This is a genomic window from Streptomyces sp. NPDC051051, assembly GCF_040682975.1.
GTDB lineage: Bacteria > Actinomycetota > Actinomycetes > Streptomycetales > Streptomycetaceae > Streptomyces.
The window spans coordinates 1-57,671 of the sequence record NZ_JBFBCB010000049.1 but is presented as its reverse complement, the minus strand read 5'-3'; the positions used below and the strand labels follow the sequence as shown (position 1 = coordinate 57,671).

The following is a 57,671-nucleotide window of genomic DNA, read 5'->3' as shown; positions in this document are numbered from 1 at the left end:
GCACGACGTCCGCCTCGACCAGCGTCCACGGGGCGTGGCAGATCGCGGCGACCGGCCGGCCCTGCTCGAAGAACGCCTTGACGAACGCCACCGCCTTGTCGTCGGTGCGCAGGAAGTCGGGGTTCGCGACCCCGCCCGGCAGGACCAGGCCCCCGAAGGAGTCCGCCGAGGCCTCGCCGGCCACCTCGTCGACGGGGAAGGTGTCCGCCTTGTCGAGATGGTTGAAGGCCTGGACCTCACCCGGCTCGGTCGACACCAGCACGGGTTCGTGTCCCGCGTCCACCGCCGCCTGCCAGGGGTCGGTCAGCTCCACCTGCTCGACGCCCTCGGGAGCCGTCAGAAACGCGATGCGCATGATCGTTCAACGTCCTTTCTGGTGTTTCCCCGTATGCGCGCCTGTGCGCCCGGAAGCTGTCCCCGGTCAGGCCCTGGTCAGGGTCTCGGCCAGCTCCTGCACGGTGGCGTAGCGTTGCTTGTGCGGCAGCTGCCGCACCGCCTCGACGAGCGCGTCCGGCGCGTTCTTGCGGCGCAGGGTCCTCGCCAGTTCCTGAGAGTCGGCGGGGAACGAGCTGCGGCCCAGGATGCGGGCCAGTTCCAGCCGTACCGTCGCCAGCGACGCCCGCGCGTCCCCCGGCACCACCGGTCCGCCCCAGACCTGCGGATCGTCCTCCGCGGACGGCTCGGGATCGTGCCACTCCTCGGAGCGCGTGGGGTGCCCGGACCTCAGCAGGCCCTGCAGCTCGTGCTTCATCTCGTCGTCCCGGTGGACACTCAGCCGGTCGCTGCCTCGCTGCATGTCTCCCTCCACTTCCTCGGGTGCAGGTCCTCCGCGTACCCGAGGGGCCGGAACCGACACCGGGTCCCCGCCGCCGAAGTCGCGGACGCGGTCACCTCCGCTCGCGCCCCGGCAGGAACTCCTGCACCTTCGCCAGGAACCCCTGCCTGATCATCGAGCCCCCGTCCTCGTCGCCCCGCAGGACCGCTGCGGCCGTCGACTCCATCTGCTCCCACGTCGCGTGCGGCGGCATCGGCGGCACCGCCGGGTCGGTGAGGAACTCCACGACCGCCGGCCCGTCCGCCTCCAGCGCCGTACGCCAGCCCGCCGTCACGTCCTCCGGCTTCTCCACCCGCACCCCGGTCAGCCCGAGGCTGCGGGCGAACGCCGCGTACTGCACGTCCGGCAGCTCCTGCGACGGCAGGAACGACGGGGCGCCCCCCATGGCCCGCATCTCCCACGTCACCTGGTTGAGGTCCCGGTTGTTCCACACGGCGATCACCAGCCGCCGGTCCGTCCAGCGGTCCTGGTACTTCGCCGCCGTGATCAGCTCCGCCAGCCCGTTCATCTGCATCGCCCCGTCCCCGACCAGCGCGATCACCGGCCGGTCCGGATGGGCGAACTTCGCGCCGATCGCGTACGGCACCCCGCAGCCCATCGTCGCCAGCGTGCCCGACAGCGAGCCGCGCATGTCGCCGCGCATGGTCAGGTGCCGCGCGTACCAGTTCGCCACCGAACCCGAGTCGGAGGTGACGATCGCGTCGTCGGGCAGCAGCGGGTCCAGGGCCCGCGCCACGTACTCGGGGTTGACGGGATCGGCCGACACCCGCGCCCGCCGGTCCAGCACGTCCCGCCAGGTGCGGACGTTGTCGCACACCGTGTCGAACCACTCGCGGCCCCGGGCGTCCTCGGACGTCAGCATCGGGATCAGCCGCCGCAGCGTGTCCCGCGCGTCACCCACCAGGTTCACCTCGTACGGGTACCGCATCCCGACCATGTGCGGATCGAGGTCGATCTGCACACCCCGCGCCTTGCCGAACTCCGGCAGGAACTGCGAGTACGGGAACGAGGAACCGATCGTCAGCAGGGTGTCGCAGTCCCGCATCAGCTCGTACGACGGACGCGTGCCGAGCAGGCCGATCGAGCCGGTGACGTAGGGGAGTTCGTCGCTGAGGACGTCCTTGCCGAGCAGCGCCTTGGCCACGCCCGCGCCGAGGAGTTCGGCGATCCGCTCCACCTCCGCACGGGCCCCCGCCGCGCCCTGTCCGACCAGGATCGCCACCTTGTCGCCGGAGTCGAGGATCTCCGCCGCCCGCCGCAGCGACTCCTCCGAGGCGACGGTCGTCCACTCGCCGAGGTCCAGGCTGGAGGGCACCATCTTGAACTCGTGGGTGGGCGGCGAGTAGTCCAGCTCCTGCACGTCCCCCGGGATGATGACCGCGGTCGGGCAACGGCGGGCGTACGCGGTCCGGATCGCCCGGTCCAGGACGTTCGGCAACTGCTCGGGGACCGTCACCGTCTCCACGAACTCCGAGGCGACGTCCTTGAAGAGGGAGTGCAGGTCGACCTCCTGCTGGTACGAGCCGCCCATCGCGCTGCGGTGCGTCTGGCCGACGATCGCCAGCACCGGCACGTGGTCGAGCTTCGCGTCGTACAGGCCGTTGAGCAGGTGGATGGCGCCCGGCCCCGAGGTCGCCGCGCACACGCCCAGACGGCCGCTGAACTTGGCGTAGCCGACCGCCTGGAACGCCGACATCTCCTCGTGCCGCGACTGGACGAAACGCGGCTGGTCGTCGGCCCGGCCCCAGGCGGCGAGCAGCCCGTTGATGCCGTCACCGGGGTAGCCGAAGACCTGCTCCACACCCCACTCGCGCAACCTTCGCAGAACGTGGTCGGAGACCTTGGTGGTCATGGAAGGGTCCTCCCTGGGCATGGGACGGCTCGGATCGCGTGACCTCCTCCGGGTGACCTCGCACGCCGCCGGAAAACCTGGGCGGACGTCCGGCGGCCCGGGCGGGAGCGCCGAGGACCTGCGCCGGGCCGCCGCCCTCGGCCCGGCCGAGGCCGTCGACCGCCACGACCCCGAGCGCGGCCGCGCCGTCGACCGCCACGCCCTCCCCACCGCACCCGTCACCCGATCGGGTGCGGCCGTCCCGCCAATGGACCGCGGCCGCGGGCGGTGGCGGACCGCCCGGGCTGTGATGGCCGGGAGGCACGGACATGTGCCTCGCAGCCGTCGGCCGAAGGAGCCGTCCCATGCGCCCCACCGCCCGTGTCCTGTCCGTCGCCGCCCTGGCCGGTGCCGTGCTGTCCGGCGTCGCCCCGGCCGCGTCCGCGGACCCGGCGGCGGAGATCAGCCCGGCCACGGCCGCTCCGGGGGGCAGCGTCACCGTCACCGTCACCTGCGACCCCCTCGGCGCGCCCGCCCCCCGGACCATCGACGCCGCCTCGGACGCCTTCGAGGAAGGCACCGTCGAGCTCACCCTGGAGCCCGGCGGCGACGAGCTGACCGGCCCCGCCTACCGGGGCACCGCCCGGATCGCCCCGGCCGCGGACCTCGACGTACCGGCCGACGCGGTCGGAACGGACTCCGCCTGGACCGTCGACGGCACCTGCCCGGCACCGCCCGGGGGCCAGGGCGGCCCGTGGAGCGCCACCTACGACGTCCCCCGCACGGGCGGCGACGGTGGTGCGGGCGGCGACGGTGCGGGCGGCAGCGATGCGGGCGGCAGCGGCGCGGGGCCGAGCGCCCCGAGCTGCGCGCCCGCGCACCCCACGGGCTGCGCCACGCCCCAGCCGTGCGCCGCCGGCCACCCCGCCCCCTGCCCCACCCGCCCCGCGCCCCAGCCCTGCCCCACCTCCCGCGACACCGCGCCGCACGGCGCCGCCTCCCGCGACACCGCGTCGCACGGCACCGCCTGCCCCGGAGCCGCCGTCCAGCACGGCGTACGCGCCGGCACCGGCGGCACCTTCACCGACTCCGTCCCCGCCCTGGTCGCCGGCGGGCTGCTCATCGCCGGCGCACTCGGCGCGGCCGTCCACCGGCTGCGCCGCCGGGACCGTACGGCGGGCGTCTGACCCCGCCCGGCCCGCGGGGTGACCGGCGCGATCCCGGCCCGCTGCCATGGGGCGACGGCACACGGGGTACTCGGCACCCGAGGGCCCGCCCGGCCCCGGACACCCCGTCCCGCACCACCCGGCACGCGGACGAGGTCCCGCCGCCGTACGAGGAGTCCGGCGGCGGCGCAGGGCGCAGGGCACCAGGCACCGACGGCGCGGAGGACGGCATGCGGGGCACGGAACCGGAAGGGCACGGCCCCGTCCGCTTCGGGCCGGAGCTGCCCGCGGACGGCCTGCCCGTGCTGCCCGACCTCGCCGCCGTCCTCGCCGCGGCCGCCGAACGCCCCGAGGGCGAACCCGTCGGCGGCGGCCGCGCCCTCCTGGACGCCGCCTGCGGCTACTGGGAACGGCGCGGCACCCCCACCGGGCCGGACCGGGTCGTGGCGGCACCCGGCGCCCCCGCCCTGCTGGTCGCGCTGACCGCCGCCCTCGGCGGCGACGTCCTGGTGCCCAGGCCCTGCGCGGCCTGGTGGGCGCCGTACGCCCGGCTGTTGGGGCGGCCCGTCTTCCACGTGCCCACCCCCGCCGAGTGCGGTGGCGTCCCCGACCCCTACGCCCTCCTGGAGACCGTGCGCCGGGTCCGCGCCGAGGGCGGCGACCCCCGACTGCTGGTGCTGTCCGTCGCCGACGACCCCACCGCCACCGTCGCCCCGCCCGAGGTGCTGCACGAGGCCGTGGAGGCCGCCGCCGACGAGGGCCTGCACCTGATCAGCGACGAGACCTGGCGCGACACCCTGCACGCCCCGCACGACACCGTCCTGGTCAGCCCCGCCGAGATGCTGCCCGACCGGGTCACCGTCGTCAGCGACCTCGCGGGCGCCCTGCTGCCCACCGGCTGGCCCGCCGCCGTCGCCCGCCTCCCCGCCACGGCCGCCGGGGACGACCTCCACGCGCGCGTGCTCGACGTCCTCACCGCACTCGACGCGCGCGTCGCCGCCCCCGTCGCCGCGGCCGCCGCCTTCGCGCTGTCCGAACCCGAGCCCGTCACCGCGCGCGTCGACACCGCCGTACGCCTGCACGCGCGCGTGGCCGCCGCCGCGCACACCGTCGTCGTCGCCGCGGGCGCCCTCGCGCTGCCGCCGCGCGCCGGCCGTCACCTGTACGTCGACGTCGGGCCGCTGCGCGAGGAGCCGGCCGCGCGGGGCGTCGGCGACGCACAGGACCTGGAGGACCTCCTCACCGCCCGGCTCGGCATGCCCGCGCCGGGCGGCCACCGCTTCGGCGACGACCTCGGCGCGCTGCGCGTACGGCTCTCCACGGGCATGCTGCTCGGCGGAACGCACGCGCAGCGCACGGAATGCCTCATGTCGCCCGACCCGTTGGAACTGCCACACGTGCAAGGCGCGTTGACCCACCTGAGGTCGGTCCTCGACGACCTCCGCGACGACGCTCAGCGATGGGAGCCTCCTCGATGACGCAGCAGTCCGAGTCGACCACCCCCACGCCCGTGCGGGACACCGGCGCCCCGCCGGTCGAGTCCCCCGTGACCTCCCCCGTCCCGCCGCTCTCCGAGCCGCGCCCGCTGGGCGAACCCCGGGTGTGGCCGCGCACCTTTCACGACCGGCTGACCGCCCCGCTGCCCGGCCTCAGGGCCCTCGCCCGCTTCGCCCGCGAAGGCGCCGTGCGTCCCGGGAAGGAAGGCCTCGCCGACATCGCGCGACTGCCCTTCGAGCCCGGCCCGCTGCCCCGCGTCGACACCCGCACCGTCGCCGTCACCTGGGCGGGACACGCCAGTTGGGTGGTGCGGATCGGCGGGCTGACCGTCCTGACCGATCCGGTCTGGTCCCGCCGCATCATCGGCACCCCGGCCCGCGTCACCCCCGTCGGCGTCCCCTGGGAGGACCTGCCGCCCGTCGACGCCGTCGTCATCAGCCACAACCACTACGACCACCTCGACGCCCCCACCCTGCGCCGACTCCCGCGCGACACACCGGTGTTCGTGCCCGCCGGGCTCGGCCGCTGGTTCCGGCGCCGCCGGTTCGTCCGCGTCACCGAGCTGGACTGGTGGGAGGCGGCCGAACTGTCCGGCGTGCGCTTCGACTTCGTACCGGCCCACCACTGGTCCAAGCGCAGCCTCACCGACACCTGCCGCACCCTGTGGGGCGGCTGGGTCCTCACCGACCCCGACGGACGCCGCGTCCACTTCGCGGGCGACACGGGCTACGGCCACTGGTTCTCCCGCATCGGACAGCGCTACCCCGGAATCGACCTCGCGCTGCTGCCCATCGGCGCCTACGACCCCCGCTGGTGGCTCAGCGACGTCCACTGCGACCCGGAGGAGGCGGTGCGGGCGGCACGCGACCTGGGGGCACGCCGGATGGCACCCATGCACTGGGGCACCTTCGTCCTCTCCGCCGAACCCGTCCTCGAACCCCTCACCCGCGTCCGCGCCGCCTGGGAGAAGGCCGGCCTGCCCCGCGAGGACCTGTGGGATCTGGCGGTGGGGGGCTCACGCGTGCTGTAGCGCTGCGCTTGGCCTGGACGGGGAGGCGGGGAGACGGGGGACGGGGGAAGACAGGCGAGAGCGAGAGATGGGGCGGGTGCGGCTCGGGGCGTGCGGCCCCCCGCGGCGCTCACTCCGTCGACCGCTCCCGCAGTCTGCGCCACAGGCCCGGTACCGCGCTGACGACCAGGGTCAGGACGACCGCCGCCACGACGCCCTCCCACGGCTCGGGGAACAGGGAGCCGCCGAGGACACCGATCAACTGGTAGGTCACCGCCCACGCCAGGCAGGCCGGCAGGTCGCCCCGTGCGAACCGGCGCAGCGGCCAGTCGGCCATCAGGCAGGCCAGCATCACCGGGATGCGGCCCGCGGGCACCAGCCGGGACAGCACGAGTACGGCCGTGCTGTGGTCGGCGAGCTTCTCCTGGGCCTGCGCGAGCCGCTCCTCCGGCGCCCTCGACCGGATCGCCGCCAGCCGGCGCGAGCCGTTCTTCGACCGCATCCCGCGCCGCCCCAGCCAGTACAGCCCGACGTCCCCGCAGAACGCGGCCAGCGACGCCGTCACGAACACCAGGGCCGGCGCGAACGGCGCCGTCTGGTGGAAGGCGACCACGGCCGCCGAACTCACCAGCGCCCCCGTCGGCACCACCGGCACCAGCGCGCCGATCAGCACCAGCAGGAACAGGGACGGGTAGCCGAACGCCTGCTGCGTGGACTCCGTCGGTATGACCGTCGGGACGGCGGCCAGCGGCGTCATCGCGCGACCTCGGGGCGCACGCTCTCCCCGTGCCCGAGCCGGTGCACCACCACGTCCGGCGCACGCTCGGCCGCCAGGCGTACGAACTCCTCGCCCGGCGCGTGGAATTCATGGGGGCGCACGGCGTCCATGCCGATCGGCCAGTACGTGCCGTAGTGCACCGGCACCGCACTGCGCGGTGCCAGCCGGGCCAGCGCCTCCGCGGCGCGGCCCGCGTCCAGGTGCCCCTCCCCGAGGTACGGCCCCCAGCCGCCCACCGGCAGCAGCGCCACGTCGACCGGCCCGACCTCCTCGGCCATCGACTCGAACAGGCCGGTGTCCCCGGCGAAGTACGTCCGCGCCTCGCCCTCCACGACGTACCCGAGAGCGGGGGAGCGGTGCCGGCCGATCGGCAGCCGCCGTCCGTCGTGCCGCGCCGGCACGACCCGTACGCGCAGGTCACCGACGGTCGTCTCGTCACCCGGCGCCACCTCGGTCAGCCGCAGGTGGCCCAGGCGCCGCAGGCCCGGGACGGCGCGCGGCGCGCCCCGGGGCACCAGCAGGCGCGTGCCCGGCGCGAGGCGCGTCAGCGAGGGGATGTGCAGATGATCGGAGTGCAGGTGCGACACCAGTGCCACGTCCGCGCGCCAGGCGTCGGGCGGGGGCGGCGCGCCCCGGCGCCGACGCAGGTGCGCGAGCCGGCGGGCGAACAGGGGATCGGTCAGCACACGGACGTCCGAATCCGTGATCGTGCAGGTGGCGTGACCCCACCACGTGATCTCCACCGGCACCTCTCTGCCCCCTTCGCGCGACTCCCCCGAAGCCTACGGGCAGGAGTAGGGTCGGCGGCGAAACCCGGAGGTGAGGGGGACGCCATGGGACCGGTGCGGGTCACGGCGATCGCGAGTCTGACACCGCTGGAGGAATTGGACGCCGATCCCTTCCTGGTGGATTCCCGCGGCCAGCACGCGATGTGCGCGCGGTGGGCCGCGGAACGGGGTTACGTCGTCAGCCGCGAACTGCTGGTGCGCGGGCTGCGACCGGACCACTGCGTGCTGTGGGACGGGGTCAGGCCCGGCGTCGACCTCTTCGTCGCGCCCAGCCGGCGGGTCCTGGAGAGCGCCCTGTCGTCCGTGGACGAGTTCGCCGAGGAGTGCGCGCGGCGGGGGGTGCGGGTGGAGACGGTGGGCGTCGCCGAACCCGCCTACGACGCGCAGATGAAGGCGCGGGTGCACCGGAGGCTGTCGATGCCGACGGCCGGGTACGACGGGCGCTGACCGCCCACACCCTCCCCGCCCCGTACGGCGGTGCGCCCCCAGGGCCCCCTTCGGGGCGCCGGCGCCGACCGTCCGTGTGACAAGGTGATGGGGCAGAGGGCCGCACCGACGACGGTCCGGGACGTGAGGTGTACGGGGCGTGGGTCAGGGGCGTTGGCGGCGGGCCGTCAGTCAGGCCGGGCGGAGCGTCGCGGTGTGGGGCGTCTCCACCGTCACGATGCTGGTGCTCGCGGGCATCCTGCCGGACTTCCGGCTCCAGTCGCCCGACGGTGACAGCGCCACCACCATCGCCGTCACCGCGGCCGCCGGGGCCGGTGTCTTCGGTGTGCTGTCGGCGCTCGCCTGGCCGCTGCTGGTCCGGCTGCTGCTGCTGGTGCCGGCGCTCGTCCTCGGCCTGCTGGTGTTCTTCCTCAACGGTTCGCTGCTGCTGCTGGCCCTACGGCTCAACCCGTCGGGCCAGAGCGAGGCCGCCCCCGAGACCGCCGTCATCGTCGCCGCCGTGATGTCCGCCGTCGCCTCCGCCACCGGCGGCGCCCTCGCCGTCCGCGACGACGAGGCCTACCGACGCCGGCTCTACCGCCTCGCCGACCGCCGCCGCGGCCGCGGCCCCGCCTGTCCCACCACCCACGGCACCGTCTTCATCCAGCTCGACGGCGTCGGCCACGACGTACTGGCCGCCGCCGTCGGGAAGGGCCTGATGCCCACCGTCGCCAGGTGGCTGGGCGCCGGACCGGGCGTGGCGGCCCGCCCCACCCACCGCCTCACCCCGTGGCGCACCGACTGGTCCAGCCAGACCGGGGCCAGCCAGCTCGGCATCCTGCACGGCAGCAACTTCGACGTGCCCGCCTTCCGCTGGTACGAGAAGGACAGCCGCGAGGTGGTGGTCTGCAACCGTCCCACCAGCGCCGCCGAACTCCAGCGCCGTGCCGTGGAACGCACCGGCGACGGCGGGCTGCTCTCCGCCGACGGCGCCAGCCGCGGCAACCTCTTCGGCGGCGGCGCCGACGAACAGGCCCTCGTCCTGTCCGTCGCCACCCGCCGCAGCCGCGCGACCCGTTCCCGGTCCGGGTACTTCGCCTACTTCTCCGACCCCGCCAACGCCGTCCGCACCGCCCTGTCCTTCGTGGCGGAGAGCGGCCGCGAGATCTGCCAGTCCACCCGCGCCAGGCTGCGCAAGCAGCGGCCGCGGGTGGCCCGCGGCGGCCTGTACCCGTTCATCCGCGCCTTCGCGACCGTCGTCGAGCGGGACGTCGTCGTCGCCGCCGTGACGGGCGACATGCTGGCCGGCCGCAGCGCCGTCTACGCCGACCTGGTCGCCTACGACGAGGTGGCCCACCACTCCGGGCCGCTCGGCCGCGACACCGAGCAGGTCCTCGCCCGCCTCGACCGCTCGCTGGCGCTCATCGAGAACGTCGCCGAGCACGCCCCGCGGCCCTACCGCATCGTCGTCCTGTCCGACCACGGGCAGAGCCCCGGCGAGACCTTCCGCGCCCGCTACGGCCTCACCCTCGCCGACCTGGTCCGGGCCGGCTGCGGGCTGCCCGTGCCGCGCCGGGCGCGGCGCACCCACAGCGGCGCCGAGGCCCGCGCGGCCGTCCGGGCCGCACTGCACCGACCCGTCGAGGAGGGCGGCGAACAGCACCGCCCGGCCCCCCGCTCGGAGCCGATCGTGCTCGCCTCCGGCAACCTCGGCCTGGTCTCCTTCCCCGACGTGCCGCACCGGATGAGCAAGGAGGAGATCGACGCCCGCCACCCCGCCCTGCTCACCACGCTCGCCAACCACCCCGGCATCGGCTTCCTCCTCGTCCGCAGCGAGGAGCACGGCGGAGTGGTGCTGGGGGCGTACGGCGCCCAGATCCCCGTCGACCGGCTCGACGAGGATCCCGGCCCGCTGGCCGGGTTCGGGCCGGGTGCCGTCGAGGCCGTGCGCCGCACCCACTCCTTCCCGCACACCGCCGACATCATGGTCAACTCCTTCCACGACCCCGCCGACGGCGAGGTCCTCGCCTTCGAGGAGCAGATCGGCTCCCACGGCGGCCTCGGCGGCGCCCAGTCGAAACCGTTCCTGCTGTCCCCGCTCGCCCTGTCCGCGCCGGTCGAGGACGGCGCCGACCTGACCGGCGCCGAGCAGGTCCACCACGTCCTGCGCCGCTGGCTGCGCGAATCGGACGGGCCCCAGGTGCCGCTGGAGACGCCCCGGGAGGAGCGGGCCGCCTGAAAAACCGGCCTGTGCGCGTCGTGGAACGGCGGGCTGCGCCGCCCGGCCACCCCGCGCGGCGGGGGCGCCGACCGCCGTTCACCCCCCGGGGGGCCGGTCTTCCGGGTGCGGTGAGCGGGAGTGTGATCGGATGGGCACGGAAACCCGTCGTACGGGAAAACCATGCGAAAGGAAGAACCGTGGCCACCACGCGCTCCGCACACACCGTCTGGGAAGGCAGCCTGATCGAGGGGAACGGGGTCGTCACCTTCGACTCCTCCGGTGCCATCGACGAGCAGCCCGTGACGTGGGCCGCCCGCACCCAGGAGGCGAACGGAAAGACCAGCCCGGAGGAGCTGATCGCCGCCGCCCACTCCAGCTGCTTCTCCATGGCCTTCTCGCACGCCCTGGCCGGTGCCGGCACCCCGCCCGCCAAGCTGGTCACCTCCGCCGACGTCACCTTCCAGCCGGGCGAGGGCATCACGGGCATCCACCTCACCGTGGAGGGCACCGTGCCGGGTCTCGACAACGACGCGTTCGTCGCCGCCGCCGAGCAGGCCAAGGTCAACTGCCCGGTCTCGCAGGCCCTGAAGGCCGTACCGATCACCCTGTCCGCGAAGCTCGCCTGAGCCGCCGGGCACCCGGCCGGTCGCGCCGACCGCACGACCGGCCGGGTCCCCGGGGTCCGCCGCACCCGCCGCGTTCGCCGTGTCCGTGAGGAGGAGGCATGACGCGACCCGCCGTCTCCGCCCACCGCGGCGGCAGCGAGCACCGTACGGCCGCCACCCTCGAGGCCTACGAGGACGCGCTCTCCTCGGGCGCCGAGTACGCGGAGTTCGACGTCCGGCGCACCGCCGACGGCGTGTTCGTCGTCCACCACGACCCGCGCGCCGCAGGCACCGGGCCCCCGCTGTCCCGCCTCACCTACGCCGAGCTGTGCGCGCGCACCGGACACGCCGTTCCCCTCGTCGAGGAGGTCATGGCACTGGTCGCGGGCAGGCTGATCGGACATCTGGACCTGAAGGAGGCGGGCCACGAGCGGGAGTTGATCGACCTCGCCGTGACACTGCTCGGCCGGGACGGGTTCGTCGCCACGACGCTGGAGGACCGTTCCGTCGCCGCGATCACCCGCGGCTTTCCCGGTGTGCGCACCGCCCTGTCGCTGGGACGGGACCGCCGGGAGGTCGCGACGGTCCGGCTGGCCGGGACCCGCGCGAGCGAACTGTTCCCGACCCGGCGCCTGCGGGCCTGCGGAGCCCACGGCGTCGCCGTCCACCAGCGGCTGGCCCGCGCCACCGTACTGCGCGGGGCCGCCCGGCGGGGCCTGTTCACCCTGGTGTGGACGGTCAACGACGACGCCGGACTGCGGACCTTCCTCGCCGACCCCCGGGTGGACGTGCTGGTCACCGACCGGCCGTGGCACGCGGTGCGGCTGCGCGGCGAACCACGCCGTGATCTTCCGGCGGCCGGCCCGCCCCGGTGAACCCGCGACGGCCGGCCGCGCCCACCGGGCGCCGCCCGTCGTCCGTCGCCCGGATGCAGTCATCCGCCTACGGTCTGCTGTGTGCGGTCGGCAGTGTGGCGCATACGGCGCTCAGGACCGACGCATACGGTGTGCCGAAGCCGGTGAGCCGGGAGCGCAGCCGCTCCAGACCGGCGCGGTGCCCGGTGAGCAGGCCGGTGTCGCCGGTGCGGGCGGCGAACTCCAGGACCGCCGGCAGGAAGTCGGGCGGCTCCTCGCCGGTGAACTCCAGCCCGTGCCGCCGGTAGGAGTCCTCGAAGCGGGCCGGGGAGACGCCGCCGCACGGGTCGCTCTCGTCGTGCCACCGGCTCAGACGCAGGCTGTGCCGGTCCTCGGAGTCGAAGACCCGCACGTAGTGCCCGGCCAGCTCCGCCCGTGGCGTGACGGCCGCGTGGTCGGTGAACTCCCGCAGGGGCGGGGCCGCTTCGCGCAGCAGGGGCAGCCTCGCGTACAGATCGTGGTCGGGGTACGTCAGGCAGAGCGCGGCCGCCTGGTACAGCACGGCGTCCGAGGGCATCACGCCTCCTGCACGGGGCGCACGCGCGGCGCGGCCGGGGTCGAGGCCGGGGCCGGCACCGCGCCCGGCTGTTCGGGGTGCCGCGGTCCGGCGGGCCGCGAGTCGGTGGTTCGGGGTCCGGTGGGCGGTCTCCGCGTGTCGGTCACAGGGCGCTCCCTCTGCTCTCCCCTGTCCCGAACCTAGGGGCGGGCGCGGGAGCGCACCCGTTCACGGCGCCCGTACGGGTCACCCGCGTCGGCGTCCGGGACTGCGTACCCCGGCGGCCGGCGCCCGGTGGCCTCAGGGCTTGCGGGCCACCCCCGCGTACACCGGCACGATCCCGTCCGCCTGCAGGGCGACGTCCTCGGGGTCGGGCCGCCAGCCGGAGACCGGGATCACGCCCGGACCCAGCAGTTCCAGGCCCTCGAAGAAGCGGGAGAACTCCGTCAGCGAGCGGGGGTGGAAGGGGGTGCCGCTGCGCCGGAAATGGTTCGCGGCGTTCTCGATCGCCTCCGGGTTCAGGTCGGGGGTGACCTGGGAGAGGATCAGGTGGCTGCCGGGTGCGAGCGCGTCGACGTACCGCTTCAGCAGCCCGTACACGTCGTCGCCCGCCGGGTCCTCGCCCAGGTAGTGGGTCAGCGCGACCAGGGACAGCGACACCGGCCGCTCGAGGTCCAGGAAGCCGGCCGCCCGGTGCAGCAGGGTGTCGACGTCACGGACGTCGGCGTGCACGTACCCGGTGGCGCCCTCGGCCGAACCGTGCAGCAGCGCCTGGGCGTGCCGCAGCACGATCGGGTCGTTGTCGGCGTAGACGACCCTCGACTCGGGGGCGACACTCTGTGCCACCTGGTGCAGATTGGGCTCGGTGGGGATGCCCGTGCCGATGTCCAGGAACTGGCGGACGCCGCTCTCGGCGACCGTGCGCACGGCCCGCTGCATGAACCGGCGGTTGGCGCGCGCCCCGCGTAACACCGTGCCGTCCACGGCGAGGATCCTGCGGGCCAGTTCCTCGTCCACGGGGTAGTTGTCCTTGCCGCCCAGCCACCAGTCGTACACCCGGGCCGGATGCGGCCTGCTGGTGTCGATGCGGACGGTGGCCTCGGGCTCGGGTCCGGTCATGCGCGGTCTTCTCCTGGTGACTGGTGACTGGTGGGTGGCGCCTGGCGAGGGGAACGAGCGGGAAGGGTCAGAACTCGCCGCGGACCTCACGCAGCAGTTTCCTCGTGTGCTGCGCCGACGCGGCGTGCGTCGTCATGTGGTCGAGGACCTCCAGGTGCGCGGAGACCTCCCTGCGCGAGTCCAGGTACAGCGCGCCGGACAGGTACTCGGTGACGACCATGTCGGGCAGTTCGGGTTCGGCGAACCGGAACAGCGAGAACGGCGCGGACGTCCCCGAGTGCGGGCCGCTCGCGAACTCCGCGACCTGCAGGGTGATCCGGTCGCGCTCCGCCAGCTCCAGCAGCTTGTCGACCTGCTCGTACATGACGTCGGCGTCGACGCTGACCGGCCGGCGCAGTACCGTTTCGTCCATCACGACCCACAGATGGGGCGGCTGGGGTCCTTCGAGCAGCCGCTGCCGGGCCAGGCGCAGCGACACGTGCCGCTCGATGGCCTCCGGACTGGTCCGGCCGACGGTCCCGGCCTCCAGCACGGCTCGCGCGTACCGCTCCGTCTGCAACAGGCCCGGCACGAAGTGGGGTTCGTAGGAGCGGATGAGGCGGGCCGAGCCCTCCAGGCTGACGTACAGGCTGAACCATTCCGGCAGGACGTCGTGGAACCGCTGCCACCAGCCGGGCCGGTTCGCCTCCTCGGCGAGCGTGACGAAGGTGCCGGTCTCCGCCTCGTCCACCCCGTAGGTCTCCAACAGCACCTGTACGTAAGGGATCTTCAGGGAGACTTCGGCCGTCTCCATGCGCCGCACGGTCGCGGGGGCCACCCGCAGTGCGCGGGCCGCCTCCTCACGGCTGAGGCCCGCCGCCTCGCGCAACTCCTGCAGCCGTCTGCCGAGTACCACCTGGCCCACGGTGGGCGCCGGCCGCCTTTCACTCACGCCACGTCTCCCCTACGTGTCGAAGCACGCCGGTCAGTGTGTCATGTTCCGGCTGCGCTCCGACAGGGACGACGGGATCACCTCGCATCCGACGTCCGCTCAGTCCACCAGCGAGTGAAGGTACTTGACGGTCGCCGGGTCGGCCGGGAGCAGCGTCTCGATGGCCAGCTCGGCGACCGTCACGTCCATCGGCGTGTTGAACGTGGAGATCGACGAGATGAACGACAGCGTCCGGCCCTCGTGCTCGATCAGCATCGGCAGCGCGAAGTACGGCACCGCCTCGACGGGTTCGGTCTCCGGCGTGGTCCGCGGGACCGGATAGGCGGCGACCTCCTCGTACAGCGTCCGCAACGGCGCGGAGCGGTGCAGGGCGATCTGCCGTTCCATCTGGGCCAGCAGGTGCCCGCGCCACTCGGGCAGGTTGCGGATGCGCGGCGCGAGGCCCTCCGGGTGCAGCGTCAGCCGCATGGCGTTGAGCGGCGGCGCGAGCAGCGACTCCGGGAGGTCCGCCAGCAGCATGGTGATGCCGCGGTTGGCGGCCAGCACGTTGTACGTCGCGTCCACCACCAGCGCCGGATACGGCTCGTAACCCTGGATCAGGCGCTCCATGCCGGCCCGCACCGCGTCCAGCGCCGGATCGTCCAGCGGGGTCTCGCGGTAGCGGGGGGCGTAACCCGCCGCCACGAGAAGGGAGTTGCGCTCGCGCACGGGCACGTCCAGGTGCTCGGCCAGCCGCAGCACCATCTCCTCGCTCGGCCGGGACCGGCCCGTCTCCACGAAGCTGATGTGCCGGGCCGAGGAATCCGCGCGCAGCGCCAGTTCCAGCTGGCTGACCTTGCGCCGCTCCCGCCAGGCCCGCAGCAGGGGGCCGACGCCCCGGTCGGCGGAGGCGGCGGAGCCCGTGGTGCCGGTCGCGAGAAGGGTCATACGGACGACCGTAGCGGAGAGCCGGCCGGTCGACGGTGCCGCGCGGGCCGTGGTGGCCGGAGACCGGGACTCCGCGGACCCCGCGCGCGCCGGGCCCGAGGGCGGCCGGCCCGAACCGGTGGGAACCCTTCCGGCCGGGGCCGACACGGCCGTCCTGTGCCAGGCTGGACGGGTACCCGACGCCCACCCCAGGGAAGGGAGCCAGTCATGGCCGTCGCACCGCTGTCGCAGAAGGAGATCGACGACCGGCTCGCGGAGCTGTCCGGCTGGTCCCACGAAGCGGGCCGGCTCACCCGCTCCTACGAGCTGGCCTCCCATTTCGCCGCGACCGCGATGGTCGTCCACGTGGCCCAGGTCCAGGAGGAGCTGAACCACCACTCCGAGCTGACCCTCGGCTACCGCACGGTGTCCCTCGCGGTGAACACCCACAGCGCGGGCGGCGCCGTCACCGACCTCGACTTCGAGCTGGCCCGCCGGGTGCGGGACCTGGCCCCGGCGCACGGCGCGCACTGAGACGCGCGGCGGACGGGACGGGCCCCACGTGCTGGACTACGACGAGGAAGCCGCACGCTACGACGCCTCACGCGGTGGTGAACCCCGGGCGGCAGCCGCCGCGGAAGCCGTCCTGGCCCTGCTGCCGGACGGGACGCGCGGCCTGCTCGACGTCGCCTGCGGCACCGGCATCGTCACGCGCAGGCTCGCCGGACGCGACGGCCTGCGGGTGACCGGCGTCGACCTCGCCGCGGCGATGGTCCGCCAGGCCGCCGTACGTCTGCCGGGTGCCGTCGTGCGCGCCGACAGCCGCCGACTGCCCTTCCGCAGCGGGGAGTTCGACGCCGTCAGTAGTGTGTGGCTGCTGCACCTCGCGCCGACCGACGCGGACGCGCGGGCGATCGTCACCGAGTGCGCGCGGGTGCTGCGGCCCGGCGGCGTGTACGTCACCACCGTCGACAAGGCCGCCTCGCACAACGTGGGCAGCGACATCGACGCCGTCCTCGCCTCCCGCCCGCCCCGCGCGGCCCGCGACGAGGCGTCGCTCGTCGACTCGTACGCCGTCGACCGCGGCCTCGTCCCCGCGGGCCGGGGCCGCTTCCCCGGCAGGGGTCAGGGCCGCAGCCCGCGCCGCACCGTCGCCGACCTGCGGCGCGGCTGGTTCGTCACCCTCCCGCCGGGCGAGCCGATCACGGAGACCTTCGCCGCGCGCCTGGCCGCGCTGCCCGACCAGGACCGGCCCCGCCCCGACCCCTGGTTCACGCTGAAGGCGTACCGCAAGCCGGTGACGCCGGCGGACGCGTGAAGCCCGTGCTCCAGTGGGTCACCCGGGCGTCCCCGCCGTCGGCCGGGAGCGCCCGCTCCCGGCGGGGCGCCGAGGCCGGCGGCCGGACCGGGGCCACCGTTCCCGTCCGGTCCGCGGCGCGCGCCCACGACGAGTCCGTCCGGCCCGGCGCGGACACGGAGGTGTTCGGGCCGCCCCGGGCCGCGGGGCGCGCCCCGCCCGGACCGTGACCGCGCCGGCCGAGCGCTGCGGCGACCGTCCCGAAGAACCGCCCGACGACCCCGGCAACCCCCGGCCCGTCGGCGGCGACTGGGAGAGCGGAACCCGTCCGCCCTCCCGGGAGGTACCCCTCGTGCAGCACCCGCACCCGCCCGCGCAACAGCCTCCTCTGCGTCCCCCCACCCACCGCAGGCGGCGCAGGACCGCCGTCCTCGCCGCGGCGATCGCCGTGACCGCGCTCGTCGGCGCCGGACTCACCACGCTCACCCAGGGCAGCGCCGAAGCGGCCACCGCCCGCCAGGTCGAGAAACTCGACCGGGGCGTCGTCAGCGTGCACACCGACAGCGGCAACCTGGTCAGCTGGCGCTGGCTCGGCACCGACCCGGGCGACGTCTCCTTCAACGTCTACCGGGCCGGCACGAAGGTCAACGCGACCCCGGTCACCGGCTCCACGAACTTCTTCCACTCCGGCGCCCCGGCCCAGGCCGACTACACGGTCCGCGCGGTCGTCGGCGGCGTCGAACAGGCCGACTCCGTCCACGCCGTCCAACTCCGCACCGGCTACAAGGACGTGCCGATCACCCCGCCCGCCGGCGGCACCACCCCCGACGGGGTGGCCTACACCTACGAGGCCAACGACGCCTCCGTCGGCGACCTCGACGGTGACGGCGCCCTGGAGTTCGTCCTCAAGTGGTACCCGACCAACGCCAAGGACAACTCGCAGTCCGGCTACACCGGCAACACGATCATCGACGCCGTCGAGCTCGACGGCACCCGCCTGTGGCGCGTCGACCTGGGCCGCAACATCCGCTCCGGCGCCCATTACACGCAGTTCCAGGTGTACGACTACGACGGCGACGGCAAGGCCGAGGTCGCCATGAAGACCGCCGACGGCACCAAGGACGGCACCGGCGCGGTCATCGGCAGCGCCGGCGCCGACCACCGCAACTCCAGCGGGTACGTGCTGTCCGGCCCCGAGTTCCTCACCATGTTCAACGGGCAGACCGGTAAGGCCATGGGCACGGTCGACTACGTGCCCGCCCGCGGCACCGTCTCCTCCTGGGGCGACTCCTACGGCAACCGCGTCGACCGCTTCCTCGCCGGCACGGCCTACCTGGACGGCACCCGCCCCTCGCTCGTCATGGCCCGCGGCTACTACACCCGTACCGTGATCGCGGCCTGGGACTGGCGGGGCGGCGCCTTCACCCGCCGCTGGACCTTCGACACCAGCTCCTCCACCAACTCCGGCAAGGGCTACGACGGTCAGGGCAACCACGCCCTGTCGGTCGCCGACGTCGACGCCGACGGCAAGGACGAGATCGTCTACGGCGCGATGACCGTCGACGACAACGGCAGCGGCCTGTGGACGACCAAGCTCGGCCACGGCGACGCGGCCCACCTCGGCGACCTCGTGCCGTCCCGGCCCGGACCGGAGTACTTCAAGGTCTCCGAGGACACCGGCAAGCCGGGCTCCTGGATGGCGGACGCCCGCACCGGCCAGATCCTCTGGCAGACGGCCTCCGGCGCGGACAACGGCCGCGGGGTCGCCGCCGACATCTACGCCGGCAGCGCGGGCGCCGAGGCCTGGTCCGCCTCCGACACCACCCTGCGCTCGGCGACCGGTGCCTCCCTCGGCCGCGAGCCGTCCAGCATCAACTTCGTCACCTGGTGGGACGGCGACCCCGTCCGCGAACTCCTCGACGGCACCCGCATCGACAAGTACGGCACCTCCGGCGACACCCGCCTGCTGACCGCCTCCGGCGTCCACTCCAACAACGGCACCAAGTCCACCCCGTCCCTGTCCGGGGACATCCTCGGCGACTGGCGCGAGGAGGTCGTCTGGCCGACCTCCGACAACACGGCCCTGCGCATCTACTCCACCCCGGTGGAGACCGGCACGAAGATCACCACCCTGCTGCACGACACCCAGTACCGCACAGCCCTGGCCTGGCAGAACACCGCCTACAACCAGCCGCCGCACCCGAGCTTCTTCATCGGCGACGGGATGGCGACGGCACCCCGGCCCACGGTCTACACGCCCTGACCGGTCCGGCGCGAAGGGCGCGTGCCGCTCGCGGCACGCGCCCCACCGGTTCAGTGACCGCTCGGCCCACCTCGGTGCGCCTCAGTTCACCGCGCAGGTCTGCTCGCCCAGCTTGAAGGCGGCCGGTTTCGCGTTCGTGCCCGACCAGCTGCCCGTGAAGCCGAAGCCCACCGAGGAGCCCGCCGCCACGGTGCCGTTCCAGCCGACGTTCTTCGCGGTCACCGACGCACCCGACTGGGTGTACTCGGCGTTCCACAGCTGGGAGACCGTCTGACCGCCGGTGAAGGCCCAGTTCAGGGACCACCCCGACCAGGCGCTCGTCCCCGTGTTGGCGAGCTTCACGTCCGCCTGGAAGCCCCCGGACCACTGGTTGGTGACGGTGTACGTCACCGCGCAGGCGCCCGTCGGGGACGGCGTCGGGTCCGTGCCGCCGCCCCCGTCGCCCCCGCCCCCGGGGTCGGAGGTGTCGCCGTAGATCACACCCCGGCCGTTCGTCGAGACGTAGACGCGGCCGTAGACCCGCGGGTCACCCGTGATCGCGGCGCCCGTCCAACCCCACTGGTGGGCGTCGTCGTTGATCCGCGTCCAGCTCGCGCCCTTGTCCGTGGAGCGGAAGATGCCGCGCACGCCGGCGATCTTCGCGCTGGTGTACAGCGTCTGGTACGAGGCGCCCGCGGCGGCCTTGCCGAAGCCGATCGTGTCGGCCTGTTCGACGCCGGACAGCTTGGTGAAGCTCGCACCGCCGTCCGTCGAGTGCCACAGCCCGTACGCCCCGTCGCTCGCCCCGCCGGCCAGCCAGATGTCGCCCTTCGTACCGGGAACCGCCTGGAACCGCACGCTGTCCCCGCTGGGCAGACCGGTCGCCGGGGACGCGGTGAAGGTCGCACCCCCGTCCGAACTGACGTAGAACCTGCCCGACTTGAAACCGTAGAACGTCCTGGCGTCGACGCGGTCGGACTCCACGACGGCGCCGGCCGGGATGCCGCTCGACGCCGACCAGGAGGTGCCGAAGCCCGTCGTGTGGTGCACGCCGGCGCCCGCCGGGCTCCACACGAAGCGGCTGCCGTCCGCCGCCGCGGCCACCGTCCCGCCGCCGCTCACCCCCGAGGGGTCGGTGCCCGCGAACCAGTTGGCGCCGTTGTCCGTCGAGAACGCCACGTGCGGGCCCGAGTCGAGATCGCCGGTCCGCACGACCGTGTTCGGGTCGGTCGCGGCGAAGTCCAGGCTCGTGGTGGTGGTGAAGTTCGGCGAGGTGAACATCATCGACGGGACCTTGCTCAGGTCGGTGTGCCGGAAGCCGCCGATGTCGCCGAGGGCGCTGAGCAGCGGGGCGCCGGCCGGGGGAGAGGCGAGGTCGTTGACCGCGGTCTCCTCCAGCCCCTGCACCATGGGCTTGATGGTGAACGTGCCGCCGGAGTCCCAGGCGGTGAGGTTCTCCGTGCCGTAGACCGTCGCGCCCGTGCCGTACATCATCCGGTCCGAGTCGAAGGGGTCGATCTCCAGCGACTCCGTCATCCAGCCCAGCTTCGGGGTCTGCTCGGGCGGTGACGGGTTGGCTCCCCAGGTCAGCCAGGGGGAGGAGGAGACGTCCATGGTGTACCGGTTCCGGCGGTCGGGGTACGACGTGTAGTCCCACGCCTTCGTCCAGGTGCCGCCGCTGTCGGTGGAGCGGAAGATCTGGGTGTCCGGCCACCAGGAGCTGTAGGCGGTCGCCATCACCGTGCCGGGGCGCTGCCGGTCGACCGTCAGCCCGCTGAAGCCGTAGTAGGTGTCGGCCTCGGCGACCGGGCTGATGTCGGTCCAGGTCCCGGTCGCCGTCGTGTACCGGTACAGCCGGCCCTTGCCGCCGTCGTACGGGCCCCCCTTGTCGCTGTACGCGAGGTACAACTGACCGTCGACGGTGTCCAGTACACCCTTGTGGGCCAGGTATCCCGTCGGCTGTCCGGCCAGCCGCGACCAGGTGGCGCCCGCGTCCGTCGAGCGGTACACCGCGTTGTCCGTGTCCGCGACACCGACGTAGATCGTCTTCGTGGCGGTGCCCGACGTCCCGGTCGACTCGTCGAAGGTGACCCAGACGATGCCCTGGTTGTCGGAGGCGTAGCCGCTCGTGTCGCTCGGATCCTGTACGTAGTTCCCGACGTTGGGGAAGTTCGTCACCTGCGACCAGGTGACGCCCGAGTCCGTCGACCGCCACAGCCCCTTGCCGCTCGGCGCGCCCAGGTAGAGCACGCTGTTGCGGTTCGGGTCGACGGCGAGGCGTTCGCCCATGCCCCGGCCGGGCATGTTGCCGCCGAGCTTGAACGGCAGGTCCGTCCGCTGCCAGCTCGCGCCCCGGTCCGCCGAGCGCATCACCGCCCCGTTGCCCGGGTCCCAGCTGTTGGTGTACGTGCCGACGGCCGCGTACACCCGGTTCGGGTCGACGGAGTCGGAGGCCAGGCTCACCACGCCCGTGTGCCCCCACTTCTCCCAGCCGACCGAGTCCAGCAGCGGCGTCCAGGTCCTGCTGCTCTGCTGCCAGCGGTAGGCCCCGCCGATGTCGGTGCGGGCGTAGGCGAGGTTCTTCTCCTTGCGGTTGAAGACGATGCCCGGGACGAAACCGCCGCCGTCGATCCGGGCGTTCTTCCAGGTGTACGACTCCGCCGCCAGGGGCGCCGGCGGAGCGCTGTCGGCGGCGACCGCGGGCGGGGTGCCGGCGAGCAGACCGGCCGCGAGTGCCAGCGCGGCCGTGAGGACACGGGTTCTTCGCACAGTGGGGTCCTTCCTCGAGAAGCCATGTCAAGGAATGTGCGGGGATGTGTGTGGGGGAGGAGGAGGGGGAGGCCGGATGCGACGACCGGGCGGTCCCCTTCCCCTGTGCGGGTGGGGACCGCCCGGCGCGGTACGCGGAGCCTTAGCGGGGGCTTATTCGAGAAGCTCCGCGTACGAGCCCATGGCCATGGCGATGTCCGCCTGGGCCCAGAACCGGTGGTACGTGAACACGGGCGCGGCTCCGCCCGCGAGGTAGCTCTGGATCTTCGACCAGGACGGGTCGTTCTTGTAGAAGGACCTGATCGAGTCGAAGGTCGAGGAGGCGCTGATCGCGTCGCCGTTCGGCATGGTGCCGGTCCAGCCGCTCGGGACGTACACGGCGTCGTCGAAGCGGTTGTAGTCGGTGCGGGTCTCGGGGACCGCGATGCCGAGGGCGTCCTGGTTGTTGTTCCACATGCCGTCCAGGAGGGCCTTGGCGGTCGCCTTCGCCTCCGTGTCACCGGACTTGGCGGCGTAGTACGTCAGGGTCCTGGCGTACGCGGCGGCCACGCCGACGTCGTTGGTGTAGTCGGCGACGGTGACGTGGAGTCCCGTGTTGGCACCGGGGCTCGCGGCGTTCCAGGTGTCGGGCTGGCCCGACCACTGGAGGGTGGAGGGGATCAGGAACGTGCCGTCCGGGTTGACCGTGGTCTTGGACAGGGCCCAGTCGACCCACTTGTCCAGAACGGCCTTGGCCTTGGCGTCCCCCGTCTGCTGGTAGTACTCGGCGACCCGCTCCATCGACCACGCCTGGAAGCCGAACCACTGGTTGGACGGCGGGTCGTGGTAGACGGGCTGCTCGTCGTAGTACATGCCGTAGAAGGTCGACTTCCCTGCCGGGGGAGTCGCGTAGCGGCCCGCCCAGCTGTTGGTCGCACCGCCCGCGATGGCGCCTTCGCTGGACTGGAGCCACCGGTAGAACTCCAGTTGCCGGGTCAGCGACTTGGCCCAGTCCGCCTGTCCCGTGGCCGACTTGGGCTTGAGGTCGGCGTAGCTGCTGAGCGCGTAGGCGGCCAGGGGGTTCTGGTAGCCGCCGTGCGCGTGGCTGGAACCGATGCGCCAGGCCCAGCCGGCGCTGGTGTCGGTGGCGCCGCCCCACGCGTAGTACCAGGACAGCAGGTAGTGCGAGGCGTCCTTGCCGGTGCCCGCCGGGCAGGCGGACGGCCCCACGCAGTTGCCGACCTTCTTGAAGTACTTGTCGTACATCGCGTACCGCAGGTAGTCGCCCATCTTCGCCGCCTTGGCGACGGTGGCCGAGACCTGGCTGCCCTTGCCCTGCTGCTCCGCCCAGACGTCCGCCCAGTAGGCGGCCTGCACGGCGCGCGCGTCGGCGTCGGGGGCGTTGGTGAACTTCCACTGCTTGGCGTAGGAGGAGTCACCGGTGAACAGGTCCAGGTAGCCGTTCTTGCCGCCGTACTTGAAGGCGTCGCAGGTCGGCTGCGGCACCGTCTCCCACACCGACTCCTGCGCGCCGCGCTGGAAGGTGTTGATGTACGACGGGCCGGTGTCGGCCGGACCGGCCTCGCACTTGCCGGGGGAGTTGCCGTAGCCGTAGACGTTGTCGACGTCCTGGAGCCAGTGCATGGCGTAGACGTCGTCCGTGCCGTACGCGCTCTTCAGTTCACCGGCGATCGGGTCCGGCCCCACCGACACCGCGCCGTCCAGCTTCGCCGGGTACTCGTCGGGCGTGTCCAGTTCCGGCGCGTACGTCGCCGGCTTGGACGCGTTGTAGAAGGAGTTCGTCGGCTGGTCGGCGTGGGTGGGGATCATGTACTTCTCCATGATCTCCCAGGCGCCGTTGAACTTGGTCCAGTCGCCCGTGACCTTGCCGTACATCGCCTGCAGCCAGAGCAGGTAGCTGTACGCCTCCGACGTCGTCTCGTGCCCGTGGTCCGGGGCCTCGACGATCAGCGTCTCCACCGAGTGGTACGGGATCCCCTCGGGGGAGAAGTAGCCGTTCGCCGGGTTGGTGATCTTCCCGTACAGCTCCAGGAAGCGCGCGTCGTACGCCTTGGACGCGGCGATCTGGGTGACCGTGACCGAGGCCTTCGCGTGCCCGTTCGCCGTCGACTCGAAGGTCGCCGCGCCCGTGCCGGAGCTGTCGCCCGTGACGGTCACCTTCTGGGCGGTGTTCCAGTTCGACGGGGTGAAGGTCAGGCTCGCGCCACCGGTCACCGTGAGTCCCGTGTTGCCGCTCGTCCGGGCGGTCGTCACGGTCACGTTGGCCGACGGCTGGGTGGAGAGCCGCAGCTCGTACGTCCCCGTCTTGCCCTGCTGGACGGCGAGCTGGGTCGTGGAGGCCACCACGGCCGGTCCCGAGGCGACCGTGATACCGACCGGCGTGGACGACGCGGAGGCCCCCAGGCTGTCGTAGGCCTTCGCCACCAGTGAATGACTGCCCACGGTCAAACCAGAGGCGGCCAGCGAGTACGGCGCGCTGGTGTCCGTGCCGAGCAGGGTCGTGTCGTCGTAGAACTCGACCTTGCTGACGGTCGCGCCGTCCGCGGCGGCCGCGGTGGCCGCGAGCGGCACCGCGTCACCCTGGGTGTAGACCGCGCCCGCGGCCGGGCTGGTCAGCACGGTGATCGGCGGCTGGTGGGCGCCGGTGCACGGGGTGCCGTTGACCGAGAAGGTCGTGGGAGCGGCGTTGCCGCCGCTGTAGGTGAACTGCGCCCCGGTGCCGACCGCCGCGCCGGCGGCGATCGTCCCGTTGTAGGAGGCGTTGGTCACCGTGATCTGCTTGCCCGACTGCGACCAGCTGCCGTTCCAGCCGTTGGTCAGCTTCTGGTCGCCGGTGTAGGCGTACGACAGGGTCCAGCCGTTGATCGGGTCCGTACCGCGGTTGGTGAGGGTGAGATCCGCGGTGAAGCCGGATCCCCAGTCGTTCGTCTTGTAGTCGACGCTGCACTGAAGTGCCGCGGCCTGGGCCGGAGTCGTGTTGGTGCCCAGCATGGCCAGGGGGAGCGCGAGGGCCGCCACGACGGCGGTCCACAGTCGCCGCGCCGTGCGGCGTCTGCGTGAGGGATCCATGGTGCCGGTTCCTCCTTGCGGCTCGGAGAAGTGGGGAGGAGCAACAAGCCTTGAACCAGTGGGAGCGCTCCCATAGTGAGGATGCGGGTGGGGGCGGTCAAGGTGCTTGAAGAGTCGAAAATGTTCGACACGTGAGGTTGAGAGAAAGTCAGCAACCCTCTGTTCTTTGCCGACACTTGGCGCTAGCTTCGTTGGCACCAGTGGGAGCGGTTCCATCAGTCGACGCGTCCGTACCGACGTGCCCGAGCTGTGAGGACTCGCTCATGCGACACCCCCCGCGTTCAGTACTTTTAGCCGTCGCCGGCACGGTCGTCCTCGCCCCGGGCGCCACACTGCCGGTCGTGTGTGCAGGATCCGGTCGACGCCGTACGGTCGACCGGCGCCGACCACGCGATCCTCGCCGGCGGGGCCGCCTGCTCCGACGACCTCGGCCGGTGGCTGACGTACGGGCCGGCCGACCCCACGGGCGACCTCGCCGCCCGGCATGTGCACACCTTCGACTCCCGCGCCGACGAGGGCCGCTGGAACTCCCCACGCGCCCCCGCCGCCGACCGGGCTCCGTCGGTCCGTCCCCGACCTCGCACCACGACGGGACACCCACCGCGTACGGCGTCGGGCTGCGTGATCACCTGCGCGCCCTGAACGGCTGACCCCGGTACCACCCCACGACCACGACCCCTAGGGAAAAGCGCGTCACCCCACACTCGCGACCGAGAAGGAATCCCGCACTCATGAGCCGTAGCAGAACTGCGATACTCGCCGCGCTGGCGCTGGTCGCCGGTGCCTCCGGGACGGCGCTCGCCGTCGTCCCCGGTGACGCCGGCATCGCCGCCGTGCCGTGCACCGTGGACTACAAGGTGCAGAACGACTGGGGCACCGGCTTCACCGCCAACGTGACCGTCACCAACAACTCCGCCGCCAAGTCGAGTTGGGCCGTGAAGTGGTCGTACGCCGGGAACCAGAAGGTCACCAACGCCTGGAGCGCGAAGCTCACCCAGTCCGGTACGGCCGTCACCGCCGCCAACGAGAGCTACAACGGCACGCTGGCGACGGGTGCTTCCACCAGCTTCGGGTTCCAGGGCACCTACAGCGGCAGTAACGCGCTCCCGACGACGTTCACCCTCGACGGCGTCACCTGCAACGTCGACGGCGGCGGCCCCACCGACCCCGGCCCCACGGACCCCGGTCCGACGGACCCCGGCACCCCCGGCACCAGGGTCGACAACCCCTACGCCGGCGCCAAGGTGTACGTGAACCCCGAGTGGTCGGCGAAGGCCGCGGCCGAACCGGGCGGCAGCCGTATCTCCAACCAGCCCACCGGCGTCTGGCTCGACCGCATCGCCGCGATCAACGGCGCCAACGGCACCATGGGCCTGCGCGCCCACCTCGACGAGGCGCTGAAGCAGAAGGGCTCCGGCGAACTCGTCGTCCAGCTCGTCATCTACAACCTGCCCGGACGCGACTGCGCCGCCCTCGCCTCCAACGGCGAGCTGGGCCCGACGGAGATCGACAAGTACAAGACGCAGTACATCGACCCGATCAAGGCCATCCTCGCCGACTCCAAGTACGCCGGGCTGCGCATCGTCACCACCATCGAGATCGACTCGCTGCCCAACCTCGTCACCAACACCGGCAGCCGGGCCACGGCCACCCCGCAGTGCGACGTGATGAAGGCCAACGGCAACTACCAGAAGGGCGTCGGCTACGCCCTGAACAAGCTCGGTGACGTGCCCAACGTCTACAACTACATCGACGCCGGACACCACGGCTGGATCGGCTGGGACGACAACTTCGCCCCCACCGCGGCCCTGATGAAGGAGGCGGCGACCACCGAGGGCGCCACCGTCAACGACGTCCACGGCTTCATCACCAACACGGCGAACTACAGCGCCCTGAAGGAGAACAACTTCACCATCAACGACAACGTGGCCGGCAAGTCGGTCCGCGAGTCGAAGTGGGTCGACTGGAACCGCTACGTCGACGAGCTGTCCTTCGCCCAGGCCTTCCGCAACCAGCTGGTCACCACCGGCTTCAACTCCACCATCGGCATGCTGATCGACACCTCCCGCAACGGCTGGGGCGGCACCGCCCGGCCCGCCGGACCGGGCGCCACGACCAGCGTGGACACCTACGTCGACGGCGGCCGCTACGACCGCCGCCTCAACACCGGCAACTGGTGCAACCAGGCCGGTGCCGGCCTCGGCGAACGCCCGCAGGCCGCCCCGGCGGCCGGGATCGACGCCTACGTCTGGATGAAGCCGCCGGGCGAGTCCGACGGCTCCAGCAGCGCCATCCCGAACGACGAGGGCAAGGGTTTCGACCGGATGTGCGACCCGACGTACACGGGCAACCCGCGCAACAACAACAACATGTCGGGCGCCCTGGCGAACGCGCCGGTCTCCGGGCACTGGTTCTCCGCCCAGTTCCAGCAGCTGATGCAGAACGCCTACCCGCCGCTGCCGTAACCGCGTGACCCGTCGGGGGCGCACCACCCGGCCCCCGGCGCGGTACCGGCCGCTCCCGTCCACCGGGAGCGGCCGGTCGGCGTTCCCCGGGACTCAGCGTTCCCCGGGAAAACGGTTGCCGGTTTTTTGCCGTCCCGGCAACAGAGATGGCCTCCGGCCGGTGCGTCGACGCATGCTGTCGGCACCACGGACGAGAGGCTGACCATCATGGCGCACGAACAGCACGAACAGCACCAGCACGACGGCTCAGGACACGGGCACGGGCACGGGCACGGCACCGAGATCGACTGGGCCGAGATGGCCCCGCATCTGGAGGCCCAGGCCGAGCTGTTCACGCCCCTGTACGAGAAGGCCCTGTCCTGGCTCGGGAAAGAGGTGACCGAACCGGGGTTGATCGTCGACGCGGGCAGCGGCCCCGGCGTGGTGTCCTGTCTCTTCGCCGAGATGTTCCCCGGCGCACGGGTCATGGCCGTCGACGGCTCCGGACCCCTCCTCGAGCGGGCGCAGGCACGGGCCGGCCGACTCGGACACGCCGACCGCTTCGGCACGCTGACCGGTGAACTGCCTGAAGTTCTCGATCAGTTGGACTACCCCGCCGACCTGATCTGGGCCGGCCGCAGCCTGCACCACCTGGGCGACCAGCGCGCCGCCCTCGCCGCGTTCGCCGAGCGGCTGGCGCCCGGCGGCACGTTGGCCGTCATGGAGGGCGGTCTGCCGAGCCGGTTCCTGCCGCGCGACCTCGGATTCGGCCGCCCCGGCCTGGAGGCACGGCTCGACGCGCTGGAGGCCGAGTGGTTCGCCCGGATGCGCGCCGACCTGCCCGGAGCCGTCGAGGAGACCGAGGACTGGGCCGCGCTGCTGAGCGCCGCGGGCCTGAAGCACACCCGCACCCGCAGCTTCCTGCTCGACCTGCCGGCCCCGGCCTCCGACCGGGCCCGCGCCTACATCGCCACCTCTCTGGGCCGGCTCCGGGACGTCTTCGGCGACACGCTCGACGCGGACGACCGGGCCGTGCTCGACCGGCTCCTCGACCCGCAGGACCCGGCGGGCGTGCACCATCGGCCGGACGTGTTCGTGCTGGCCGCCCACTCGGTGCACGCCGCGGTCAAGTCGGTCTAGCGAAAAGGGACTTGGCGGAAAGGGGCTTGACGTGGAGAGCACTTCAAGTGATGGACTCCGTGCCGTTCGCGCAACGCGCAGGGGGGACCCGCCATGAACAGCTCTCCGGACACGACGGCCGCACCCGTCGCCCTCGTCACCGGCGACGGCAGCGGCATCGGCGCCGCCGTCGCGCGGCGCCTGCTGGACACGGGGTGCCGGGTCACCGTCACGGGCCGCGGTGAGGAGAGGCTGCGCGCCTTCGCCGCGGAGCTGGGCGAGCCGGAAGGGCTGCTGACGGTCGTCGACAGCACGTCCGACTACGACCACGTACAGTCGGCGGTCGACCGTGCGCTCAAGGAGTTCGGTCGACTGGACACGGTCGTCGCCAACGCCGGCACGGCCACCCACGACTCCGTCGCCGACTGGACCGACATGGTCCTGACCAATGTGCCGGGTCCCGCCTTCCTCGTCCGCGCCTCCGTCGACGCGCTCAGGAAGACCCGCGGCCGTCGTGCTCATCGGCAGCGTCGTCGGCTTCGTGCCCACCCCGGGCAACCTCTACGGGGCGACGATGGGGGCACCGCCCGATCGAGCGGAGCCGAGAGTGGGGGAGGGCTGTCACCGGCCTCGCCGAGAACACCCGCCGGCAGGTCACCGAGTGGGGCGTCGGCGTCACCCCGGTCGCGCCGGGCCGGGTGGAGACCCCGTTCTGGGACAGCTACGGCAGCCTGCCGCCCGGGCACCTGCTGACCGCCGACCAGATCGCCGACTCCGTGGTGTGGGCGATCCGCCAGCCCGAGGGAGTCGACGTCAGCGCCGTCGTCGTACGCCCGCTCGGACAGCCCGACTGACGCGCCGGAGGGCGCCCCCCGACATCAGGGGCGCCCTCCGGTGCGTGCGGGCCGCGGGCCCGGCCGTGCGGGCTCAGCCGATGTCGAACGTGGCCGGGTCGGGACCGATGCGCCGGTCCTCGTTCAGCGCGCTGATCGCGGCCAGGTCCTCGGTGTCCAGGCTGAAGTCGAACACCTCGATGTTCTCCTTGATCCGCGACGGCGTCACGGACTTCGGGATCACGATGTTGCCGATCTGGAGGTGCCAGCGCAGCACGACCTGGGCCGGGGTGCGGTCGTGCTTGCGGGCGATGGCGACGATCGCCGGCACCTCCAGGAGGCCCTTGCCCTGGCCCAGCGGGGACCAGGCCTCGGTGGCGATGCCCTGCTCCGCGTGGAACTCGCGCGAGGCGTGCTGCTGGAGGTGCGGGTGCAGCTCGATCTGGTTGACCGCGGGGATGACCGAGGTCTCGGCGATCAGCCGATCCAGGTGCTCCGGCAGGAAGTTCGAGACGCCGATGGCCCGCGTGCGGCCGTCCGCGAGGAGCTTCTCGAACGCCTTGTAGGTGTCGACGTAGGAACCGCGGGCCGGCAGCGGCCAGTGGATCAGGTACAGGTCGACGTAGTCGAGGCCCAGCTTCTCCAGCGAGACGTCGAACGCGCGGAGTGTCGCGTCGTACCCCTGGTCGCTGTTCCAGAGCTTGGTGGTGACGAAGAGGTTCTCGCGGGCCACGCCCGAGGCGGCGAGCGCCTTGCCGGTGCCCTCCTCGTTGCCGTAGATCGCCGCTGTGTCGATGCTGCGGTACCCGGCCTCCAGCGCGGTGGCCACCGCCTGCTCGGCCTCGTCGTCCGGCACCTGCCAGACGCCGAAGCCCAGCTGGGGCATCTCGACGCCGTTGTTCAGGATGATCGGGGGGACCTTGCTGCTCACGAGCTCTTGATCCTTCGGTTGTCCGTCAAGTGGTACTCCCATGGTCAACGATCACGGGGCGTCATGCATTCCTGACCCCGGAATCCGTCGGCCGGGGGTCACGTCCGGTACAGCGCGTCGACCTCGTCGGCGTACGTGTTCTCGATCGCCCTGCGCTTCAGCTTCAGGGACGGGGTCAGCAGGCCGTGCTCCTCGGTGAACGGCTGGGCGAGGATGCGGAAGGTGCGGATCGACTCGGCCTGTGAGACCAGCGTGTTCGCCGTCACCACGGCCCGGCGCACCTCCGCCTCCAGGTCCGGGTCGCGCACCAGTTCGGCGGGTGCCGGCTGCGGTTTGCCGCGCATCTGGAGCCAGTGTTCGACGGCCTCCTGGTCGAGGGTGACCAGGGCGGCGACGAACGGCCGGTCGTTGCCGACGACGATGCACTGGTTCACCAGCGGGTGGTCACGCACACGTTCCTCCAGCAGGCGTGGTGAAACGCTTTTGCCGCCGGAGGTGACGAGGATCTCCTTCTTGCGGCCGGTGATGGTGAGGTAGCCGTCCTCGTCGAGGGAACCCAGGTCGCCGGTGGCGAGCCAGCCGTCGTGCAGGGCCTCGCCGGTGGCCTTGGGGTCGTTGAGGTAGCCCTGGAAGACGTTGTCGCCGCGCAGCCAGATCTCGCCGTCCTCCGCGATGTGCACGGTCGTGCCGGGGATGGCCTGGCCGACGGTGCCGTAGCGGGTGCGTCCGGGCGGGTTGGCGGTGGCGGCCGCGGTGGTCTCGGTCAGGCCGTAGCCCTCGTAGATCTCCACGCCCGCGCCGGCGAAGAACAGGCCGAGCCTGCGGTCCATCGCCGAGCCGCCGGACATGGCGTGCCGGACCCGGCCGCCCATGGCCGCGCGCACCTTGGAGTAGACGAGCTTGTCGAACAGCTGGTGCTGCACACGCAGGCCCGCCGAGGGGCCCGGTCCGATGCCCCACGCCTTCGCCTCGACGGCCTCCGCGTGGTTCACCGCCACCTCGACGGCCTTCTCGAACGCCCCGCCCCTGCCCTCCCGCTCGGCCTTGCGGCGCGCCGCGTCGAAGACCTTCTCGAAGATGTACGGCACGGCGAGGAAGAACGTCGGCCGGAACGCGGCCAGGTCGGGCAGCAGGGCGGAGGCCTGCAGCTGGGGCTGGTGGCCGAAGCGGACCCGGCCGCGGATCGCGGCGATCTGCACCATCCGGCCGAAGACGTGCGCGAGCGGCAGGAACAGCAGGGTCGCCGCCTCGTCGCCCTTCCGGGAGTGGAACACGGGCTCCCAGCGCTCGATGACGGTGTCCGCCTCGAACATGAAGTTGCCGTGCGAGATGACACAGCCCTTGGGGCGGCCGGTCGTCCCCGACGTGTAGATGACCGTCGCGGTCGACTCGGGGGTCACCGCCTCCCGGTGCCGGTGCACCACCTCGTCCTCGACGGACGCGCCGGCGTCGTACAGCTCCTGCACGCACCCGGCGTCGAGCTGCCACAGCCGGCGCAGGCGGGGGAGGCGGTCGATGACGGTGGCGACGGTCATCGCGTGGTCCTCGTGCTCGACGACCGCGGCGGTGACCTCGGAGTCGTACAGCATCCAGAAGCACTGCTCGGCCGAGGAGGTCGAGTAGACGGGGACGACCTGCGCGCCGATGGTCCACAGGGCGTAGTCGAAGAGGGTCCACTCGTAGCGGGTGCGGGACATGATCGCCACGCGGTCGCCGAACCGGACGCCCTCGGCGAGGAGCCCCTTGGCGAGGGCGAGGACCTCGTCGCGGAACTCGGCGGAGGTCACGTCCCGCCAGTCGCCCCGCTCGTCCTTGCGGCCCAGCGCCACGTGCCGCGGGTCGTCCTGGGCGTGCTCGAAGACGACGTCGGCCAGACCGCCCACCGGCGGTGCCGACGCCAACGGAGGGTTGGTGAACTCGCGCAAACCCCGCACCCCGCTTCCCATGGCCGCACAGCGCCGTGAAAGCTACCCCACGCCCGCGCGGCACGGGAGGGGGTCGGAAAGCGGGCGATGTCCTCGTCCGCGCTGGTCAGTGCGGGAAAATGGGCTCACATGCGGAAGGGTCGGACAGAAAACTGACGGAAGAGTAAGTTTCGGTCCCGTAATCTCCACCGAATCTGCCCGACCCGCTTACGGCGCCGGGACCCGGCGCGAGGAGCCGGCGGCCCGTCGGTGTCCTCCCTCCGAACAGCGCCGGAGCGGCCGATTCCGTTACGCCGATTCCATGACGACGACGCGCCCGCCGTCGGCACGGTCGGTCGTACCGGCGGGCACGGGCGCCGCTCGCGCGTCCGCTCGGCCAGGGCCGCTCGCGCGTCGGCTCGGCTAGGGTCGCCCCCGCGCCCGGTCCGCGTCCGCCGGACGGGGTCCGTGCCGGTGCAGGCGGTCGCCGCCCGCCAGGATCGCCGCCGCCAGGGCGTCCGCCGCCCCCTGCGCCGCCGTCCGCCGCCGCCCGTGCACCAGGACGAACTCCACCCGGCCCAGTTCGGGCAGGCCCGCCCGCTCCGGTACCCGTACCAGGCCCGGCGGGATCAGACCCCGCGAGTGCGCCATGACGCCCAGACCCGCCCGGGCCGCCGCGATGAGCCCGTTCAGGCTGCCGCTCGTGCACACGATCCGCCACGCCCGCCCCTGCCGCTCCAGCGCCTCCAGGGCCAGGGCACGGGTGATCCCCGGCGGCGGGAAGACGATCAGCGGCACCGGCCGGTCCGGGTGCAGCCGCAGCCGGTCCGCGCCGATCCACACCAGCTCGTCGTGCCGGACCAGTTCGCCGTGCGGATCCGCGGGGCGCCGCTTGGCCAGCACCAGGTCCAGCTTCCCGGCCGCGAGCTGCTCGTGCAGCGTGCCGGACAGCTCCACCGTCAGCTCCAGGTCGACCTCCGGGTGGTCGTGCCGGAAGCCCTCCAGGATCTCCGGCAACCGCGTCAGCACGAAGTCCTCGGACGCGCCGAAGCGCAGCCGGCCCCGCAGCCGCGTTCCCGTGAAGAACGCCGTCGCCTGCTCGTGCACCTCCAGGATCCGGCGCGCGAAACCCAGCATCGCCTCGCCGTCCTCGGTCAGCTCCACCGAGTGCGTGTCCCGGGTGAACAGCGTCCGCCCCGCGGCGTCCTCCAGGCGGCGCACGTGCTGGCTGACGGTCGACTGGCGCAGCCCCAGCCGCCGGGCGGCCTGCGTGAAACTCAGGGTCTGGGCGACCGCCAGGAAGGTGCGCAGCTGAGACGGCTCGTACACACCGGCCACCGTACCGGTCATCACGCTGCGCGATCACAGTGAGAACGGTGTACCGGATTCCCGATCACGGGGCCGGGGAGGACGATGGACGGGGGCTCTCCCGCCCCACGGCACCCACCCGTACGAACGAGCAAGTGGAGCACTGTGAAACGCCTGCGCCGGCCGAGCCGGATGCCGATCGACCCGTACATCCTGCTGCTGCTCGGGACGGTCGGCCTCGCGGCGCTCCTGCCGGCCCGCGGCGCCGCCGCCGACGTGGCCTCCGGCGCCTCCACGGCCGCGATCGCCTTCCTGTTCTTCCTGTACGGCGCCCGCCTGTCCACCCGGGAGGCGCTCGACGGACTCAAGCACTGGCGCCTGCACCTCACCGTCCTCGCCTGCACCTTCGTGGTCTTCCCGCTGCTCGGCACGGCCGCCAGAGGCCTCGTCCCGGTGCTCCTCACCGAACCCCTCTACCAAGGGCTGCTGTTCCTGACCCTGGTCCCGTCGACCGTCCAGTCCTCGATCGCCTTCACCTCGATAGCCCGCGGCAACGTGCCCGCCGCGATCTGCGCCGGCTCCTTCTCCTCCCTGGTCGGCATCGTCGTGACACCGCTGCTCGCGGCCGCCCTGCTCGGCGACAGCGGCGGCGGCTTCTCCGCGGACTCCCTCGTGAAGATCGTGCTGCAACTGCTCGTGCCCTTCGTGGCGGGGCAGGTGCTGCGCCGCTGGATCGGCGGGTTCGTCGCCCGGCACCGGAAGGTCCTCGGTTACGTCGACCGCGGCTCGATCCTCCTCGTCGTCTACACCGCGTTCAGCGAGGGCATGGTCCAGGGCATCTGGCACCGGGTCGGCCCGGCCCGGCTCGCCGCACTGCTGGCCGTCGAGGCCGTACTGCTCACCGTGATGCTCGCGCTGACCTGGTACGGCGCGAAGGCGCTGCGGTTCGGCCGCGCGGACCGGATCGCGATCCAGTTCGCCGGGTCCAAGAAGTCCCTGGCCTCCGGCCTGCCCATGGCGAGCGTCCTGTTCGGCGCGCACGCCTCCCTCGCCGTGCTGCCGCTGATGCTGTTCCACCAGATGCAGCTCATGGTCTGCGCGGTCATCGCCAAGCGCCGCTCGCACGACCCGGAGGCGCAGGCCGAGGCGAGCGCGGCGGCGGGGGCGGGGGCGGTCGACGCCGTGGCGGCGGCCCCGGCGTCACGCTCCTCGGCCACCGACCCGGGGACGGACCGGGGGTGAGGCGGGACACCGCGCGCCCGGCGTGATCCGAACGAAAGACCCTAGTCCCGCGCGGCCGCCGTCCGCAGGGAGATGCGGTCCTCGCCCGCGTACACGTTCATGGAACTGCCCCGCAGGAAGCCGACCAGCGTCAGTCCCGTCTCCGCCGCCAGGTCCACCGCGAGGGAGGACGGCGCCGACACCGCCGCGAGTACCGGGATGCCCGCCATCACGGCCTTCTGGGCCAGCTCGAACGAGGCCCGGCCCGACACGAGCAGGATCGCCCGGGACAACGGCAGGCTGCCGCTCTGGAGGGCGCGGCCGACCAGCTTGTCGACCGCGTTGTGCCGGCCGACGTCCTCGCGGACGTCCAGCAGCTCGCCGTCCTCGGAGAACAGGGCCGCCGCGTGCAGGCCGCCGGTGCTGTCGAAGACCCGCTGGGACGCGCGCAGCCGGTCGGGGAGGACGGCGAGGAGTTCCGGTGCGATGCGGAGCGGGGGAGTGTCGGCTACGGGCCAGCGGGTCGTCGTGCGCACCGCGTCCAGGCTGGCCTTGCCGCACAGGCCGCAGGACGAGGTCGTGTAGACGTTCCGTTCGAGGGTGATGTCGGGGACGGTGACGCCGGGTGCGGTCCGTACGTCGACGACGTTGTACGTGTTCGACCCGTCCGCGGTCGCCCCGGCGCAGTAGACGATGTTCTGCAGGTCGGATGCCTCCGCCAGGACGCCTTCGCTGACCAGGAACCCGGCGGCCAGGGCGAAGTCGTCGCCGGGCGTGCGCATGGTGATGGCGAGGGGTCTGCCGTTGAGGCGGATCTCCAGCGGCTCCTCCGCGACCAGTGTGTCCGGGCGGCTGGAGACCGCTCCGTCGCGGATGCGGAGCACCTTGCGTCGTTCGGTGACTCGTCCCATGTCGTCAGCCCCGGTTCTGTACGTGCTGGTGGCCGAAACGGCCCTTGATGCGGAAGTCGCCGTGGGTCACCGTGCCGTCGTGCCGCGAGGTGACCTTCATGATCCCATTGTCCTGCACGTGCGGTGTGTCGGGTTGCGGCCCGCACCGCGGCACGTGCGCACCGCCGGCAGGGGATAGCGGGAAGCCGACAAGCCCGGTGCGGGTTTCCTGTCGCTTCACGTGCCCGCGTACCCGTGAGTCACTGATCAGACTGGTGGATCCCGCTACCCAAGGCAACGAGGGGGACCCCCCAATGAACGGCTCGCGCATCACCGCCGTCGGTCACTACCAGCCCGCCAAGGTACTCACCAACGAGGACCTGGCGGAACTGGTCGACACCAATGACGAGTGGATCAGGAGCCGGGTGGGCATCCGCACGCGCCACATCGCCGGCCCCGACGAGCCGGTGGACGAGCTGGCCGGGCACGCCGCCGCCAAGGCGCTCGCGGCGGCCGGTCTCACCCCCGCGGACATCGACCTGGTCATGGTCGCCACCTCCACCGCCGTGGACCGCTCACCCAACATGGCCGCCCGGGTCGCCGCCCGGCTCGGCGTCCCCGGGCCGGCCGCGCTGGACGTCAACGTGGTCTGTGCCGGGTTCACCCACGCGCTCGCCACCGCCGACCACACGATCCGCGCGGGCGCCGCGACCCGCGCGCTCGTCATCGGCGCCGACAAGATGTCCGAGGTGACCGACTGGACCGACCGCACCACCTGCGTCCTCGTCGGCGACGGAGCGGGCGCCGCCGTGGTCGAGGCCTGCCCCGTCGGGACCGAGCCCGGGATCGGGCCCGTGCTGTGGGGGTCGGTGCCCGAGATGGGGCACGCCGTGCGCATCGAGGGGCAGCCGGCCCGGTTCGCGCAGGAGGGGCAGAGCGTCTACCGGTGGGCCACCACCCGGCTGCCGCCGCTCGCCCGGCAGGCCTGCGAGCGGGCCGGCCTCGCCCCGGAGGACCTGGCCGCCGTCGTGCTGCACCAGGCGAACCTGCGCATCATCGAGCCCCTCGCGGCGAAGATCGGCGCCGTCAACGCCGTGGTCGCGCGCGATGTCACCGAATCGGGCAACACCTCGGCGGCGAGCATCCCGCTCGCCTTCTCCAAGCTGGTGGAGCGGGGCGAGATCTCCAGCGGGGATCCGGTCCTGCTGTTCGGTTTCGGCGGCAACCTGTCGTACGCGGGGCAGGTCGTACGCTGCCCGTGACGGGCGGTGTCGCGGATCAGGGCGGCAACGTGCAGCGTGACGCGGTCGACCCCGCCCGGCCCTGCCCACAGTGATCTGCGACGCCCGCCAGGGGGCGTAGCCGGGCGCCGTGCCCGCGCCCCGACGGCACCCGGGCCGGCCCCGTGCGCGCGCCCGGACCGACACCAGGGCCCGGACCGGCCCCGCTGTCACCACCCCTGCCTCCGCGCACCCGTGCCCTGCGTGCCCTCGACACGTCGCAGGGCACTTCTTTGTCCAGTGAGTGGAGAAAGTTGACGGCAATCCGTGCACGACTTCTTCCCACTCCCGGCGACCGCTGCTACGTTCCCCTCGAAAGCAGGACACCAGGCGGCCGATCGAGGCGGGGAGGGGTTCGTGAGACGCATGACGGCACGACCCGCGAACGCGCATCAGGCCCGGCTGCTGCGACTGCTGCGCGACGGGGGTCCCAACTCCCGCGCACAGCTCGGCGATCAGGTCGACCTCTCGCGGTCCAAGCTGGCCGTGGAGGTGGACCGGCTGCTGGAGACGGGGCTGGTCGTGGCCGACGGGCTCGCCGCCTCGCGCGGCGGCCGCCGTTCGCACAACGTCCGGCTCAATCCCCAACTCCGTTTCCTCGGCGTGGACATCGGCGCGACCTCGGTCGACGTCGCCGTCACCAACGCCGAACTGGAGACGCTCGGACACCTCAACCAGCCCCTCGACGTACGTGAGGGACCGGTCGCGGTCTTCGAGCAAGTGCTCGCCATGGCGGCGAAGTTGAAGGCGACGGGACTCGCCGAGGGCTTCGACGGCGCCGGCATCGGCGTCCCCGGTCCGGTCCGCTTCCCCGAAGGCGTGCCGGTCGCCCCGCCGATCATGCCGGGCTGGGACGGCTTCCCCGTGCGGGAGGCGCTCAGCCAGGAACTCGGCTGCCCGGTCATGGTCGACAACGACGTGAACCTCATGGCGATGGGGGAGCAGCACGCGGGCGTCGCCCGCACCGTCGCCGACTTCCTGTGCGTCAAGATCGGCACCGGCATCGGCTGCGGCATCGTCGTCGGCGGCCAGGTCTACCGCGGCACCACCGGCAGCGCGGGCGACATCGGGCACATCCAGGCGGTGCCCGACGGCCGGCCCTGCGCCTGCGGCAACCGCGGGTGCCTGGAGGCCTACTTCAGCGGCGCGGCCCTGGCCCGTGACGCCGTGGAAGCGGCCCAGCAGGGCCTGTCGGCGGAACTCGCGGCACGGCTGGAGACGAACGGCGGCCTCACCGCCGTCGACGTCGCCGCCGCGGCAGCCGCGGGCGACGCCACCGCCCTCGACCTGATCCGCGAGGGCGGCAACCGGGTCGGTCAGGTCATCGCCGGACTCGTCTCGTTCTTCAACCCCGGCCTGGTCGTGATCGGCGGCGGGGTGACCGGCCTCGGCCACACCCTGCTGGCCGCCATCCGTACCCAGGTCTACCGCCAGTCGCTGCCCCTGGCGACCGGCAATCTGCCCATCGTCCTGGGCGAGTTGGGCCCCACCGCCGGAGTGATCGGCGCGGCCCGCCTCATCAGCGACCACCTGTTCTCACCCGCGTAGCCACTCCGTTCGTACCGGCGACCTGTTCTCGCCCGCGCAGCCCTTTCGTTCGTACCGGCCGTCCGTCCCAGTCCTCCGACGAACCCGCCAGCCCGCTTCGTACGGCACCACCGGCACCACCGGCACAGCGCCCCGCTCCGCCCTGCCCCGCCTCGCTCTCCCCTGCCCCGCGCCACCTCAAGAGCGCCCGATTCCTGGCGTTCTGCCCTGACTCCGGCCCGCACGCCCGCCGAGGGGAATCCACATGGCACCAGAACCACCGCTGCTCAGCATGTCCGGCATCACCAAGTCGTTCCCCGGCGTCCGGGCCCTGGACGGCGTCGACCTCGACGTCCAGGCCGGTGAAGTGCACTGCCTGCTCGGCCAGAACGGGGCCGGCAAGTCCACCCTCATCAAGGTGCTGGCCGGTGCCCACCAGCCCGACGGCGGCATCATCCGCTGGCGCGGCGAACCGGTCACCCTGCGCTCGCCGATCGCCGCCATGCGCCTCGGCATCGCCACCATCTACCAGGAACTCGACCTGGTGGAGCATCTGTCGGTGGCGGAGAACGTCCACCTCGGCCACGAACCCACCGCCGCGGGATTCGTCGTCCGCACCAGGACGGCCCGTCGGGCGACTGAGGCCCTGCTGCGGCGGCTCGGGCACGCGGAGATCGATCCGGCCGCTCCGGTCGGGGAGTTGTCCGCGGCCCAGCAGCAGGTCGTCTCCATGGCGCGGGCCCTCTCCCACGACGTCCGGCTGATCGTGATGGACGAACCGTCCGCCGCCCTCGATCCGGACGAGGTCGACAACCTCTTCCGCATCGTCGGTGACCTGACCGCGGACGGCGTGGCCGTCGTCCACATCTCCCACCGCCTGGAGGAGATCCGCCGTATCGGCGACCGGGTCACGGTGCTCAAGGACGGCCGGGCGGTGGCCGGCGGGCTGCCCGCGAAGTCGACACCCACCCGCGAGGTCGTCGCGCTGATGACGGGCCGCAACGTCGAGTACGTCTTCCCCGAGCGGTCCGCGGCCGGCGTGCCGGCGACGAGTGGGAAGCCCCTGCTGGAGGTGCGCGGGCTGGCCAGGGAGGGCGAGTTCGAGCCGCTCGACCTCGACCTGAGGCCGGGGGAGATCGTCGGACTCGCCGGGCTGGTCGGCTCCGGCCGCTCCGAGATCCTGGAGACGGTCTACGGTGCCCGCCGGCCCACGGCCGGTCACGTCGTGGTGGACGGAAAGCCGTTGCGGCCGGGCAGCGTGCGGGCCGCCGTGCGCGCCGGCCTGGGCCTCGCCCCCGAGGAACGCAAGGCCCAGGCCCTGCTGATGCTGGAGTCCGTCACCCGCAACGTCTCCGTCTCCTCCCTCTCCCGCTTCTCGCGCGGCGGCTGGATCGACCGCGGCGCCGAACGGGGCGCGGCCCGCGCGGCGACCCGTGAACTGTCGCTGCGCCCCGACAACCCGTCCGCACCGGTACGGACCCTGTCCGGCGGCAACCAGCAGAAGGCCGTCCTGGCCCGCTGGCTGCTGCGCGGCTGCCGCGTCCTGCTGCTCGACGAACCCACCCGCGGGGTCGACGTCGGCGCCCGCGCCGAGCTGTACGCGGTCGTCCGCCGACTGGCCGACGAAGGCCTCGCCGTGCTGCTCGTCTCCAGCGAGGTGCCGGAGGTCCTCGGCCTCGCCGACCGGGTCCTGGTGCTCCGGGAGGGGCGCGTGGTCCACACCGCGCCCGCCCGCGAACTGGACGAACACCGCGTACTCGATCTCGTCATGGAAGGAAGTCCGGCGTCATGACGCAGCCCGTCTCCCCGCCGCGCGACAGCACCGACAAGACGCCCCAGGTCCGCCCCCCGGCCTGGCGGGGCCTGATGGCCCGCGCCGACGTCCGCACCCTGTCGCTGCTCGGCGTCCTCGCCGCACTCGTCGTGATCGGCGGCATCACCAGACCCGACGAGTTCCTCGACATCCGCAACCTCCAACTCGTCCTGACCCAGGCCTCGGTGATCGGCGTCGTCACGGTCGGCATGACCTTCGTCATCACCTCCGGCGGCATCGACCTCTCCGTCGGCGCCATCGTCGCCCTCGCCTCCGTCTGGGCCACCACGCTCGCCACCCAGGAGTACGGCTTCGGAGGCGTCCTCTTCACCTCCGTCCTCGTCGGCCTCGGCTGCGGTCTCGTCAACGGCCTCCTCATCGCCTACGGCGGAATGGTCCCGTTCATCGCCACCCTCGCGATGCTGGCCTCCGCCCGCGGACTCGCGCTGCAGATCACCGACGGCAAGACGCAGATCGTCACCTCCGACGGCATCCTCGACCTCGGCGAGCGCGACGCGTACGTCCTCGGCGTGCCGCCCCTCGTCATGGTCTTCGCCGTCGTGACGATCATCGGCTGGCTCGTGCTGAACCGCACCACCTTCGGCCGGCGCACGGTCGCGGTCGGCGGCAACGCGGAGGCCACCCGCCTGGCCGGCATCGACGTGCGCCGCCAGCGGCTCTACCTCTACCTGCTGTCCGGACTGTGCTGCGGTATCGCCGCCTTCCTGCTGATCATCCTGTCCGGCTCGGGTCAGAACACCAACGGCAACCTCTACGAACTCGACGCCATCGCCGCCGCGATCATCGGCGGCACCCTGCTCAGCGGGGGCCGCGGCACCATTGTCGGCTCCGTGCTCGGCGTCCTGATCTTCACCACGATCACCAACATCTTCGCCCTCAACAACCTGCAGAGCGACGTCCAGCAGATCGCCAAGGGCGCGATCATCGTCGCCGCCGTGCTGGTCCAGCGCCGTACCGCGAGCACGACCTGAGGAAAGGGTTCACCGCCATGCCAGAGCCGATGAGATTTCCGAGCCGCCTCACCAGTCGCCGAGGTCTGCTCCTCGGGACCGCCGCCGTCTCGGCCGGTGCCCTCCTGACCGGTTGCACGAGCAACGACCCCGAGGACGAGGAACCCGCCGCCGACACCCGGCCGGCCGCGGACGACAAGCCCGGCAAGCAGGTCACCATCGGCTTCGCCGGACCGCAGGCCGACCACGGCTGGCTCAACGCCATCAACGACAACGCCAAGAGCCGGGCCGGGAAGTACTCCGACGTCACCCTGGAGATCACCGAGGGCTCCAACGACACCGCCCAGCAGATCGGCCAGATCGAGACCCTCATCAACAAGAAGGTCGACGTCCTGGTCGTCCTGCCCGCCGACGGCAAGGCCCTGACCCAGGTCGGCCTGAAGGCGATGCGCGCGGGCATCCCCGTCGTCAACCTCGACCGGATCTTCAACACCCCGCAGGCGTACCGGTGCTGGATCGGCGGCGACAACTACGGCATGGGCCTGAACGCCGGCCACTACATCGGCGAGAAACTCAAGGGCAAGGCCGACGCCCGGGTCGTCGAACTGGCCGGTCTGGACAATCTGGAACTCACCAAGCAGCGCACCCAGGGCTTCGACGACGCCCTGAAGAACTACCCCAACATCAAGAAGGTGGCCCGCCAGGCAGCCGACTTCACGGTCGAGTCGGGGCAGGCGAAGATGGCCCAACTCCTCCAGGCGCAGTCGAAGTTCGACGCGCTGTGGAACCACGACGACGACCAGGGCGTGGGTGCGCTGCGCGCCGTCGAGCAGGCCGGCCGCGACGACTTCATGATGGTCGGCGGGGCGGGCGCCCTCTCCGCCTTCCAGGCGATCAAGCAGGACAACGGCGTCCTCAAGGCCACCGTCCTGTACCCGCCCACCATGGCCGCCTCCGCCATCGACCTCGCCCGCGCCCTCGGCCAGGGCAAGGGGGTCGCAGGCCTCGCCGAGTACGAGATCCCCGCGTCGATCACCCTCTACTCGGCGGTGGTCGACAAGGAGAACGTCGACCAGTACATGTCCACCGGCTTCCGGTGAGACACGGGCTCCGCCCGGGGGAGCGGGGCGGTCACAGGCGGTTCGCGGCGAGGCGTGTCCGGGGCGTGCGCGTGCGCATGCGCGTGCTCGTGCGAGGCGGCCACCGGGCGTGCGTGTTCCGCGGAGGCGTACCGCCGGCGGCGCGTGTCCCCGTGCGGGGCGCGCCACCACGGCGCCTGCCCCCGGTGGCGCCCGCCCGTGCGGCACGTGCCGCTGTGGGCCGTACCGGGGCCGGGCCCGACGGGTCGGGCGCACACCGGCCGACGGCCGCCCCGAGTCACCCGCCCGGCAGGCCCACCCCCACCGCGCCACGACGACGAGGAGGACACCTGCATGGAACAGCCGCAGCAGTCAGCGGGACCGGAGGAGGCCGGCACGGAGTCCGGCAAACCCCCGCTCCGCGTCGGCATGGTCGGCTACGCCTTCATGGGCGCCGCCCACTCCCAGGGCTGGCGCACCGCGGGCCGCGTCTTCGACCTGCCCCTGCGCCCGGTGCTCACCGCACTCTGCGGCCGTGACCCCGCGGCCGTCCGCGCGGCGGCCGACCGGCACGGGTGGGCGACGACCGAGACCGACTGGCGGGCGCTGATCGCCCGCGACGACGTGGACCTCGTCGACATCTGCACCCCCGGCGACAGTCACGCCGAGATCGCGCTCGCCGCGCTGGCCGCCGGCAAGCACGTCCTGTGCGAGAAGCCCCTCGCCAACACGGTCGAGGAGGCCGAAGCCATGGCACGCGCCGCCGAGACCGCGTTCGCGGCACGGGGCCGGCTGTCGATGGTCGGCTTCAACTACCGTCGCGTCCCCGCCACCGCGCTGGCCCGGCGCATGGTCGCCGAGGGACGGCTCGGCCGCCTGCGGCACGTCCGGGTGTCGTACCTCCAGGACTGGCTCAACGACCCGCAGTTCCCGCTCACGTGGCGACTGCGCCGGGAACGGGCGGGATCCGGCTCCCTCGGCGACCTCGGTGCGCACATCGTCGACCTCGCACAGCACCTCGTGGGGGAGAGGCTGGCCGGGGTCTCCGCGCTCACCGAGACGTTCGTACGGCGGCGGCCGCTGCCCGGCGGACCGACCGAGGGCCTGACCGCCGGGGCCGGTACCGAGACCGGTACCGCCACCGGGACGGTCACCGTCGACGACGCCGCCGTGTTCACCGGCCGCTTCGCCTCCGGTGCCCTCGCCTCCTTCGAGGCGACCCGCTACGCCACCGGCCGCAAGAACGCCCTGCGTCTCGAACTCAACGGTGAACTGGGATCGTTGGCCTTCGACCTGGAGCGGCTCAACGAGCTGTGGTTCCACGACGCCACCGAGCCCGGCAGCCACGCCGGCTTCCGCCGCATCCTCGTCACCGAGCCCGACCACCCCTACCTGGACGGCTGGTGGCCGCCGGGCCACGGCCTCGGCTACGAGCACACCTTCGTCCACCAGGCCCGCGACCTCGTCCACGCGATCGCCGAGGGCAGCAGGCCGCAGCCCTCCTTCGCCGACGGCCTCCAGGTCCAGCGCGTCCTCGCGGCGGTCGAGGAGAGCGCCGAGAAGAACTCCGTCTACACCCCGATCGCCGACTGAGGAGGCTCGCAGCATGCCGCGCAGGTTCACACTCTTCACCGGCCAGTGGGCGGACCTCCCCCTGGAGGAGGTCTGCCGGCTGGCCCGCGACTTCGGCTACGACGGCCTCGAACTCGCCTGCTGGGGAGACCACTTCGAGGTCGACAAGGCCCTCGCCGACCCGGCGTACCTGGACTCCCGGCGGGCCCTGCTCGACAAGTACGGCCTGCGCTGCTGGGCCGTCTCCAACCACCTGGTGGGCCAGGCCGTCTGCGACGCCATCATCGACGAACGCCACCGGGCCATCCTGCCCGCCCGGATCTGGGGGGACGGCGAACCGGAGGGCGTCCGGCGGCGGGCCGCCGCCGAGATCGCCGACACCGCCCGCGCGGCGGCCGCGTTCGGCGTCGACACCGTCGTCGGCTTCACCGGCTCCGCCATCTGGCACCTGGTGGCCATGTTCCCGCCCGCCCCCGACACCATGATCGAGCGCGGTTACGAGGACTTCGCCGAGCGCTGGAACCCCATCCTCGACGTCTTCGACGCGGAGGGCGTGCGGTTCGCGCACGAGGTCCACCCGAGCGAGATCGCCTACGACTACTGGACGACCGTACGCACGCTGGACGCGGTCGGCCGCCGGCCGGCCTTCGGCCTCAACTTCGACCCCAGTCACTTCGTGTGGCAGGACCTCGACCCGGTCGGCTTCCTGTGGGACTTCCGCGACCGCATCTACCACGTGGACTGCAAGGAGGCCCGCAGACGCCTCGACGGCCGCAACGGCCGCCTCGGCTCCCACCTGCCCTGGGGCGACCCGCGCCGCGGCTGGGACTTCGTCTCCGCCGGCCACGGCGACGTCCCCTGGGAGGACGTCTTCCGGATGCTGCGCTCGATCGACTACCGCGGCCCGGTCTCCGTGGAGTGGGAGGACGCCGGCATGGACCGGCTCCAGGGCGCCCCCGAGGCGCTGAAGCACCTCAAGGCCTACGACTTCGAGCCGCCCAGCGCGTCCTTCGACGCCGCGTTCAACAGCTGAGCCGCGCCCGACGGCAGGTCGGGGACGGGGACCGGCACACCCGCCGGCCCCTGGACCCGACCTGCCCGAATCCCGCTTTGTCCTGAGTCGATGAAAAGGTCGACCGGTCCCGGTCGAAGGGGTGTTCGCCCCGGAAGGACGCGGTTACCGTCCTTGAAGTGTTCAGGACACCCACGCCTCCGGGGTGACGGCGCACCCCGGCGCCCGCACGCACCACATGTCTTCGCACCTGTTCCACACGGCCCCACCCCGTTCCCGGAGGGACTTCGTGCACAGAAGCAGACTCACATCCACCGACGCCACGAGGCGTCGACCCCGACTTCGCACCGGTCTCGCCCTGTTCACCGGCCTGCTGCTGGCCGTGGGCACCCCGGCGACCGTGGCCGGCGCCCACCCCGGACACCCGGAGCACGACGAACCGGCAGCCGCCGAGGGGCAGTTCCAGCAGGTTCCACTCGCCAAGGGCGAGCCCGAGACGGGCGAACCGATGTCGCTCGCCGTGCTCCCGGACCGCAGCGTCCTGCACACCTCGCGCGACGGCACGCTGCGCCTCACCGACCAGGGCGGCGTCACCAAGGTCGCCGGCAAGCTCGACGTCTACAGCCACGACGAGGAGGGCCTGCAGGGCGTCGGCGTCGACCCGGACTTCGAGAACAACCGGGCGGTCTACCTCTACTACGCCCCGCCGCTCGACACCCCCGCGGGCGACGCCCCGGAGACCGGCACCGCCGAGGACTTCGAGAAGTTCGACGGCGTCAACCGCCTCTCCCGGTTCGTCCTCAATCCCAACGGCACACTGGACCCGGCCAGCGAGAAGAAGGTCCTGGACGTCGCGGCCTCCCGCGGCACCTGCTGCCACGTCGGCGGCGACATCGCCTTCGACGCCGAGGGCAACCTCTACCTGTCCACCGGCGACGACACCAACCCCTTCTCCTCCGACGGCTTCACGCCGATCGACGAGCGGGCGAACCGCAACCCGGCCTTCGACGCCCGCCGCAGCTCCGGCAACACCGACGACCTGCGCGGCAAGATCCTCCGCATCAAGGTCGCCGAGGACGGCTCCTACACCGTTCCGGAGGGCAACCTCTTCGCCCCCGGCACCGAGAAGACCCGCCCCGAGATCTACGCGATGGGCTTCCGCAATCCGTTCCGGATGAACATCGACAAGAAGACCGGCACCATCTACGTGGGTGACTACGGCCCCGACGCCGGCGCCGCCGACCCGAACCGGGGCCCGGCGGGACAGGTCGAGTTCGCCAAGGTCACCGAGCCCGCCAACTTCGGCTGGCCGTTCTGCACCGGGAACAACGACGCCTACGTCGACTACGACTTCGCCACCGAGGAGTCCGGCGAGAAGTTCGACTGCGCCGCGCCGAAGAACACCTCGCGGCACAACACCGGCCTCGTCGACCTGCCGCCCGCGCAGCCCGCCTGGATCCCCTACGACGGCGGTTCCGTACCCGAGTTCGGCAGCGGCTCCGAGTCCCCGATGGGCGGCCCGGTCTACCGCTACGACCCCGACCTCGACTCCTCGGTGAAGTTCCCCGAGGCGTACGACGGCGACTTCTTCGCCGGCGAGTTCGGCCGCCGCTGGATCAAGCGGATCGAGCAGACCGAGGACGGACCCGGCGGCACGGTCGCGAAGATCAACGACTTCCCGTGGACCGGCACCCAGATCATGGACATGGAGTTCGGCCCCGACGGCGCGCTCTACGTCCTGGACTACGGTCTGTCCTGGTTCCAGGGCGACAAGGACTCCGCGCTGTACCGGATCGAGAACGCCGAGGACGGCTTCTCCCCGATCGTCGAGGTCGGCGCGGACAAGACGTCCGGCGCGGCCGGGCTGCGGGTCGGGTTCACCGGCAGCGCCAAGGACGCCGACTCCCCGGACCTCACCTACAGCTGGGACTTCGGCGACGGCACCACGGGCGAGGGTCTCACCCCCACCCACCGCTACAAGAAGGTCGGCACCTACACCGCGACCTTCACCGCGAAGGACCCCGAGGGCAACACCGGCAACGCCGGCGTCCGGATCGTGGTCGGCAACACCGGACCCACGGTGAAGATCACCGTGCCGGGCAACGGCAGCCTGGCCGCCTTCGGTGAGCCCGTGCCGTTCAAGGTGACCGTCACCGACCCCGAGGAGCGGATCGACTGCTCCAGGGTCAAGGTCGCCTACAGCCTCGGCCACGACTCCCACGCCCACGAGCTGACCAGCGAGACGGGCTGTGAGGGCACCCTCGAGCCGCCCGCCGGGGACGGCGGCCACGACCCCAACGCCGACATCTACGGTGTCGTCGGCGCCAGTTACACCGACGACGGGGCGAACGGCCAGGAGGCGCTGACCGGCACCGCCCGCACCGTGCTCCAGCCGCTGCACCGCCAGGCCGAGCACTTCGGCGCCCAGCAGGGCGTGTCGGTGATCGACAAGACCGGCGCCAACGGCGGCAGGACCGTCGGCGACATCGACGACGGCGACTGGCTCTCCTTCAGCCCCTACCGGTTCGAGGGCCAGAAGAAGATGACCGTACGGGCCTCCTCCGGCGGCGCGGGCGGCTTCATCGAGCTGCGCACCGGCTCGCCCACCGGCCCGCTGCACGGCTCGGCGTACATCCCGCCGACCGGCGGCTGGGAGACGTTCCAGGACGTCGACGTGCCGCTGCGGTCGCTGCCGAAGAAGACCACGGAGATCTACCTGGTCTTCCGGGGCGGCGAGGGCGCGCTGTACGACGTGGACGACTTCGAGTTCTCCACCGAGCCGTTCACGGCCGGCAAGAGGGTCCTGGTCTTCTCGAAGACGGCGGGCTTCCGGCACGACTCCATCCCGGAGGGCGTCGCCGCGCTGAAGGAGCTGGGCGCCCCGGCCGGCATCTCGGTCACGGCGACCGAGGAGGCCCGGCAGTTCACCACCGCCAACCTCGCCAAGTACGACGCGGTGGCCTTCCTGTCCACCACCGGTGACGTCCTCGACGCCGACCAGCAGAAAGCGTTCGAGGACTACGTCAGGAACGGCGGCGGCTACCTGGGCATCCACGCCGCCGCCGACACCGAGTACGACTGGGAGTTCTACGGCGGCCTCGTCGGCGCCTACTTCGACTCGCACCCGGCCGTCCAGAAGGCCACCGTGCGCGTCCACGACCACGACCACCCGTCCACCGCGCACCTGGGCGACACCTGGGAGCGCACCGACGAGTGGTACAACTACCGCACCAACCCGCGCGAGCAGGCCAAGGTCCTCGCCACCCTCGACGAGACCACCTACCAGGGCGGCACCATGAAGGGCGACCACCCGATCGCCTGGTGCCAGAGCTACGGCGGCGGCCGGTCCTTCTACACCGGTGGCGGCCACACCAAGGAGTCCTACGCCGACGAGGCGTTCCGCAACCACCTGCTCGGCGGCATGCAGTACGCCACCGGCCAGGTCAAGGCGGACTGCAAGCCGGACAAGGGCTATCGGGAGATCTTCAACGGCGAGACCCTGGACGGCTGGAAGCAGGCCGGTCCCGGCAGCTTCACCGTCAAGGACGGCACCCTGGAGTCCGAGGGCGGCATGGGACTGCTCTGGTACCAGGCCAAGGAGCTGAAGTCGTACTCGCTCAAACTCGACTGGAAGATGCGGGGCGACGACAACTCCGGGATCTTCGTGGGCTTCCCGGCCTCCGACGACCCCTGGTCCGCGGTGAACAAGGGCTACGAGATCCAGATCGACGCCACGGACGCAGCCGACCGCACCACGGGCTCCGTCTACTCGTTCAAGTCGGCGAACATCAAGGCCCGTGACCAGGTCCTGCGCCCGCCCGGCCAGTGGAACTCCTACGAGATCAAGGTCCAGGGCGAACGCCTCCAGGTGTTCCTCAACGGAGTCAAGATCAACGACTTCACCAACAAGGACCCCGAGCGGAGCCTGACCGACGGCTACATCGGCCTGCAGAACCACGGCGCCGGTGACCAGGTCTCCTTCCGCGACATCCAGCTGAAGGAACTGCCCTCCTAGGGCGACCGGAACGGCGGCGGGCGGAGGACGCCGGACCTCCGCCCGCCGTCCCGCCGGGCCCCGAGCCCGGCACCCCGCTCGTCCCCCTTCCGGCGTTCGCACCAGGTTCGCGTACGACAAGGAGGCTGCCCGTGTCCGCCGAACCGTCCCTCCCCACCCCCTCCCCGGCCCCCCGCTTCGGCGTCTGGCTCATCGGCGCACGGGGATCCGTCGCCACGACCGCGATCGCGGGCTGCGCCGCCGTCGCCGCCGGGCTCCACCCGCCGACCGGCATGGTCACCGAGACCCCCGGCTTCACCTCCTGCGGTCTGCCGTCGCTGTCGTCCCTCGTCTTCGGCGGTCACGACACCGTCGACTGCCTGCTGCCCAAGCGCGCCGAGCACCTCGCCGACGGTGGCGTCCTGCCGCACGGCCTGCCGTCCGCCGTACACGCCGAACTCGTCGCCGCCGACCGGGAGATCAGGCCCGGCGGCCCGCCGCCCGGCGACACCGGCCGCACCCAGGACCAGTGGATCGACGTATTCGCTGCCGACATCGGCGACTTCGTGCGCCGCCGGGACCTCGCGGGCGCCGTCGTGATCAACGTCGCCTCCACCGAGCCGGCCCCCACCGACGGCGCCCTGCCGCCCAGCTCCCTCTACGCGGCGGCCGCCCTGCGCGCCGGCTGCCCCTACGTCAACTTCACCCCGTCCACGGGCCTGCACCACCCGGCACTGGCTCCGCTCGCCGCCTCCTCGGGCCTGCCGTACGCGGGCCGCGACGGCAAGACCGGGCAGACCCTGCTGCGCTCCGTGCTCGGTCCGATGTTCCTGCAGCGTGCCCTTGCCGTGCGCGCATGGTCCGGCACGAACCTCCTGGGCGGCGGCGACGGCGCCGCCCTCGCCGACCCCGCTGCCGCCGCCGCCAAGAACGCCGGCAAGGAACGCGTCCTCGCCGACACCCTCGGAGCCACCCCCGAGGGCGAGGTCCACATCGACGACGTGCCCGCGCTCGGCGACTGGAAGACGGCCTGGGACCACATCGCCTTCGACGGCTTCCTCGGCGCACGGATGGTCCTCCAGACCACCTGGCAGGGCTGCGACTCGGCCCTCGCCGCCCCCCTCGTCCTCGACCTGGCCCGGCTGACGGCTCGCGCCCGGCAGAAGGGCCTGACCGGCCCGCTGGCCGAACTGGGCTTCTACTTCAAGGACCCGGTCGGCGACGGCCCGTCGTCCCTGGCCGAGCAGTACACGGAGCTGAGGCGCTTCGCCGAGCGGCTGCGGGACGGCGCCGACGACCGCGGGACACACCGATGAGCCGCGCGACCACCACGGTGAAGGCCACGTCCACGTCCACGCCGACGACCGGCCCGGCCCGCGCGGGCACGTGGACCGGACGCCTGGGCCTGCCCGTGCTGCTCACCGTCGCCGGGTCCGCCCTGGTGGGCGCGGGGCGCGGGACCGTCCCCGGGGACGACGTCGCGTCCCACGCCCGGCCTCCGCACTCGGGCCGCACGGGCGCCTGGGCCGAACTGCTCCGGCTGCCCGCCCTCTTCACCGTCCCCGGCGACGCCCTGGCCGGCGCGGCGGCGGCCGGTGCGCGCCCCGGGCCGCGGACCCTGCTCGCGATCGGCTCCTCCGTGTGCCTGTACGAGGCCGGCATGGCCCTGAACGACTGGGCCGACCGCGCCGAGGACGCCGTGGAGCGCCCGCACCGCCCGCTGCCGTCCGGCCGTATCCGTCCGGCCGCCGCCCTCACCGCCGCCGGTGCCCTCACCGGCGCCGGGCTGGCGCTCGCCGCCGGCGCGGGACGGCCCGCCCTCGCGGTGGCCGCGTCCCTGGCGACGACCGTCTGGGCCTACGACCTCGCCCTGAAGCACACGCCCGCCGGTCCCGCGGCCATGGCCGCCGCCCGCGGACTCGACCTGCTCCTGGGCGCCGCGGCCACCGGCGGCGGCACCCGCGCCGCACTGCCCTCCGCCGCGCTGCTCGGCAGCCACACCCTCGCGGTCACGGCCGTGTCCCGCCGGGAGACCACCGGCGGCTCGGCCCTGGCCCCGCTGGCGGCCCTCGTGACGACGGGGGCGCTGACCCGTCTGGTCACCCACCGCCGCACCCGACTCCCGGCAGGCCGGCGGGCAGCAGCCGCCCCCGGCCTGCCGGGCTCCGGCCCGGCCGAGGGCACGCCCCGGGCCGCCGGCGCTCTCGCCACCGCCCTGGGCGCGGTCTACGCCGCCACGGCCGCCCGGCCCTACGTCCACGCCACGCTCAACCCCTCACCCCCGCTCACCCAGCGCGCCGTCGGCGGCGGCATCCGCGCCACGATCCCGCTCCAGGCCGCCCTCGCCGCCCGTTCCGGCGCGACCGCCACGTCCCTCCTGGTCGCGGCCCTGACCCCGGCCGGCCGGATGTTCGCGAGGAGGGCCGACATGAGGAAGGTGAGCATCACGTGAGCCGGAACCCGAACCAGGACGTCACCAGGAACGCCCGTCTCCCGGCCTCGGAGACGAGCCGGGACACGGGCGGCGGCCCGGCCCGGGACGTGCGCCGTGACATGAACGGGTGCGCACGCACCCCCCTCCGCTTCGGCTACGGCACCAACGGCCTCGCCGACCTCCGCCTCGACGACGCCCTCGCCCTCCTCGCCGACCTCGGCTACGACGGCGTGGGCCTGACCCTCGACCACATGCACCTCGACCCACTCGCCCCGGACCTCGCCGCCCGCACCCGCCGGGCGGCGCACCGGCTGGACGAGCTCGGGCTCGGCGTGACCGTGGAGACCGGCGCCCGCTACGTGCTCGACCCCCGCCTCAAGCACGGCCCTTCGCTACTGGCTCCCGACCCGGACGACCGCACCCGCCGCGTCGACCTCCTCCTGCGGGCGGTCCGCGTCGCCGCCGACCTCGGCGCGCACGCCGTGCACTGCTTCAGCGGCACCGTCCCCGACGGCACCGACGAGGACACCGCCTGGAAACGCCTCGCCGAGAGCCTCACCCCCGTCCTGGACGCCGCCACCACCGCCGGCGTCCCCCTCGCCGTCGAACCCGAACCCGGCCACCTCCTCGCCACCCTCGCCGACTTCCACCGCCTGCGCCGCACGCTCGGCGACCCCGAGCCCCTCGGCCTCACCCTGGACATCGGCCACTGCCAGTGCCTGGAACCCCTCCCGCCCGCCGACTGCGTACGCGAGGCCGCCCCCTGGCTGCGCCACGTCCAGATCGAGGACATGCGCCGAGGCGTCCACGAGCACCTCCCCTTCGGCGACGGCGAGATCGACTTCCCGCCCGTCCTTGCGGCCCTCGCCGCCACCGGCTACCAGGGCCTGACGGTCGTCGAACTGCCCCGCCACTCCCACGCGGGTCCCCACTTCGCCGCCCACTCCCTTCCGTTCCTCCGCCACGCCGCTCCTCCCGTCCTCGTCCCATCGCACGGCGACCCCTCCGCCACCCCCGAAGGGAGCAGGACCCCATGACCCGCCCCCACGCCACCCCGGAGGCAGACACCACAGGCGCACCGACGACCTCCGGTGACGGCACCACCCCCGCCCTCACCCCGCCCGCCGAACTGCGCCGCCGCCTCGACGACCGGCTGGGCGGAGCCGCCCGCGCCTGGCTCGACCAGGCCCTGGACGAGGCCGCCGCCCACCCCGGCACCCACGGGCCCGTCTCCGTGTGGGAGCTGCGCCTGGCCGAGGCCGGCCGCCGCTGCGGCCCCGCCCACGCCGACGCAGCCCGCGTCCTCATCCTGCACGCGGCCCACGCCGACGCCGACGCGCTGAGCCGGGTCTACTTCCAGGGCACCGCCGACGAACGCCGTGCCGTCCTGCACGCCCTGCCGCACCTCGTGCCCGACGGTCCCGCCGCCCTCCCGCTCGTCGAGGACGCCCTGCGCACCAACGACACCCGGCTGGTCGCCACCGCCCTCGGCCCCTACGCCGCCCGGCACCTCGACGCCCACGCCTGGCGGCACGCGGTCCTGAAGTGCCTGTTCACCGGCGTCGGCCTCGACCACGTGGCGGACCTGGACCGGCGCGCCCGGGGCGACGGCGAACTCGCCCGCATGCTCGGCGACTACGCCGCGGAACGCACCGCCGCCGGCCGCCCCGTCCCCGAGGACCTGCACCGCGTCCTCGCCCTGACCGGGTCCGCCCTCGCCACTCCGCCGCACGGCACGGACGACCCCCACGGCAAGGAGTCCTGATGCGCATCTTCGACCCCCACATCCACATGACGTCGCGCACCACCGACGACTACGAGGCCATGTACGCCGCGGGCGTCCGCGCCGTCGTCGAGCCCTCCTTCTGGCTCGGCCAGCCCCGCACCTCCCCGGCCTCCTTCCTCGACCACTTCGACGCCCTCCTCGGCTGGGAACCCTTCCGCGCCGCCCAGTACGGCATCGCCCACCACTGCACCCTCGCCCTCAACCCGAAGGAGGCGAACGACCCGCGCTGCACGCCCGTCCTCGACGCGCTGCCCCGGTATCTCGTCAAGGACAACGTGGTGGCCGTCGGCGAGATCGGCTACGACTCCATGACCCCCGCCGAGGACACCGCCCTAGCCGCCCAGCTCCAGCTCGCCGCCGACCACGGCCTGCCCGCCCTGGTGCACACCCCGCACCGCGACAAGCTCGCGGGACTGCGCCGCACCCTGGACGTCGTCAAGGAGTCCGCGCTTCCCGTCGACCGGGTCCTGGTCGACCACCTCAACGAGACCACCGTCAAGGAGGCCAAGGACAGCGGCGCGTGGCTCGGTTTCTCCGTCTACCCGGACACCAAGATGGACGAGGAACGGATGGTCGCGATCCTGCGCGCCCACGGCCCCGAGCAGGTCCTGGTGAACTCCGCCGCCGACTGGGGGAGGAGCGACCCCCTCAAGACCCGCAAGGTCGCCGACCTGATGCTCACCGAGGGCTTCACCGAGGACGACGTCGACCGGGTCCTGTGGCGCAACCCCGTCGCCTTCTACGGGCTCAGCGGCCGCCTGAACCTCGACGTCGACGCCACCGACGCCACCCACGAGGGCAACTCCATCCTGCGCGGCGCACCGAAGGACGAGCCACAGCCGGTCGGCGCCCCCGCCACGGAGGCGTGAGCCATGCGCTTCCGCCACCCCGACGGCTCCACCGTCCACCTTGCCTACTGCACCAACGTGCACCCCGCCGAAACCCTGGACGGTGTCCTCGCCCAGCTCCGCGACCACTGCGAGCCGGTCCGCCGCCGCCTCGGCCGGGACAGGCTCGGCATCGGCCTGTGGCTCGCCAAGGACGCCGCGCACGCCCTCGTCACCGACCCCGCCGCCCTGCGCGGACTGCGCTGCGAACTCGACCGGCGCGGCCTGGAGGTCGTCACCCTCAACGGCTTCCCCTATGAGGGCTTCGGCGCCGAGGAGGTCAAGTACCGCGTCTACAAACCCGACTGGAGCGACCCCGAGCGCCTGGAACACACCACCTCCCTGGCCCGCGTCCTCGCCGGACTCCTCCCCGACGACGTCACCGACGGCAGCATCTCCACCCTGCCACTGGCCTGGCGCACCACCCACGACGAGCAGCGGGCGGAGACGGCCCGCACCGCCCTGCGCACCCTCGCCGAACGCCTCGACGCCCTCGAGGAGCTGACCGGACGCTCCATCCGGGTCGCCCTGGAACCGGAACCCGGCTGCGTCGTCGAGACCACCCGCGACGCCATCGCCCCGCTCACCGCGATCGCCCACGACCGCGTCGGCATCTGCGTCGACACCTGCCACCTCGCCACCTCCTTCGAAGACCCGCACATCGCCCTGGACGACCTCACCCGGGCCGGCGTGCCCGTGGTCAAGTCCCAGCTCTCCGCCGCCCTGCACGCCGAACAGCCCCACCTCCCCGAGGTCCGCAAGGCCTTGGCCGCCTTCGCCGAACCCCGCTTCCTGCACCAGACCCGCACCTCCACCCCCGTCGGCCTGCGCGGCACCGACGACCTCGACGAGGCCCTGGCCGGCGACGCCCTGCCCGACGCCGCTCCCTGGCGTGCCCACTTCCACGTCCCGCTGCACGCGGCCCCCGCCGCGCCCCTCACCTCCACGCTGCCCGTCCTGAAATCGGTCCTGACCCGGCTCGTCGGCGGCCCGCACCCCCTCACCCGCCACCTCGAGGTCGAGACCTACACCTGGCAGGCCCTCCCGCCCGGGCTGCGCCCCCGCGGTCGCACCCAGCTCGCCGACGGCATCGCCGCCGAACTCGCCCTGGCCCGCGACCTGCTGACGGACCTCGGCCTGAAGGAGCTTCCATGACCGACCCCACCCCCCTCCTCGTCCTCGACGTCGTCGGTCTCACCCCCCGTCTCCTCGACCACATGCCCCACCTCAAGTCCCTGGCGCAGAGGGGCTCCCTGGCCCCCCTCGGCACCGTCCTGCCCGCCGTCACCTGCGCCGCCCAGTCCACCTTCCTCACCGGCACCCTCCCGTCGGAACACGGCATCGTCGGCAACGGCTGGTACTTCCGCGAACTCGGCGACGTCCTGCTGTGGCGCCAGCACAACGGTCTGGTCACCGGGGACAAGCTGTGGGACGCCGCCCGCCGGGCGTACCCCGGCTACACGGTCGCCAACATCTGCTGGTGGTACGCCATGGGCGCCGACACCGACATCACCGTCACCCCCCGTCCGGTCTACTACGCCGACGGCCGCAAGGAGCCCGACTGCTACACCCGGCCACCGGCCCTGCACGACGAACTCACCGAAGGACTCGGCACCTTCCCCCTCTTCCACTTCTGGGGTCCCGGCGCCGACCTCGTCTCCAGCCGCTGGATCATCGACGCCACCCGGCACATCCTGCGCACCCGCCGGCCCGACCTGGCCCTGTGCTACCTCCCTCACCTCGACTACGACCTCCAGCGCTTCGGCCCCGACGACCCGCGCTCCCTGCGGGCGGCCGCCGACCTCGACGCCGCCGTGGCCCCGCTGCTGGACGAGGCGCGCGCGGAGGGCCGTACCGTCGTCGCGCTGTCCGAGTACGGCATCACCCCGGTGAGCCGGCCCGTCGACATCAACCGCGCCCTGCGCCGCGCCGGACTGCTGGAGGTGCACACCCAGGACGGCATGGAGTACCTCGACCCGATGGCCTCCCGTGCCTTCGCGGTCGCGGACCACCAGATCGCCCACGTCTACGTGCGCCGTCCCGAGGACCTGGACGCCACCCGGGCCGTCCTCGCCGCTCTGCCCGGCATAGGCGAACTCCTCGACGACGAGGGCAAGAAGGCGCACCACCTCGACCATCCGCGCTCCGGCGAACTGGTCGCGGTCGCGGAGCCGGACGCCTGGTTCACGTACTACTACTGGCTCGACGACGCCCGCGCACCCGACTTCGCGCGGCTCGTCGAGATCCACCGCAAACCCGGCTACGACCCGGTCGAGCTGTTCATGGACCCGCTCGACCCCTATGTGAAGGTCAAGGCGGCCACCGCCCTGGCGCGCAAGAAGCTCGGCATGCGCTACCGCATGGCGGTCGTGCCCCTCGACCCCTCATCTATTCGAGGCAGCCACGGCCGTCCACCCGCGAGCGACGACGACGGTCCGCTCCTCATCTGCTCCACCCCCCGCGCTGTCGGTGACCGGGTCGCGGCCACCGATGTGAAGTCTCTGCTGCTGCGCCTGGCCGGTCTCTCCTGACCGGTCACAAGTGAAGCCCTCACCACTGACAACGGCCTTCGACCACGAGGAGTTCCAGGCATGAGCCGCATCTCCCAGCCCGACCCCGAACTCACCCACCGCCTCACCAGACGAGGCATGCTCGGCGTGGCCGCGGGCGCCACCGCCGCCGCCCTGCTGGGCGCCGCCGCCAGCCCCGCGGCCGCCACCTCCGCGGCCGCGCCGACGACCGGCGTGACGTCCGGCGGCCGCGGCCGGCCGGTCCTGCCTCCCGGCCGGCTCGGCATCCAGCTCTACAGCCTGCGGGACAAGGTCTCCACGCTCGGCTTCGCACCCGTCTTCGCCGAACTGGAGAAGTACGGCTACGACGAGGTGGAGTTCGCCGGATACACGCAGGGTTCCGCCGGCCCCATCACCCTGGCGCAGCTCAAGCGGCTGGCCCGCGACCACGGCCTGACGCCCATCGGCAGCCACGTCGGCTACTACTCCGACGACCCGAACGCCTACACCTTCGCCCAGAACCTCACCAGGGTCCTCGACGACGCCCAGGCCCTCGGCCTCAGGCACATCGGCACCGCCTCCGGCCCGTTCCGCTACGGCTCCACCGTCGACGCGTGGAAGCGCGCGGCCGAGGAGTTCAACACCTACGGCGCGGCGGCCAGGGCCCGCGGCATGAAGTTCTACCAGCACAACCACTCCGAGGAGTTCTCCTTCGCCACCGACGACCCCGAGGTCCGTCTCTACGACGTCCTGCTCGCCGAGACCGACCCCGACCTGGTGTTCCTCGAGATGGACATCTTCTGGGCGTACTCGGGCCAGTTCCGCTTCTCCGAGCGGCCCGACGGCACGCCCGCACCGTTCGAACCGCTCGACTACGTCCTCAGGCAGCCGCACCGCTACCCGCTCTTCCACGTCAAGGACGGGGTGAGCGACCCGGCGAACACCTACGGCTACCGCATGACCGACGTGGGCGACGGCGACATCGACTACCAGCGGTTCATCTCCGCCGTGACCCGGCTGCGGGGCGAGCGGTCGGCCCACCACTGGCAGGCGGAACACGACAACCCGGCCGATTCCCTCACCTTCGCCCGGCGTTCGAGTGAGCATCTGCACTCGCTGCGCGAGAAGTGCTGACGTTCCCGCACGCGTGGGGCGGCCCTCCCCGGCCCGGGCCGGGGCGCCCGCGGGACATCGGTTACCTGGTTCTGCAAGGCAACGTCCTGCACAATGGCGCCGCCCACACCTGAGCCGTGCTGT

45 protein-coding genes and 2 pseudogenes (1 of these 47 running past the window's edge) are annotated in these 57,671 nt (G+C 72.8%); 31 read left to right on the top strand and 16 right to left on the bottom strand.

Translation table 11 applies throughout. The features are described 5' to 3' along the window. The 3 genes from AB0N31_RS29495 to AB0N31_RS29485 form a co-directional block, all read right to left on the bottom strand. Positions 1-355, bottom strand: partial view of a type 1 glutamine amidotransferase domain-containing protein gene (locus AB0N31_RS29495; protein ID WP_366061491.1) — the 5' portion only. It extends 188 nt beyond the left edge of the window; the window shows 355 of its 543 coding nt (coding positions 1-355); its start codon is at positions 353-355; the stop codon falls past the left edge of the window. Positions 356-421: 66 nt separating this feature from the next. Next, a complete protein-coding gene (locus tag AB0N31_RS29490; protein WP_366061490.1) occupies positions 422-796 on the bottom strand; it encodes a DUF2795 domain-containing protein in 375 nt (124 codons plus the stop codon). A gap of 91 nt (positions 797-887) precedes the next feature. Beyond that, complete coding sequence (locus AB0N31_RS29485; RefSeq protein WP_366061489.1) at positions 888-2,687, bottom strand: thiamine pyrophosphate-requiring protein; 1,800 nt, start codon at positions 2,685-2,687, stop codon at positions 888-890. Between the two features lie 344 nt (positions 2,688-3,031). On the opposite strand from AB0N31_RS29485, the gene AB0N31_RS29480 reads away from it, so the two are divergent. From AB0N31_RS29480 to AB0N31_RS29470, 3 genes are all read left to right on the top strand, one after another. Further along, complete coding sequence (locus AB0N31_RS29480; RefSeq protein WP_366061488.1) at positions 3,032-3,853, top strand: hypothetical protein; 822 nt, start codon at positions 3,032-3,034, stop codon at positions 3,851-3,853. A gap of 209 nt (positions 3,854-4,062) precedes the next feature. After that, the gene (locus AB0N31_RS29475; RefSeq protein WP_366061487.1) at positions 4,063-5,310 is read left to right on the top strand and encodes an aminotransferase class I/II-fold pyridoxal phosphate-dependent enzyme; all 1,248 of its coding nucleotides are present in this window, start codon (positions 4,063-4,065) and stop codon (positions 5,308-5,310) included. After that, positions 5,307-6,359 (top strand): MBL fold metallo-hydrolase, encoded by a 1,053-nt coding sequence (locus AB0N31_RS29470; protein ID WP_366061486.1) that lies wholly within the window; start codon positions 5,307-5,309, stop codon positions 6,357-6,359. Before AB0N31_RS29475 ends, AB0N31_RS29470 begins: the two co-directional genes overlap by 4 nt. 109 nt (positions 6,360-6,468) lie before the next feature. Here the strand turns inward: AB0N31_RS29470 and AB0N31_RS29465 are convergent, their stop codons facing one another. Both AB0N31_RS29465 and AB0N31_RS29460 read right to left on the bottom strand, forming a co-directional pair. Then, positions 6,469-7,095, bottom strand: a complete 627-nt coding sequence (locus AB0N31_RS29465) for a VTT domain-containing protein (RefSeq protein ID WP_366061485.1) — start codon at positions 7,093-7,095, stop codon at positions 6,469-6,471. Next, positions 7,092-7,865 (bottom strand): MBL fold metallo-hydrolase, encoded by a 774-nt coding sequence (locus tag AB0N31_RS29460; RefSeq protein WP_366061484.1) that lies wholly within the window; start codon positions 7,863-7,865, stop codon positions 7,092-7,094. The genes AB0N31_RS29465 and AB0N31_RS29460 overlap by 4 nt, the downstream gene beginning before the upstream one ends. An 84-nt stretch (positions 7,866-7,949) precedes the next feature. On the opposite strand from AB0N31_RS29460, the gene AB0N31_RS29455 reads away from it, so the two are divergent. The 4 genes from AB0N31_RS29455 (at position 7,950) to AB0N31_RS29440 (ending at position 12,031) form a co-directional block, all read left to right on the top strand. After that, positions 7,950-8,351: a hypothetical protein gene (locus AB0N31_RS29455; protein WP_366061483.1), complete on the top strand. Its 402-nt coding sequence runs from the start codon at positions 7,950-7,952 to the stop codon at positions 8,349-8,351. A gap of 139 nt (positions 8,352-8,490) precedes the next feature. Beyond that, positions 8,491-10,569, top strand: coding sequence for a phage holin family protein (locus AB0N31_RS29450; protein ID WP_366061482.1), 2,079 nt, complete (start codon positions 8,491-8,493; stop codon positions 10,567-10,569). Positions 10,570-10,748: 179 nt separating this feature from the next. After that, entirely contained in the window at positions 10,749-11,177 is a 429-nt protein-coding gene (locus tag AB0N31_RS29445; protein ID WP_366061481.1) for an OsmC family protein, read from the top strand. A gap of 98 nt (positions 11,178-11,275) precedes the next feature. After that, positions 11,276-12,031: a glycerophosphodiester phosphodiesterase family protein gene (locus tag AB0N31_RS29440; protein ID WP_366061480.1), complete on the top strand. Its 756-nt coding sequence runs from the start codon at positions 11,276-11,278 to the stop codon at positions 12,029-12,031. Positions 12,032-12,098: 67 nt separating this feature from the next. Here AB0N31_RS29440 and AB0N31_RS29435 read toward each other — a convergent pair whose 3' ends face one another. From AB0N31_RS29435 to AB0N31_RS29420, 4 genes are all read right to left on the bottom strand, one after another. After that, complete coding sequence (locus tag AB0N31_RS29435; protein ID WP_366061479.1) at positions 12,099-12,587, bottom strand: molecular chaperone TorD family protein; 489 nt, start codon at positions 12,585-12,587, stop codon at positions 12,099-12,101. Between the two features lie 279 nt (positions 12,588-12,866). Next, complete coding sequence (locus AB0N31_RS29430) at positions 12,867-13,685, bottom strand: SAM-dependent methyltransferase (protein ID WP_366061478.1); 819 nt, start codon at positions 13,683-13,685, stop codon at positions 12,867-12,869. Between the two features lie 67 nt (positions 13,686-13,752). Further along, complete coding sequence (locus AB0N31_RS29425; RefSeq protein WP_366061477.1) at positions 13,753-14,616, bottom strand: helix-turn-helix transcriptional regulator; 864 nt, start codon at positions 14,614-14,616, stop codon at positions 13,753-13,755. Between the two features lie 99 nt (positions 14,617-14,715). After that, entirely contained in the window at positions 14,716-15,543 is an 828-nt protein-coding gene (locus AB0N31_RS29420) for a helix-turn-helix transcriptional regulator (RefSeq protein WP_366061476.1), read from the bottom strand. 207 nt (positions 15,544-15,750) lie between these two features. Here AB0N31_RS29420 and AB0N31_RS29415 point away from each other — a divergent pair, with 207 nt between their 5' ends. The 3 genes from AB0N31_RS29415 to AB0N31_RS29405 all read left to right on the top strand — a co-directional run bounded on the left by AB0N31_RS29415 (position 15,751) and on the right by AB0N31_RS29405 (position 19,082). Continuing rightward, a complete protein-coding gene (locus AB0N31_RS29415; protein WP_366061475.1) occupies positions 15,751-16,056 on the top strand; it encodes a 4a-hydroxytetrahydrobiopterin dehydratase in 306 nt (101 codons plus the stop codon). Positions 16,057-16,084: 28 nt separating this feature from the next. Next, complete coding sequence (locus tag AB0N31_RS29410) at positions 16,085-16,840, top strand: class I SAM-dependent methyltransferase (protein ID WP_366061474.1); 756 nt, start codon at positions 16,085-16,087, stop codon at positions 16,838-16,840. Positions 16,841-17,207: 367 nt separating this feature from the next. Continuing rightward, positions 17,208-19,082, top strand: a complete 1,875-nt coding sequence (locus tag AB0N31_RS29405) for a rhamnogalacturonan lyase (RefSeq protein WP_366061494.1) — start codon at positions 17,208-17,210, stop codon at positions 19,080-19,082. An 81-nt stretch (positions 19,083-19,163) separates the two neighbouring features. On the opposite strand, the gene AB0N31_RS29400 is transcribed toward AB0N31_RS29405, so the two are convergent. Continuing rightward, complete coding sequence (locus AB0N31_RS29400; protein WP_366061473.1) at positions 19,164-21,830, bottom strand: cellulose binding domain-containing protein; 2,667 nt, start codon at positions 21,828-21,830, stop codon at positions 19,164-19,166. Between the two features lie 153 nt (positions 21,831-21,983). Continuing rightward, the gene (locus AB0N31_RS29395) at positions 21,984-24,899 is read right to left on the bottom strand and encodes a glycoside hydrolase family 48 protein (protein ID WP_366061472.1); all 2,916 of its coding nucleotides are present in this window, start codon (positions 24,897-24,899) and stop codon (positions 21,984-21,986) included. Between the two features lie 345 nt (positions 24,900-25,244). Here AB0N31_RS29395 and AB0N31_RS29390 point away from each other — a divergent pair, with 345 nt between their 5' ends. The 4 genes and pseudogenes from AB0N31_RS29390 to AB0N31_RS29375 all read left to right on the top strand — a co-directional run bounded on the left by AB0N31_RS29390 (position 25,245) and on the right by AB0N31_RS29375 (position 29,316). Beyond that, positions 25,245-25,541 carry a hypothetical protein gene (locus AB0N31_RS29390; protein ID WP_366061471.1) on the top strand — a complete coding sequence of 99 codons (297 nt, stop codon included), beginning with the start codon at positions 25,245-25,247 and terminating at the stop codon, positions 25,539-25,541. A gap of 89 nt (positions 25,542-25,630) precedes the next feature. Further along, on the top strand, positions 25,631-27,364 hold the full coding sequence (locus AB0N31_RS29385) for a glycoside hydrolase family 6 protein (RefSeq protein ID WP_366061470.1): 1,734 nt from the start codon (positions 25,631-25,633) through the stop codon (positions 27,362-27,364). Between the two features lie 207 nt (positions 27,365-27,571). Next, positions 27,572-28,483 carry a methyltransferase gene (locus AB0N31_RS29380; protein ID WP_366061469.1) on the top strand — a complete coding sequence of 304 codons (912 nt, stop codon included), beginning with the start codon at positions 27,572-27,574 and terminating at the stop codon, positions 28,481-28,483. Between the two features lie 93 nt (positions 28,484-28,576). Next, positions 28,577-29,316, top strand: a pseudogene (locus AB0N31_RS29375) (SDR family NAD(P)-dependent oxidoreductase). Positions 29,317-29,389: 73 nt separating this feature from the next. Here the strand turns inward: AB0N31_RS29375 and AB0N31_RS29370 are convergent. From AB0N31_RS29370 to AB0N31_RS29360, 3 genes are all read right to left on the bottom strand, one after another. Beyond that, positions 29,390-30,226 carry an aldo/keto reductase gene (locus AB0N31_RS29370; protein WP_366061468.1) on the bottom strand — a complete coding sequence of 279 codons (837 nt, stop codon included), beginning with the start codon at positions 30,224-30,226 and terminating at the stop codon, positions 29,390-29,392. Positions 30,227-30,324: 98 nt separating this feature from the next. Next, positions 30,325-32,151: an AMP-dependent synthetase/ligase gene (locus AB0N31_RS29365; RefSeq protein ID WP_366061467.1), complete on the bottom strand. Its 1,827-nt coding sequence runs from the start codon at positions 32,149-32,151 to the stop codon at positions 30,325-30,327. Between the two features lie 402 nt (positions 32,152-32,553). After that, a complete protein-coding gene (locus AB0N31_RS29360) occupies positions 32,554-33,459 on the bottom strand; it encodes a LysR substrate-binding domain-containing protein (RefSeq protein ID WP_366061466.1) in 906 nt (301 codons plus the stop codon). A gap of 171 nt (positions 33,460-33,630) precedes the next feature. Here AB0N31_RS29360 and AB0N31_RS29355 point away from each other — a divergent pair, with 171 nt between their 5' ends. Next, positions 33,631-34,680: a bile acid:sodium symporter family protein gene (locus AB0N31_RS29355; protein WP_366061493.1), complete on the top strand. Its 1,050-nt coding sequence runs from the start codon at positions 33,631-33,633 to the stop codon at positions 34,678-34,680. 41 nt (positions 34,681-34,721) lie between these two features. Here the strand turns inward: AB0N31_RS29355 and fdhD are convergent, their stop codons facing one another. Together fdhD and AB0N31_RS29345 are read right to left on the bottom strand one after the other, a co-directional pair. Continuing rightward, positions 34,722-35,570 (bottom strand): formate dehydrogenase accessory sulfurtransferase FdhD, encoded by an 849-nt coding sequence (gene fdhD / locus AB0N31_RS29350; protein WP_366061465.1) that lies wholly within the window; start codon positions 35,568-35,570, stop codon positions 34,722-34,724. A 4-nt stretch (positions 35,571-35,574) separates the two neighbouring features. After that, positions 35,575-35,700: pseudogene (locus tag AB0N31_RS29345) on the bottom strand (Fe-S-binding domain-containing protein); the annotation flags it as partial. Positions 35,701-35,863: 163 nt separating this feature from the next. Between AB0N31_RS29345 and AB0N31_RS29340 the strand changes: the two are divergent. The 16 genes from AB0N31_RS29340 to AB0N31_RS29265 all read left to right on the top strand — a co-directional run bounded on the left by AB0N31_RS29340 (position 35,864) and on the right by AB0N31_RS29265 (position 57,548). After that, entirely contained in the window at positions 35,864-36,811 is a 948-nt protein-coding gene (locus tag AB0N31_RS29340) for a beta-ketoacyl-ACP synthase III (protein ID WP_366061464.1), read from the top strand. Positions 36,812-37,195: 384 nt separating this feature from the next. After that, positions 37,196-38,377 carry an ROK family transcriptional regulator gene (locus tag AB0N31_RS29335; protein ID WP_366061463.1) on the top strand — a complete coding sequence of 394 codons (1,182 nt, stop codon included), beginning with the start codon at positions 37,196-37,198 and terminating at the stop codon, positions 38,375-38,377. A 244-nt stretch (positions 38,378-38,621) separates the two neighbouring features. Next, on the top strand, positions 38,622-40,148 hold the full coding sequence (locus AB0N31_RS29330) for a sugar ABC transporter ATP-binding protein (RefSeq protein WP_366061462.1): 1,527 nt from the start codon (positions 38,622-38,624) through the stop codon (positions 40,146-40,148). Beyond that, positions 40,145-41,161 (top strand): ABC transporter permease, encoded by a 1,017-nt coding sequence (locus tag AB0N31_RS29325; protein WP_366061461.1) that lies wholly within the window; start codon positions 40,145-40,147, stop codon positions 41,159-41,161. The genes AB0N31_RS29330 and AB0N31_RS29325 overlap by 4 nt, the downstream gene beginning before the upstream one ends. Positions 41,162-41,178: 17 nt before the next feature. Then, entirely contained in the window at positions 41,179-42,240 is a 1,062-nt protein-coding gene (locus tag AB0N31_RS29320) for a substrate-binding domain-containing protein (RefSeq protein WP_366061460.1), read from the top strand. Positions 42,241-42,573: 333 nt separating this feature from the next. Beyond that, positions 42,574-43,812, top strand: coding sequence for a Gfo/Idh/MocA family oxidoreductase (locus AB0N31_RS29315; RefSeq protein ID WP_366061459.1), 1,239 nt, complete (start codon positions 42,574-42,576; stop codon positions 43,810-43,812). Between the two features lie 13 nt (positions 43,813-43,825). Beyond that, the gene (locus AB0N31_RS29310) at positions 43,826-44,824 is read left to right on the top strand and encodes a sugar phosphate isomerase/epimerase family protein (RefSeq protein WP_366061458.1); all 999 of its coding nucleotides are present in this window, start codon (positions 43,826-43,828) and stop codon (positions 44,822-44,824) included. Between the two features lie 268 nt (positions 44,825-45,092). Further along, positions 45,093-48,818, top strand: coding sequence for a ThuA domain-containing protein (locus AB0N31_RS29305; protein WP_366061457.1), 3,726 nt, complete (start codon positions 45,093-45,095; stop codon positions 48,816-48,818). Between the two features lie 131 nt (positions 48,819-48,949). Next, positions 48,950-50,113 carry an inositol-3-phosphate synthase gene (locus AB0N31_RS29300; RefSeq protein ID WP_366061456.1) on the top strand — a complete coding sequence of 388 codons (1,164 nt, stop codon included), beginning with the start codon at positions 48,950-48,952 and terminating at the stop codon, positions 50,111-50,113. Beyond that, positions 50,110-51,249, top strand: coding sequence for an SCO3242 family prenyltransferase (locus tag AB0N31_RS29295; protein WP_366061455.1), 1,140 nt, complete (start codon positions 50,110-50,112; stop codon positions 51,247-51,249). The genes AB0N31_RS29300 and AB0N31_RS29295 overlap by 4 nt, the downstream gene beginning before the upstream one ends. A gap of 101 nt (positions 51,250-51,350) precedes the next feature. Next, the gene (locus AB0N31_RS29290) at positions 51,351-52,268 is read left to right on the top strand and encodes a sugar phosphate isomerase/epimerase family protein (protein ID WP_366061492.1); all 918 of its coding nucleotides are present in this window, start codon (positions 51,351-51,353) and stop codon (positions 52,266-52,268) included. Further along, positions 52,265-52,996: an EboA domain-containing protein gene (locus tag AB0N31_RS29285; RefSeq protein ID WP_366061454.1), complete on the top strand. Its 732-nt coding sequence runs from the start codon at positions 52,265-52,267 to the stop codon at positions 52,994-52,996. Before AB0N31_RS29290 ends, AB0N31_RS29285 begins: the two co-directional genes overlap by 4 nt. Further along, positions 52,996-53,886: a TatD family hydrolase gene (locus AB0N31_RS29280; protein ID WP_366061453.1), complete on the top strand. Its 891-nt coding sequence runs from the start codon at positions 52,996-52,998 to the stop codon at positions 53,884-53,886. Before AB0N31_RS29285 ends, AB0N31_RS29280 begins: the two co-directional genes overlap by 1 nt. A gap of 3 nt (positions 53,887-53,889) precedes the next feature. Beyond that, positions 53,890-55,059, top strand: a complete 1,170-nt coding sequence (gene eboE, locus AB0N31_RS29275) for a metabolite traffic protein EboE (protein ID WP_366061452.1) — start codon at positions 53,890-53,892, stop codon at positions 55,057-55,059. Continuing rightward, positions 55,056-56,435 carry a nucleotide pyrophosphatase/phosphodiesterase family protein gene (locus AB0N31_RS29270; protein ID WP_366061451.1) on the top strand — a complete coding sequence of 460 codons (1,380 nt, stop codon included), beginning with the start codon at positions 55,056-55,058 and terminating at the stop codon, positions 56,433-56,435. The genes eboE and AB0N31_RS29270 overlap by 4 nt, the downstream gene beginning before the upstream one ends. Before the next feature lie 60 nt (positions 56,436-56,495). Further along, entirely contained in the window at positions 56,496-57,548 is a 1,053-nt protein-coding gene (locus tag AB0N31_RS29265; protein WP_366061450.1) for a sugar phosphate isomerase/epimerase, read from the top strand. Positions 57,549-57,671 lie beyond the last annotated feature (123 nt).

Coding starts and splice junctions, on each gene's coding strand:
- AB0N31_RS29490 (WP_366061490.1), bottom strand. CDS start 796: ATGCAGCGAGGCAGCGACCGGCTGAGTGTCCACCGGGACGACGAGATG.
- AB0N31_RS29485 (WP_366061489.1), bottom strand. CDS start 2,687: ATGACCACCAAGGTCTCCGACCACGTTCTGCGAAGGTTGCGCGAGTGG.
- AB0N31_RS29480 (WP_366061488.1), top strand. CDS start 3,032: ATGCGCCCCACCGCCCGTGTCCTGTCCGTCGCCGCCCTGGCCGGTGCC.
- AB0N31_RS29475 (WP_366061487.1), top strand. CDS start 4,063: ATGCGGGGCACGGAACCGGAAGGGCACGGCCCCGTCCGCTTCGGGCCG.
- AB0N31_RS29470 (WP_366061486.1), top strand. CDS start 5,307: ATGACGCAGCAGTCCGAGTCGACCACCCCCACGCCCGTGCGGGACACC.
- AB0N31_RS29465 (WP_366061485.1), bottom strand. CDS start 7,095: ATGACGCCGCTGGCCGCCGTCCCGACGGTCATACCGACGGAGTCCACG.
- AB0N31_RS29455 (WP_366061483.1), top strand. CDS start 7,950: ATGGGACCGGTGCGGGTCACGGCGATCGCGAGTCTGACACCGCTGGAG.
- AB0N31_RS29440 (WP_366061480.1), top strand. CDS start 11,276: ATGACGCGACCCGCCGTCTCCGCCCACCGCGGCGGCAGCGAGCACCGT.
- AB0N31_RS29435 (WP_366061479.1), bottom strand. CDS start 12,587: ATGCCCTCGGACGCCGTGCTGTACCAGGCGGCCGCGCTCTGCCTGACG.
- AB0N31_RS29430 (WP_366061478.1), bottom strand. CDS start 13,685: ATGACCGGACCCGAGCCCGAGGCCACCGTCCGCATCGACACCAGCAGG.
- AB0N31_RS29420 (WP_366061476.1), bottom strand. CDS start 15,543: ATGACCCTTCTCGCGACCGGCACCACGGGCTCCGCCGCCTCCGCCGAC.
- AB0N31_RS29415 (WP_366061475.1), top strand. CDS start 15,751: ATGGCCGTCGCACCGCTGTCGCAGAAGGAGATCGACGACCGGCTCGCG.
- AB0N31_RS29395 (WP_366061472.1), bottom strand. CDS start 24,899: ATGGATCCCTCACGCAGACGCCGCACGGCGCGGCGACTGTGGACCGCC.
- AB0N31_RS29385 (WP_366061470.1), top strand. CDS start 25,631: ATGAGCCGTAGCAGAACTGCGATACTCGCCGCGCTGGCGCTGGTCGCC.
- AB0N31_RS29380 (WP_366061469.1), top strand. CDS start 27,572: ATGGCGCACGAACAGCACGAACAGCACCAGCACGACGGCTCAGGACAC.
- AB0N31_RS29355 (WP_366061493.1), top strand. CDS start 33,631: ATGCCGATCGACCCGTACATCCTGCTGCTGCTCGGGACGGTCGGCCTC.
- fdhD (WP_366061465.1), bottom strand. CDS start 35,570: ATGGGACGAGTCACCGAACGACGCAAGGTGCTCCGCATCCGCGACGGA.
- AB0N31_RS29340 (WP_366061464.1), top strand. CDS start 35,864: ATGAACGGCTCGCGCATCACCGCCGTCGGTCACTACCAGCCCGCCAAG.
- AB0N31_RS29335 (WP_366061463.1), top strand. CDS start 37,196: ATGACGGCACGACCCGCGAACGCGCATCAGGCCCGGCTGCTGCGACTG.
- AB0N31_RS29330 (WP_366061462.1), top strand. CDS start 38,622: ATGGCACCAGAACCACCGCTGCTCAGCATGTCCGGCATCACCAAGTCG.
- AB0N31_RS29325 (WP_366061461.1), top strand. CDS start 40,145: ATGACGCAGCCCGTCTCCCCGCCGCGCGACAGCACCGACAAGACGCCC.
- AB0N31_RS29320 (WP_366061460.1), top strand. CDS start 41,179: ATGCCAGAGCCGATGAGATTTCCGAGCCGCCTCACCAGTCGCCGAGGT.
- AB0N31_RS29315 (WP_366061459.1), top strand. CDS start 42,574: ATGGAACAGCCGCAGCAGTCAGCGGGACCGGAGGAGGCCGGCACGGAG.
- AB0N31_RS29310 (WP_366061458.1), top strand. CDS start 43,826: ATGCCGCGCAGGTTCACACTCTTCACCGGCCAGTGGGCGGACCTCCCC.
- AB0N31_RS29295 (WP_366061455.1), top strand. CDS start 50,110: ATGAGCCGCGCGACCACCACGGTGAAGGCCACGTCCACGTCCACGCCG.
- AB0N31_RS29290 (WP_366061492.1), top strand. CDS start 51,351: ATGAACGGGTGCGCACGCACCCCCCTCCGCTTCGGCTACGGCACCAAC.
- AB0N31_RS29285 (WP_366061454.1), top strand. CDS start 52,265: ATGACCCGCCCCCACGCCACCCCGGAGGCAGACACCACAGGCGCACCG.
- AB0N31_RS29280 (WP_366061453.1), top strand. CDS start 52,996: ATGCGCATCTTCGACCCCCACATCCACATGACGTCGCGCACCACCGAC.
- eboE (WP_366061452.1), top strand. CDS start 53,890: ATGCGCTTCCGCCACCCCGACGGCTCCACCGTCCACCTTGCCTACTGC.
- AB0N31_RS29270 (WP_366061451.1), top strand. CDS start 55,056: ATGACCGACCCCACCCCCCTCCTCGTCCTCGACGTCGTCGGTCTCACC.
- AB0N31_RS29265 (WP_366061450.1), top strand. CDS start 56,496: ATGAGCCGCATCTCCCAGCCCGACCCCGAACTCACCCACCGCCTCACC.